Consider the following 57671-nt stretch of genomic DNA (forward strand, 5'->3'; position numbering starts at 1 on the left):
AAAGGGCGAAACATTTAATGCGTGTTATACAGAGTCTCGTTCAATGCAATGGTTAAACTTTTTGAGCCAAGGATCTATAGAGGTCGCGTTATGAAAATGTGCTTGAGGTTATTGTAAATCCACATTTATCTGTCGCTATCCCATACAGATGTTTTTACGGATTTAGTATATTCCCGAAATTCAACTCAATAGCTACACCAGAAAATTGTATCAGCTATTTTCGTTGATAGCCGTACTTTTCCTTGTAAAAGATTTCTGCTCGGATAATGACAATGTTAAAAGTAAGAGGGATGTTTCGAGTACCAGACAACACAACTCGATTCTGTGTCTTGTTTTACTAAGTAGGCTTTGACTACAGGGTAAATGAAGTTTATTTCTATAGATTTTTAGTTTAAAAAACATTTTGTAGCTTCCTCCTTCCATAAAAAAAGCAATAAAAATAACTTTATTTGGTCTCTAAAGCAATAAATTATAGAAGTCCACCCTTTTTCAATACTCCCATTTAGGTTAGAAGTTTCATTTTCCCAGTTTATAATGGCACTACTGTTCAGTAAAAACTTCTCTATTTCAACCACTTTTACATATGCAATTCTTAAAACGCATATTATTATATTGAATTGTTTTATTTTTTATATTGGAGGCTGACTTGTTAATGACAAATACTGAAGGCATCAATCAAAATAATCAAGATTCCAATACAATTCGTGCAGATGAGCTTGCTGCCCTTGGTGAAGTAATATTTACAGTCGGTTACGCGATATCAACTCTTGCCACAGTGCTTGCATTAGAAGAAGACCGACAAGTGGAACGACAAGAAAAAATCGACAAGGAAAATATGCGGAAACAGATTAAAGATTTAACCAATGAAGTGAAAAAGCTAATAAAACAAATTAACAATGAGAATTCAAGGCGTTCTTAGAATTTCGGATCTAGGCTCCATATATCATTATTCTCTCTCCAAAAGTTCAATAAAAGCTCCCGGACAAGATTCATTTTTTATTTCATGCTCATACCTTGAATTTGGGGGTGGAATAATTGAATGAACACGATAATGATTCAAATCAAATTAACGACAATTTGGGATGTAGAATCATGGCTCTAGGTTCTATGGTCACTAGAATCGGTGATGCTGTTTCATCTATCGCCTCTACTATTAACTTTGATGAAACCACCGACATAAATAATCAGCAATATTTTGAAGAGCTAGAGCAGAAGCTTCAAATTCTGTTCAATGAAATTTACGAAATTACGGATGAAATATTAGAACAAATATCCTAGGCATTTCATTTCGTACTAAGTATCCTCTATCCTTCATAAACTATAGAAAAAATAGAGGTGTCTCTAAATGGAACACGTACAGAATCTTTGCCATCAATATGCTCACATTGTTAACGGAAAGCCTAAAATAGAACAAGGCATTTGCACCGTGGAAATAGGTCGCAATCTTCACGTGACAATCCAAGGCCGCGAAAGTAAAAGTGCGCTTCCAGCCGGAATGACATTTGAATCACTGGATTCTCAAGGAAATGCACTAAATCTTGCAGAAGTAGTAGTTCTGCAAGAAGAATTACCCAATTTTGTTTATGCTCTCGCAATAAACGGTTTAATCGTAAGCGCAATTCATAATCATTGGATCTTCACTAACCCAACAATTCTATATGTTCATATCCAATCTGTTGAGCCTCCACTTTCTTTCGCTAGAAAATTTGCAGAAGCTTTTAGTGTATTGAGGCATTAACATAAAAAGTACTACATGACTTTACTCTTTCCCAATTTCTAATTATTCTAAAATCGTCGATAATCACGAAATGACTGTGATTGAGCCTGCTGATTGAATAAAATTGGCGGGCTTTTTGCGATTTATATTTCGAGCTGTGAAGTTTCACTCCCTTGATATTATAATTTCAATCTTCACTCAATTATCATTAGTATCAGTTGAAGCACCCAAAACGATTCTAACGTCTCCCCGCTGAATTCTCTCCTTTTCCTCTTTCCGTTTTTCAAAATAGCTTTTGTTCGGCTGTTCTTCGATTCGTTGGTTCCCACGCTTTTTTTTGTACGATATTTCTGCCCGGATGAAGACGATGTTTAAATAAACAGCAATTATCACGAGCAGCACCAAAGTTATTTTCATCATCGTTAACCGAGAGAGGAATTTTTCCATATCCCACGCTGAATGTACAAGACTTGATAATAACATGGACGCGAATAGGGTAATTGAGAACGACATTAACCTATCCAGTCTCTTATTTTTCCGTTGTTGAAGACGTTTGACGATGAAATAGATGGCAATAGTCGTCAGCCCCAAAAACAGGACGATCTTTGCAGATGGGATATAGACAGCATTGTACATGGCTGTAGCGCCCAATGCTGCTGTTAGAAAACTAATCGCCACGATTAAAACTTGCAATTGAATCAACCCTTTCTGCTTCGGGCACTTGACACTTCCATATTCAACACGAAAACGAGTTCATCGGCTAAGAACTTCCGCATGGTCCGATACATCCTGCGCTGCTGTTTTTCACCAAGATGTGCGGCAATTTCTTTATTAAGCCCAATTTCATGGGCGGTCAATTTTGTCATTTCCAAAATCTCCTGAATGATTTGATTATTGGTTTGTATGGTATTTTCCCCTTTCATGATTTAGTTGCTATAAATACAAAACGTGTTTCAAAGGACAGGTTATAAATAGAAGGAAAATTAAATTGCCGACAGGTAATCGATAAGATCCCCGGAATCAATTTCAAGGTAATCGATGTGACGAATCTCTCCTAATAACTGTTCATGTGTGTGCCGGGTCATTGGAGTGGTGATTACAAGCACTTTTCGACCATCCAATTCATACATTTCTTTGCGATATTGCCGGATATTATATATTTTGACCAAATCGGTGTCGAGCAGATTAATGAGATACTTTTCTTCCCCTTCGTGCCGGACGATTCGCTCCAAGCCATCGTATTTTTTCTTTCTGGTATCTTTAAAATCCGTTTTGAAGGACAGATCGTAGATTTCGTAGTCTTCGAGAAACTTCATGACGTTACTTTCATCCTCGAAATGTCGCAAATAGTACTTGGCGAATGTGTAAGGGAATACTTTTAGACTTTGACATTGGACGATCACAGATACATTGGTTGATAGATGCTCAACGATTTTCATGTAACTTGCTGCGCTCTTGGCGAAGAGAATGTAGTTTGGATTGCTAACGTCCATCAGTTCCTTGGATACTTTCATGAGATTCTTCATCCCCACGCCATGTAGGAACGTGTAGAAGAGGTATTCTGTGCCCCGTGGACTTTTCAGCATTCCCTGTACGTTTGCACCACGGTTCAGTTCAAATTTCTCCTTTACGCTCCTGCTATCCTTCATTTCCCATCCGTATGTTTCCAAATCAATCATGACGTCATTTGTCGATAAGAGGAACGGCAAGTGACGAATGTTTACTCGTAACTGATCCGCTCGCCGTTCAACAGGCACCCCCTGCTCTCGCAAGCAGGAAATGCCGATTTCACTGATTCGGTGATAGGAGCCTTGTCTTTTCTGATTCACTAGGTAACCGCTGATTGGATGCGTGCTTATCAATCTGGAATTACGCAAGATTCGTAGTTTTTTGTACGTGTACCACCGTGACAGTTCGTAGCGTCGCATGATCTGCTCCGTACTCAATGCACGGTATTCGTAGAGTCCTTTTAGTATCGCAACATCAAGAGGTTGCAGAACCTTCACAACCTGTTTTTTATTGGCCCGCGACATGCATTCATCTCCCTTCGTTTATTCGTGGAGGCTGTTTATTTTCGGTCACTTCTACACGGTGTTACGAATTGCCTCAACTAAACCTCCTCAATTTGTACAATTCGGCTATTTTTCAATAAAGCCATTCTATCCCTGTGATTCACTCCGAAATGACGGGTACAATATTACTTCCCTATTGGGTACAATATTAAGATTTAAAAAGAATTCTTATATTGCACCCGAAAATCGCGTTATTTTGCTGGGTCCAACACATGAAGTCAGCAAATACAGTCAGTCCCAAAATTCCTTAGAAGAATCCTCCGATAATTGGTCATTTCTATCTTCATACTTCCTATCATTTTCAACATCTCTTTGCTCGATTTCAGCTTTGTATTTATTCAATATCTTTTCCTTGATAGTGACTTCGGGTATACATGCCAAGTGAAAATGTTGCCTCTGTAGAACCGTGATAAACTCTGCAAAATGCTCCTGTGACACGACATATACCTGCACGTGATTTCCCCGTGGATCGAGAAAGCCTATATCAACGTTCCATACGCGCCACCAGCTATCATCCCCAATCAGTCCAGTATGCCGTATTGCATCTTGGATAAGCTTCCTATTCCGATTATCCAAATCACGAATGATTTTATTCTCATAATGCTGAGCGATGATAATTACAGACCGGTCGAACTGGATATCCACATTAGAGAAATCATACGCATCAAGGGTTGCTCGAAAATAATAGTGTCTGATCATTCCGAGATAATCTCTGTCTGCTTCCTTATATAGAGGCAATGCTCCTTCATAAGAGAATTGAAAAACTGGGTACCCATCAACAATCATTGGCTTTACCTTTGCCATAGGGAATACCGATGTTCGTTTAATCGCCTCCTCGTTTTCTCCAATGCCGTTGATACGTGACATCAAGTAAACTTTCATCTCCTCGATATTCTTCAGTTGCTTAAAAAGTAAAGTCTTTTCTGAATCCATAAACTTCATTCCTTTCTCATTTCAGGGACGTTGTTTCCCCATACAAACCACTCCTACAACAACAATCTAAATACCTAACGTCGGACGTTAATATGATTTCAGAATTGCAATGAGCCCAATGTCAGACGTTAGGAAACACAAACCTATTAATATCAACGAATGAAGCTATATATTACGTCCGACACCCATTTTGCATCACGTCTGACGCTCCTGACTAGAAACACTGTTGTATCAATACTTTCACAGGACATTTTCGTCGGACAAGTCATTTTTCATGTTTTACTAATCAACTACCGGCTGATACTCAGTGATATACGGCATGGGATCTTCTCTAACACCCGCACGAATTATCTCGAAATGCAAATGGTTCCCGGTCGAAGTTCCAGTCGAACCACATGTACCGATTACGTCCCCTTGCGATACCGTATTATTGATACTTACCTTTACGGAATTCATATGAGCGTAAAGCGTAGTCACCTCACCATGATTGATCATTACATGCAGTCCGTAACCATTTGACCAACCGTTACCTGAAGCAAAAATGACATTTCCACTTTGAGCTGCAAGTATAGGGTCTCCATTTGTACACGCAAGATCCACTCCGGTATGCAATCTTAAATCCCCGTAAACAGGGTGAATTCGATAGCCGAATGGACTGGTAATTCGAATTCCTGACATTAAAGGTATCATCCAATCTCCAACAACGTGTGCTTCACAGTTCATCGTCAAACCACCGAATTGAGCAACAAATTTTGTTACAGCAGGCACCCAATGTTTATTCAATCCAGTTGGATCATTATCAGCTCCAATGGGTGCGTATGCGCTACCTAAATCGGAAATCGTAATCAAACCATCTTTTATAATTCGATTATGCAACGTCTTCCCCATTGCCTCTATTCCCTCTTCGATGGTTGCAAAAGAAAATAAAAATCGGCTACCGGTTGCAGGGTCCATTAAACCACCCGGATTATTTTTTAACATGACAGCAGCTGAAGTCCCCGAACCCGTTTCATGAAATGCGACAGCAGCCATCAATACTGGATCAATACCATATTTGTCAGCAACCTCAATAAAAACAGATCCTTTGCCTGTAAATTTCCCTGCATTAATGAATTGTGAAGAGAACAATTCCTCACTGATTTCACCAGCAGGTCGACAAACAGCACCTCCTGCAAAATTCCATCTCCCATCATCCTCTTCAGTAAAGATTATGAATACAGCAAAGAAGAGGAAAAGGGCGAGTATGGAAAACAGAAGAAGCAGACCAGGGCTGGCTAAAACCGGTACAATCCATAGCAACTTTTTCATAGGCTCCCAACGAACTCCTTCCCCTAAAGAGGTTTTGTTCGTCCCCTCCCCTCTATCTTTTTTGGTCATAATTTAAATAGTAATCCGTGACTTGAAATTGGCCATTGCTATCCTTTTCGAACATCATGCTGTAAACATCCGTATCCGTTCTGGTCTGACCATTGTTATCCACCACGTCACTTACAACAACACCATCCCATGAAATAGCAATCAAAGTCGGCGCAGCAGGCTCTTTGATTTCCACTGAAAGAACTTTTCGGGAAACGATATCTTCAACGTCTTTCATTCCTTCAATCTTTTCGGCTTTGCTTTTCCTAAGGTAATCAATATGACTTTGCACCAATACTCCTTCGACCGTATCCAAATAATCAGTAGGATTCTCTCTGTCGAACTCATGGAACTTAGTGACGAAGTCTTTAGCGAGTGCGTTGGTCTCTTTCAAATACTTTTGCGAAAACATGTCAATTTGCCTTGGGTTCTTTGGAGCGTCATCCGGTACCTTCAAATAGTTCTTGGTAGGATCTTCAGTGGTATCAGCATCGCTTTTTAATTGATTAGAGACCGTTTCATCTTCTAGATCATCCCGTCCCTCTTTTTCATCCTTTGGGGTATATTGCCAAACGGCATCTTTTTCATTGGTCGATGATTGTTCAACTGCTAGTTCTTCCGTTTTTTTCTCCTTTGCTTTGTCAACGATCCCTACAATGAAACCCAATATTAAAAGCGTGACAGAGAGACCTATCACGCTCATCATCAATATCCGTTTTGTTTGTTCACTCACTAAAAATATCAACTCCTTCTTAAATTTACAGACTGACAGAGATAAGTTCTATTTTGGAATTTCATCAAAGGATTTAAGATTATTTCCTTTCAATAGGGCTTTGCGTTCCTTCTCCAATTCGATGGCATTTCTCTCATTTTCGATATTACTAACGAATGTGTTTGCAAATCCGGTTTTCCATTCACCCTGCTCTGCTTTTTCGACGACTATATCGAAATGGCGCTTCATTTCACTTTGACTAAGGTTATCAATACCATGAGATTTCAACGTATCCAATGTTTGATTTATCATTTCTGGAGGTAAACCTTTATTCGCAAGTTCGTTCGTGATCATCGTTTTATTCATGTGAAGTTCATATTCCACTTCACCGTAAACATCCCGTTTTTCCTTCTGCAATTGGATGGACTTTCTTTCATCGAATATGCCTTTCGCAAATGATTCTGCATATCCTTCTGACAGATTGCCTTGCCCTTTTAATTTATGATGCTGTGTATGCAATTCCTTACTGCTTACATCTTGCAGTCCATGTCTATCCAAGGCGTTCATTGTTGCATCCACCATTTCAGGTGACATTCCCGTATCAGACAAAACAGCTTTTGTTTGTTTCCGCTGTTGCGCTCTACCAGGAAACAATAAATCTTTCTCCAATTCGACCGCTTTGTTCTTTCTGTTATTCGAAACACCTTTCGCAAATGATTCAGCAAAATTGCCTTCCAGGTCACCTTGACCACTAATCTGCTCGAATTGTTCGGTTAGTTCATCATCCGACAAATGATTGATGCCAGCCTTCTCGAATGCTTCCATCGTTTCTTTCTTCATCTCGGGTGTAAGATTTTTATCATCCAAGAATTTATCAAGTTTACTTTTATCCAGACCGGATAAATTAGTTGCTTTATCAGATTGTGACATTTTACTTAAATGGGCAAGATGCTGAGCCTTCACTGCTGAACCAGCAATATCACTGATACCACCCTCACCAGTTGCTACCCTACCAATTGAACCTCCTATTGCTGCACCTGTCATTGCACCAGCTGGACCGCCAGCAAGACCACCGGCAACTGCACCACCAACTGTAGCAACATTTTGCATTCCCTTTTTAAATGGAGCATTAAATGTTCCTGAACTTTCCCTAAGTTCTCTAATGGCATTTGATCCTGAAGAAAAGATATCCTTGATTCTCTTCCTTAGGATAAAGATTGTTCCAAACAATAGCAGGTTGAAGGTTGCAGCACCTACAAAACTATAGAAGGGATTAGACCCTCCAGTAATTGATTTGAAATCTCCGGCATAAATGATGTCCGAAATTACAAATACGATTAAAGCTATGAAGGATACGAATATTTTCAAGGCCAAAGGGATACCCAATTCAATGAAATATCGTTTCATAACATTAAACTGACCCGGAATAGCTGCGATTAGCAAAGCAAATGGAGCAAGCGCAGCTATGACCATGAACCAAAACTGAAATAGTATCAAACAGAGTGACAATAGATAAATAGGGAAGGATACAATCCCATTAATCATCATGTAGAAATAGGAGAATGCTAAACGGCTATTTACTGCTGAATATTTCATCATGTTATTGTCGTAAGTTATTTGGGAAGCTTCTTCTTCAATTACCTTTGTTAATCTACTCTCACCTATCGGCTCCTTTAATATATTTTTGACACGCCTAACTCCCCTTTCCCTATCTCCATCTCCAAGAACCTCAACATCGTGAGTTCCATATTGCATATATAAATATGGTCTATCAACAAACATTCCCCATATACTATCCTTCATTTTCATTCTTGGATCTTCTATATGCGATTCCGAACCACTTGAGTGACTCGGTAAACTCACAACAAAACCACTAAGGTCAGTCGTAATCTTGTTCGCACCTGTTAAAAGCGCAGTGTAGTTCGCAAACATAAGAATTGCAATTGTGAACGCAATTATTGTTTGGAACACAGAAGAAAACGATTCGAAGAACGCTCGTTTAACAATGAATATATATAACGCATATACCCCTGCTAAAACCGCAATCAGTTTTACCAGATTCCCGAAAAGTCCGTTTCCGATACTAAATGTCCCTCCAGATATACCAGTGATATTTGACATAAGTGATTCTAATTCAATAATGATTTTCTCGGTGAAATCTGCAGTATACGCCAAGTCATACATGACCAACATGGTATAGGTTAAAAACATGTTAATATCAAGAACGATGTTATTGACTAGATTGACCATTTCACTTAATTTGTTTCCTACATTTTCCTTAACATCAGCCCAACCAAAAAGCTTGTCATAGGTATCAGCCCAAAACTTTTTCCCTTCATCATAGGATTCAACGTCTTTATCCGAGACTGCATCTAAATGATAATAAGACTTTCCACCCTCTTTGAACTCTCCATACTGATCTGTGATAATATCCATTATGTCAGTCTTCTTACTAGGTTTTTCATTACTTTCCGCATTACCTGAACTGATAAATCCTGTTCCTGTAAAAAGAAGTAACATCATGATTAGAAAAAATAACTTTTGATATTTAACCCCCATAATCCTACAACCCATAAAAAAATAACCCGATGCAAATGCATGGGTTACTAACTGGGTTACTTACCTCCTTCCATATTTAGTTTTATAAAGACTCATTCTTTATCAGGCAATTCATGTAACACCATTCCTTTTTCGGAATTACTGTCATCTAAAGCTTCCGGCCTTATATCAAAATAAGACCTTACTTTCCATACTCCCTCTTCGTTTTGTTGTAGCACTATCCAGTCATTAACTAGAACATTCCTGTCATTATATCTTGAATATCTGTACACGATTTCTTCCTTATTTTCTGCATAAAGATTATCGTATCTTCTTAACTCATATACATCATTAAGTTCAGCAAATCCATCTGGAAGCCTATGGATATCTAATAAATCGCCAACTTTATCCGTTAACTCTTCTGTTCCTTTCGAAGACATATATTTCAAAACCTCGGGATAGTTTTGTTCAATCTTCACAACCATGAAATCATGTGCAATTGCATCAGTCTCTTCAAATACATCCACATAACTCTTCAATTTTTCATCAGCTTTTTCATTTGCATCTGCTTCATTTTCAGAAGTACATGCTGCCATTAAAACAGTCATGGCTAGTAGAAGTAAGAATCCCCATATACTTTTTTTAGACAAATCACCACTCCCTTTCAATGTTTTTTATGTTATCACACTACTCTTACTTTTTCACGTTCTCGTTCTGCTTCAGACGATGTTGAAGAATCGAAAGCATCCAATAACTCAACGAATACAGGATTGATTTTTACGACAGCAGAACGGCCATAAATATCTTGGAACAGTGCTTCTCCACGATCCAATGTTTTTAGGATTTTAATGTTTGCATTTGTCTTAGGTAGGTTAAGATAGTCCAGCATCTCTTCCGCTTCACTCGTTTTACGTAATCCGAAACTGAATTTCATCCCCATGTTTGCAACATCGTTTCCATGGTCAGAGGCGTTCTGGGAACCCTTCATCAGCGTTGTATTATAGAAACGGCCCATACGAACAATGAAATCCATCAGTTCAACACCTATAGGGCTTCGCTCGATGGCACTTGCTTCATCTTGTAAGATAAATTTATGTGTCCCCCTATCGCCTTTGAACATGTATTGCTTTGTCCAAGCTGTGATAGAAATCATGATTGCTTCGGAAATCTTATGGATCGTTCTATCCTTCTTCTTCTCCTTTGATGAAGGCAGATTTAGGTTCTGAATCATAAGTACCTGAATTGGTTTATCATGCTCTAGCACTTTGAAATTTTGGCCAACCTCACCAAACAGCAACATGGACAACTGGTTTCGTTTCAAAGTCTCTAAAGTACCTCTCAACCTTTCCAGTGTTTCATAGCGTTTATCGGACATACCCTCAGGACGATTCTCGTACAAGTCGTGGAGATAGATTAAAACACGCCCGATGCAAGGGTCTTCCTTATTAGATACTTCCTCCACTGCTTCGCTCAAAATATTGTAGGCATCTTCATTCAGGGTGATATTTGCTAGATACGAAAGAATATCCATTGTTATATCTTTGGCTTCCTCAATGCTCGTACTCGTTCTAAATGGGTCGAGTGATCCCGCATCGTCAGGATCAGAGCCAAGTGTCCATACTTCAATAAACTCTTTCGGTATGAACGGAAGCCCCTTATCCCATCCTGTTCGGTCTCCTTTAGGATCAATAATCAAGCCCTTTGAACCGGTTAGCGTCGAAAGATAAATGAACAAGTTCATGAAGAAAGACTTTCCTCGTCCAGTCATTCCAGCTACAAGGACTGATATTGAATCCACAACGTTTCCTAATCCATCAAATGCCTTAGCGGCTAAGTCGGGCTGGATAAAAACCGGTTTTGAAAACTGTGAAGTATGACCGATATAAAATCCTCGATTATCACCGATATTCGTTGTAGCCCCAAACATCATACCTGCCAATACACCGGGTGCCACTTCCATCTTATAATCATCATGATATTTTTTCGAGCCTGGAATTGATTCCAATAAAAAGTGAAGCTGTTCACCGTAAGGAGCAACTATTTTCAAACCGAACTTGGATAATTCGTTCCGTAATAAGCCTACTCTAGTTTTCAATTGCTCTTCCGATTCAGCGGTCACTTTAAAGATAAATGAACAGGCAAAACCGGGAAACCCTGTTTGTTTGAAATAGTTTTCCATCTGTATGGTCCCGTTTTGGGAGACATCCACGCTCATGTCAACGTCTTGCCCCCCTTTTTCAGCCTCCTTTCGTTGGTCCCTGAATTCTAGTTTAGCATTCGTCAATTTCTTCTTAATGATTTCGTTTGGTTGGTTCTCTGCACGTATTGAAACGGTCAATGGGAACGGCATTCTTAATTGGATTCGATAGAGCCATTCGCTTCCGGGATGATGTTGTACATCGTCTATATACTCAATGGACAGGTATTGGCAGTAAAGATTTTCGATGTCATTAGTATCTGTGATTCGACTTAATAGCAATGTCTTGGGACCGATTTCTTTAATATTCGTATTCTGCAAATCAAAGAAATCCTTTTTATTATTGCGTATCGCTTTATGCTTATTCCCCTGCTTATCGACACCTTCAACTGCGGTTCCGATTCCATATGATGTACGAAGCTGAACATCCGTGTTGTTATTTCGCGTGCTGAACGTTTTCTCAATAATGAATACCAATTCTTCCGTCGTGACTTTTTGGATACGTGAGCCAAAAGAATTGGCAACTGTGGACTCAATGGAAACCGCTTGGCTTTGGAATGCGTTGACCTGACTTTGTAAGATATCATCGGGATACAATCCGACTGCTTGATAAAGTGGTGAACTGAAACCTTCAAAGAATTTCTTAACGGACGTTAAAGCATTAATTCCGGCATTACCGGAAACGTATCTATTTTTCTCGGGGTCCAATTGGATTCCGATATAATGATGATATTCACTGGATTCATTCAATTCCCTTTCATTTTCAAGTGCTTTTTTGGCTTGCTCTATAAATTGAATCCCATTCTCTTTCAGGGGATATCTTTTCAACTTCATTTCTTCGATTGTAGAGTTCAAAATCCCTTTTATATTAGTTGGGTTAGGGACAACAAGATAATGCAGGTCAAGTCCAACATTTGTTAAGAACGACATTTGCTGTTGAAAAGGTAAAATCTTTTCATCATCATCCAAAAAGTCATAGTTGAACCCATCAATTTTGTAATACGCCCAAACAGTTCCGTCATGCGAGAAGATAATGTTATTTTCGATATGCTTAACAGGAAACTCGATTTTCACGTTTACCACTTCCTCTACTATTTGATATAGATAAAAAGAAGCTGTGAAAATTTAACAGCTTCTTTCTTCTATTACATTATTGATTTCCATCCTCTAAAGGGTTAGGGGCATCTAAACCAGAATTTTCTTCGGGTTCAGCAGGTTCTACCGAGTCAACTACTTCTGCTGGTAATTCAGGTTCAAAAGGTGTCCCAGCTTCAACAGGTTCCTTAGGGACAATTGGTTCAGTTGGAACTTCTGGTTCAATCGTTTCTTGTGAAATTTCAGGATTCATTCCTCTCTCTGATTCCGTCGGACTTTCAGGTTCTACAAGCTCCGATGGAATTTCCGATTCCGATTGATCAGTTGGAGTCGTTGGTTCTTCAGGTGTAACTACATCATCCGAGTTGGATGGCTCTATCGGATTCTCTCCCATTGGATATTCTGGTATTGATGGTTCAGTGGGATTTTCCGGTTCAACGGATTCTTCATCCGGTGCTACTGTATTCTCCGGATTCGAAGGATTTCCATCCTTTTCATCTTCAATGGGTTCGACCGATTCGGTTGGTATATCGGGTGTAACGGGATCGCTTGATTCTATTGATGTCTCGGGATAATTCAGTTCAACTGGTACCGGGATACTGGATTCATCCGAGATAACCGGGACTAGATTCGCTGGCGTTTCTTGGTTTATAGATTCTACGTGCTCGGTTGGCCCCGGGGTTCCTTGATCAATAGATTCAGATAGTTGGTCATGTTGACTAGGTTTGCCCGGCACAATCGGTAAAATCGGTTCGCTAGGCTTTGCAATTGCTACTATATCTTCGAAGAATACTGGCTTTTTCGGTTCATCAACCTGTATAGGTGCCTCTGCCAATTTGTCAATTTCAGCTAGTTCAAGTGGAACCGGTTCTATAGCTGCTACATCATTCTCCTTTACCACTTTTTTCTTTTCAGTAGCTACCGTAACAAACGATTCATTTAATTCTTTGAATTCGTCTTCTTCTTCAAAAAATGCGTGGTTTTTCACCTGGTATTTTTCGGCGTTTGCAATAGCATTTTCTAAATCTGAATAGTCGTCTTTTTCATCAAAAAGATTCTGAATTGGTACCTTGATTTCGATGGCAGTTGTAATTAGGTAATCAAGTTCATCTTCAAATTTTAGCGGAATTACTTTTGTTTGCAGGGTTTCAGTTTCTTCAATATTATTGGATTTCACTTCTTCACCGGTCTGCTCATTAGCTTTATCTTTAAGTAGATTGTAACTTGTGTACCCAATGCCCCCCGCTAAAACAGCTGACAGGGCAATTGCCCCGACCACTGTTGCTTTTTTCTTCATGTCTTTATTTTCATTAGTCAAGTAAATTCCTCCTTCAATTTTTTACGCTTTTCCACTAGATTCATCATCTACTTTTTCATCCTTTGTCGTAGGGTGCTTTTCTTCAGCTTTTGTTTTGATATAAGAACGGAGCGCATTATCATTCATCCCGTCTGCGAAATCAAGGGCTTCTTCTATTTGATCCAATGCTAAATAGGCATCCGCAATGAGGCGCGCTCTTCTTTCATCTATCTCCATTCTTTCAGCAGATTGATATTCGATAATTTTTTTATATTCCTTATCTAAAACAGCAACTTCAAAGGCAATCAATTCAGAATCTGTTTCTAATATCTTCAATTGTTCGTTCTCGTTCTTGGCAAGTAAGAACTTAACGATGGAGTTATCGAATTCTGGTGCATGATCTAATGCTTTTTGAGCATTGTCGGACATTAGATAAGTGAACAGCACAGCATGACGATCAGATTTTTCAAGCGTGTCGAAATCCAGATTATCGAAATGTTCAACAGCAACGGAATACTTCTGAATAGACGCGGCTCGCAATCCTGCAACTAGATTTTTCTCAAGGGTAATCACATGATTTTTGTCGTCTTCCATTTGTCCATTTATGACTGTCATGGCATCGTTAGCAATGGCATTTGCCTTTCCAAATTCAAAGTTATTCATCACATGGAGAATCGCAAAAACCAGAAAAATGCTCAAGGCGCTTGTTAAAAGAATAATCAAACCTATAGTTGCAACCGGCTTTTGATTCAGTTGATTTTTGAACGGATTCGATTGTTTTTGCAATGGTTTCTCCTGTTTGGTTTCTTCCGACTTCGGAATTGTTTCATCATTCACTTCCATCCCCACCCCTCTTTCATCGTTCTCTGGCCCTTTCCTGGTAGCAATACGGGCAAGGTACTCCATAACTTTTTCATGCTCTTTTTCAATTTCCGAATACGCATCAGCAGAATAATTATTTTTCACCAGCGGTCTATTATAGGTGTAATAGTTATGAAATTGATATTCCCTTTCTCTTTCCACTTCTCGCCCCCTAAAAAGGGAGCTATCTTTCAACCTCCTCGCTTGATACAAAATAAAAGAACGAAAGAAGTGTACAGGCGATCTTCCTTCCGTTCCAACATCCGCAAGCAGCCAAGCAAGTCCAATCGGAATAATAATCAAAACCCCAACTGGTATCCAATTGATAAGTTGACCAATGCCTGGTGTAAAATATAGTGTGGCCTCCACTATGGCAATTGCAAAGAAATACATAACCGCTTTCAATCGCAAAGGCCTACCCAATTCCAATCCAAAGACTTGGTAGAGTTGCCTCTCAAAACGAATGAAGTTGTTGAGCACATACAAAGGTATCCTGTTTATGATTTTCACCCCCAAGCCTAAACTTCCAAAGGAATCGCAAGGAGATGAATATATCCCCCCTTGCAGTAAGAGAAAATGTGTATTGTTAGTTGCCCAGATTTAATTTTTCAGCAAAGAACTCAGAAATGTTAATCAGTATATCAGGATTCACAATGAAGATTCCGATAAATGCAAGACCGATGATCACCCCTATCATCGCAATCCACGCTCTTTTGAATGCCGTCACAATCAATGCGATAAAAAGAACAATGAACAATGCCCATTTGATTTCCTCTGATAACCATGTAAACAAACCTTCCAAACTCATTCGATTCACCTCCCTTCGCAATAAAAAAAACACTGACATGAATGTCTGCATCCCGAAATCAACCTTATTTAACTGAATCATTTTGCTCTATTTCTTTATTCAAGGGTTTCTGGTCGTCACTAACGTCTTGTTGAGCGCTCCCTTCCTTCTGTTTATTTTTCAACTCATCAATGTACTTTTTATTATTGATGTGCAAAACTGTGTATCGTTTATCCTGCTCCAGCAACACCAGAACGTAACTTGATGCAAATTCGATTCCTGTTTCAGGGTCAGCCAAGACGACTTCAGTTTGAACGACATTTTCGTTTATGCTTTTCCCTTCGAAGATTTCAGTGTTCTTCAACCGAACAAAGTCCATCGTCTTACTGAGACCACTCTGGTGTATCGGATCGGTAACAATATAAGTTAACTTGTCTTTTGGATCGTTAGCATAGGCCTCAAAAAAAGTCTCAAGGAACGCATTTATATTTTGGTTGCTAACACTAGTTGCAGTTTTCAAACCATTTGTTTCCGAATCAATGCTTTTTCTTGCTTCTTGTTCATCCACATATGAAAAACTAGGCAAATCATATACAATGAATCGATTTTCAACTTCATCGTAGTAGACAGGTACTGAAATATACTTTGCCGTCTTCACCTTTTTAGGTTTGGGTGCAACTTCGCTCTCCGCCTTTTTTTCAAGAACGGTATTTTCAAATATCACCCTTGCCCTAAATGTGATCCGAGACTTTTCATCTTCTAAATCTTCGACATCCATAAGAACAATGTTTTCACGTGTGGTCATTGAGTTCCACTTTTTGCTATCAATCAAGATTTTCTCACTTAATTTTTCCGGAAGATAAGTTCCAAGTCTCCCTATTCGCTCACTACGTTTTTCATTCTCGATATCCCAGTTGAAATAAGTGACAACAAAACTCTTTGCAAATTCAATGCCTTCGGGAGATGTGGCTTTGTTCTTTCCTGCCATTGAATCGTCCGTAACGCTCGAAATCCCATCAGAAGAAAATACGTTAACAAAAACAATTAACAGCATAAATAAAAAAAGCATCCAGAAAGTCATTGCGCCAAATCTCTTCGCCCGATACCCTTTCGGTCTGCTTTTCTTTTCACGAATCTTTATTTCTTTTTTTCTTTTTTCATTTTCGGATGACTTTTTGAAAATCTCAATTGCCCTTTTCATTAGACCATCCTTTTGAATACCAGAACTTTTTAATCTCTTCCCCAAGACTAGTTACCTCCTTTTCATGTATTTCTCACCATGTCACGTCAAAATTTCTTCGAGCTTCCCACCATGATAAAAATCGCGACAATCAATACTAATGTGGTTATCGTTCCATATTTAACGAGAGACGATTCATAGAGATTAACGACATGCATTTTCAGTTCTTCCCATAAAGGAATCAACGTAGGAAACTGTTCTAGCAATAAACTGCCGATAACGACGATGAGGAAGACCATCAGGATTGTCCCGATAATGAGTTTAAACATTCTTTCACCTCCTCTCGCAGGTCGACTGTCACCATACCTTACGATGAATAGGTCGATTCATGCTTTTGATCACCATAGATGCAAACACAACCACACCTATAAAGTGAACAAGGCGTCTAAACTTTGATGTAAGTTTTTTTAATGTAGCCAAGCGCTTTTTCGGGCTGACAAATGCGGGCTTGCATCTGAAAGGACCTTCTTTTTCAAAAATATCTACTGCATCCTCGTCTGTTTTCGCTCTCCCTTCTTTCTTATAGGATATCAACTGTTCCAAAACATCTTTTGAACGATACATTGGAATCATCGACGAATTATTCTTCAATGCACGCTCAATCGTTTCAATATTTTCGTAAAGAGCCATTTTATTTTGCTCATAGAAAGCTGCTTCTCCCAGAATGCCTTTTCTTGATTTACGAAAGCATTTGACGACTGTGTTGTACATCCTAATGAATGAAACAATGACCCCCGTGTAGATGACAGTGTAAAGCAGGAACACGGGTAAATAGATAAAAATAAAGGGGTCAATACCATTGCGAACATAATTCACGAGAATCATGAAAATAGGCATCCAGATGAATGATCTTTTCACCAACTTGCAGATGGCTGGTTTGCTTACTGCCCTATCACAATTCAACTTTTCTTGGAAATTCTCAAGTTCTCTTAACTCGGCTTCGAACATTTCTTTTATCACGACCGTCTTATATGTCTGTTCCAGATCCATACGCATTCTTTTTCACCTCCTTCATATTAGTCACATTAAGGTAAAGTTCTGAATCGGGCCTTAAGCCCATCCAGCTTAATATAAGGCATATCTACGCAGTAGTAGTCTCCCCCTCGATGTTCAATTCTAGAAGATACATAATAACCACCGTCCTTCATGTCCGGGTCTTCACGCCATACATCAACTGAGGAACCACTTGTTAATTCCTGTCCACATAGTTCATAGCGATCCCTTTCATTCTTTTGCAAGTACCCCTCCATCAATACCTTTCTGCTTAGATCAACTATGGAAGAATAAGCATCTTCCAGCCCTTTCATGGCTTGAAATAGTGTATGATATTTTTGGATTTCATCAGCAGTTAAAATATAGACATTGATATTTTCCATCAGTTTTTGTGCGTCTGATAAAAGACGTTTTATTTTATATTCAGCATCAAGATAAGAGTTAATTGTGTCTTCTAATATTTTCATCTGTACACTCTCCTGTCCTTATTTGGGATAGTATTGAAATAAACTCTCTGAATTCGATTACTGATTTCATCCCCAGCGCCTCCCTTATCCTCTTCTTCGGGACCCCTTCTTTAAGCAACGTCATAATTTCATGTGTGGTGATATCCTGTCTTTTCTCAAGGATCGCTTCAATATTCGTATCTATTTTCCATAGCTCGTCGCCTACGATACGCATTTCTTTGTAATTGGGACAACCACCGCATAGCGATTCAACCATCTCCCTATCATTTGAGCGATCACCCATCATCACCAATTCTTTAAACATGCAGGAATCACATACCCTCAGCGTTGCACATACTTTCAAGAATTTCTGCTTCTTACGGTTACGTAGCTCTTCCTTTGTACTAAGCATTTCTTCACCTCCAGAGTTGATTAAAATTCAACACCAAAAGACGACAGCATCGCACTGGCGCTATCGTCTATCGCTTGTTCAGTTATTGTCGATTCGCCATCTGACTTGCTTATTTGTTGACCCCCTCTCATAGCAAGACTGCTATCAATTCTTTCTAGCAGCTCCCGATGCTGCTTCTCTAGATTGTCTTTCAACAATTTCAATTCGGTCAGCAAACGTTGATTATCCTGATTCACTTTTTGACCATCCGATATTGTTCGAGCAGCAAATCGGAGCATTTGACGAATCGTTTCACTTCGCCTGCTATCCGGTACTTTTGCAAGTAGGCTATAGATTTCCTCATCTTCCTCTTTCAAACGAAAACTATAACGCTTTTCCCAATTTACCTTCATATTACATCACTGATTTCCGACGTTTTAATTGGTCGAATACTGATTTCCCCAATCTCAAATACCCGATTGCATTTGCAAATTGGCTTTCTGTAATCTTCAATAGACGATTATCAAAGTGGGGCTGGATATAAGGCTCGAAGAGTTCACCACCTCCACCAGCCAAAAAAATTGAATCAAACAAATCGGATTCTTCAGCCCAGACGTTTTTCAAACGATCAACAATATTTGTTGCAATTGACCTCTTACTTGATTGGATAATGTGGCTGAAATCAATCTGGTTGCCTTTGTACGTTAACTTTCCATCTTTTAAAATCCTCGATATATAATGCTCACTCAGATCTGCTCCACCGGTTTGTGTTTTATAGGCTTGTCTGATATCCCTATACAGATTGTTCACACCGTCATCCACTGTACCCGATAACTTCGCCTTCGGAATGAATGAACCGTTCTCCTGAATTTCAACGACGACAAAGTCGGTGGTTCTGAATCCGATGTCAATTAATCCAATTAGTGATCCCTGGCTCATGAATTGTGGATACGTATATTTCCCGTCGTGATTGATCAAGGCTGAAAAGATCGCTGAAGCACCTTGCGGAAATACTAAAGCACGTTCGATATTCACCTGTCTAGCACCATCCACTACCGGACCAGACTTCCATTCTATTTGGGACTGGACACCTGTAATGGAGGATTGAAAATTCTTTGCTTGAGCCTGATAGAAGTCCAGGGGCAGACCGGTGGACAGATTCACCGAACCACCTCTGCCCTCAGTTACAAGCTGAATGGCCGTATTCAGTAAGATATGTGTATAAACATGATTGAACCTCTCGCGTTCAAAAATACGGGATAATGAGCGTGATTCATTTGCGAGCTCACCAATGAAATATTCTTCGTTCAAAATGGATATATGCATATTAGACAAATCATTCGGTGTATCCCCGAGGATGTTTGTAATCCCCCTGTCATACCCCTTCCCGACCAGTGATGGGAAGATGATCCTCTTTCCCGATGAAGAAATTGCTTTGACGAATCCATAGCCTAAATCCACTGCTACGTTTAACAAAATCATTACCTCCCTTGCTTTACTGCGCTCTTGAATTGTTATACCTTTCTGAGTTATTTAAGAGCTACTAAAAGATAAAAGTTAATTACTGTTTCCTTGTTTATCGAACCCATACTCCAACACCTTTTGGGTAAATCATTGTGATTTCGCCTTCACGATAAAGCCGATTAGCTTCTTCAAGCATAAGACTAACATCCTCTCTTTTCTTCCTTACCTTCCACACCTTTCCGTTGTTCAGCTGAATTACATCGCCATTTTTTATTTCTCCCGGTTCACGATTCATCAAGAGCCAGTTCAATCGTTTCTTTTCCATTCTTATCATTTCTGCTGTAGCATCTTTTTCGATATGTTCAAATCCGTAAAGATTGTTAAATGAGCAAGGTTTACCATCCGGAGTTAACTCAATCGATTCTATTTGAATGACCTTTCTTTCGTTATCTTTATTCAGAATGACCCAATCTCCAACTGTATTTGTATGTTCAAAATCCACTTTGAAACCCACAGTTAATGCTTGATAAAGTGTTTCAAATGACATTGACTTTAAATCACCATTCAAAATCTGGCGATTCTTATGCGAGTGAGCAAAATCGTAGAGCAACTTCGATTTATTGTTATAATATTTACTTTCATTAGTATTAATTGCCTGTTTAATCGCCTGCGCCTGTTTCGGTTTAATAAATACTTCTCGAGTCATTTTAGACCTCTCCTTTTTATTAGCTCCATTTCTAAACTGAAAAGTCAACAGATGTTTTGTGATAATAGTCTGACCAACAAACAGCATTAGTAAGATCCTAGCCATCCTATCTGTTAAAACGTATGAATTTTCCAGCTCTCCCTTAAAACAATCTTCACCCTTAATTGATACATTTATATTTACTAAGTCATTCGGTGTTTCTCCAAAGATATTCATGATTCCCTTGTCAAATCCTTCCTAAATCAATGATGAAAAGATGACTCGCTTCCCCGATGAAGTCTACTGTAAAATCAGTGGCCTCCTTTGTTTCGCTTAATGTGTCAACTGCCAAATACCTCCATGTTTATCGAATGTCTAGCTTGTTCATACTTCTTCTACACCAAATGGTGACTGTGCGTAAGGCTACTGTTTGTTATTCAGTAGCCTTATTGCTTTTAAATTACGTATTAACATTTCACTTGGTGGTCAAACTGCAACACAAAGTTACCAAAGTGTATCCATTTCCGATTCGTGGAACCATTCAAAACCTTGATTTAATAAGTCATGAATTAAATTCTTTGTCAATACAATTTCTTCAGTCCAATCAGCTGCCCGAGACCTAGCTGGCAGTCTCACGGACGATTGATTCCCTTTGGGGAATTCATGTAAAGTTATCACCTGTAACAAATGATTCGCGTTGTCAATTTTACGTAAAAAGAATGGACAACCTAGGAACTTTCCAATACGGTTCCGTTCCCATGTAATTTTATGTTCAGGAACTTTCAAACTTAAATAGAACTTTCTAAGGTCTCCATTTTTTAATTTTGTCCCGCACACAATACAAAAAACAGCCTCGTCTTCATGTTTAAATCGTTGACAGTTCGGACAACTTTTACTGTATTCTTTCATTTTAGCACCTCATTTACTTCACATTTTTTGTCTAATATGCTTCAACCTCGAACTAAAAAATCAACAAATATTTTATTAGAATAGCCCAACTGATATACAGAATAAGTACACTCCTGGTAATACAATCAATCAACATGAACATCCCTGAAGGAATTGAAATTCCTACAGATCGATTCGACGGATAGAACAACTTTACTTTACCTGTCAACATATCTCCCGCAATATGGGCAAGTATTCCTGCACACACTGACAAAGCCGCCCACCATCCTGTAAACGGATATATTAAAATCCCTGCCAATAATGAAAACAGCATGGAATGCGTAAATGTACGATGACCGAATACAAAATGTATTGGAATGGATATGAAGAAAAACAACCTCCCGAACTTTGATTTTGGTTCATCAAGATCTGGTATAACCCCAGCAATTCCACCAATGACCGCACCTCTCCAATCACCACCTGTCACTGTATAGCCCATTACCATTCCCGATAAAGCATGAGTGGACCATTCCATCAGCCGACCATTAATTCTGAGTTATTGTTTATTTTCGCCTTAACAATACGTATCATTTAAAATTTCCTCCTTTCATTTAACACGGTAATAACATGGGCTGGATAATTGAACTGCTGAAATGAATCAGCTGGTCAGCCATCTATTTTTTCAGCCCAGGTTTTTTCCTGCGATTAAAAATCTAAATGGAGTTAATCTGAACTTCCATTATTCACCTTCCAATCTGATCACTATTACAGGATCATCTGGCCCCTAATAAACGAAAAACTGATTGAGCGATGAATGCGCGACACTTGTATATTAGAGAGTGAGATAGGGCACCATTGCGAAAATCCCCTTTAACCCTATAACAACAACGTTTGTGGTCATTTTGGGGTGTGGGGATTTTTCAACACTAGTGTCGATATTCTTCTACACCCCCATTTCACACTTATCCCTTTAATATCAAAATTGGGCTGTAGAAATTTTTCGACACCCCTTGAAAGAAATTCAACAACTCTTATAAATCAACAATAAAGGGTGTTAAATTTTCTCCACACCCGGCTACTCCTTCATCTTTTTTAATTCAATGTAACTTTTTCTAGTGAACAGCCTCCCAAATTCTTCCCCATTCCTAATCCAAAGCTTCCACATAAGGAGGACTTTTTTTCGTTCTAATTTATCGAATTCTATGACCAATTTAGATAAGGTAGCATTGATTCTGTTTCGGTCACCGGCATAGATAATTTCTGGATTCATGAATATGGGTCTGCGTGTAACGCTACGCTTATGTTCCTTTATCTCTTGCGAATCAACTATTTCAAGTAGTATTCCTTTTTCCAGGAGACTTTGTATAGTCGAACTGATACCCGTGCGATCACGTTTAAGATATTTTGCAATATCTGATACAGTCATGAACTGACCTGTTTCTGTATCAGTAATGCCATTTGAATGTAACTGGACCAATGGCATTAAAGAAAAAAGAAACCCCAGTTCTGCATTCGTCAGGTATTCTTTCCTGATAAGCACATCGAGGTTCTGTTGGATTGCTTGAACAAATAATGCCTTATTTTTGTCTTTCAGCTTGTAAAGGGCATACCCCTGTTCATTTGCTTTCTGTTCTTCTTTTGCAACGCTTGCTAGATCCACTACATTTTCATTATCACGGATTCTGGCACGCTTCTCAGCAGCTTCCAATGCATTTTCCATGTCCATTACTATATCACCCCCTTCCACTGCCTACACTTCCACTTTTGAACCTATTGCTATAGGCTGTATAAGTAGTGATACGCTTCGCCAATCTACTGTTTCTCGTGGTCAATTTATTATTTGAAATAGCAATCTCCATCGCCTTTTGCGTTCCAATCAATACGATTTTCTCTTTTGCCCTTGTCATACCTGTATACATCAGATTGCGAGCGAGCATTACATAATGGCTTGTAGTAGCAGGAATAATTACGATGGGAGCTTCGCTACCCTGCGACTTGTGAATGGTGATTGCATAACCGAGCTCCAATTCCTTGGTGTCTGTTTTCTCATACGTCACAGACAAACCAGAAAAATCACATGACATAATATCGACAGATTCGTTAGCCTGATTTATTTCTTTAGAAATCCTGGTAATAACCCCGATATCACCATTGAAAACACCTTTTGATTGATTGTTCTTGATCTGAATGACCTTATCCCCCTGACGGAAAAGTCTCTTCCCAATATTCCATTCACTTTTTGTAAGATTAGCCGGATTCAGGGCTTCTCGTAACTGCTCATTCAAAGCAAGCGTACCGGCAGGTCCCTTTTTCATCGGGCTCAAAATCAAAATATCGGATAGGGAATAGCCCAAATCTTGAAAGCGTAAAGTACTTCTGACAATTAGATTTGCAATGCGCTTCGGGTCATCTTGATGAATAAAATAAAAATCACTTTTATCTTTATCGATAAGAAGTGATTTCCCTTGATTGACTCTATGGGCATTACTAATTATCTGGCTTTCTTCAGCTTGTCTAAAAACTTCGGTCAGGCTAACTGTCGGAAGACCTGCTTTGATCATATCGCTAAGTACATTTCCTGGACTGACAGAAGGCAATTGATCAATATCACCAACGAATAGAATCTTTGTTTCCCGCTCAAGAGCATCCATCAGTAAACTAGCCAATTGAACATCCACCATCGACATTTCATCAACCACCAAGAAATCACAAGGAAGTTTCTCTTGCCAATTATAAGTAGGAACATCCCCGTGTTGATAACCAATCAACCGATGAATTGTGGATGCTTCATAACCAGCCACTACCGATAATTGACGACTTGCCTTTCCTGTCGGTGCAGCTAATCGAACAATTTTTTCGGGATATACTTCTTTATACATATCGAGCATTGCACGAATAACGGTCGTCTTTCCTGTTCCCGGACCGCCAGTGAGTATCAGCATCTGCTCCTCGAACAAGCGCTTAACCGCTTCACGTGGCTTCTCAGCCAAGATGATTCCCTGTTTCTTCTGATACTTCACAACCTGTTTATCGAGTGAAGGCAATGCTTCGCCATCCCGAGAACCCCTCATTTCTGAAAGTTTCCGAGCTACTCTGTCTTCATATGTGAATAAAAACCTTGGGTAAACACAATTGTCTTCGATAACGATTTGTTTCTCTTCTAATCGATAAATACTTTGTGCCAATTCATCCATTGAGACTTTATCTGCATCGATAGTGTTATGGTTCAATGCACGTTCTGCATCTGCCAGTAACTCGTCCTCCATAACATAGCAATGACCGGAGCTGAAACAGTTCTCTTTCAAGACATAGTTCACACAAGCGTCGATGCGAAATCCAGACAAAGGGGATATGCCCATCTTGCGAGCAATTTCATCAGCTTTCAAAAAGCCAATCAGATTCAATTCAGTAAGCTTGTATGGATTTTCGAAGACAATGGCTACGGTATTGGACTCATATTCTTTATAAAGTCGCATAGCCGTACTTGCAGTTCTCCCAAAGACAAGCAATTTCCCAATAATCTTCTGTACCTCAAATATAGACCGGACACTTTCAACAATTGCATTGGCCCGTTTCTTCCCTATCCCCTTGATCCCCTCTAAACTTTGCACACCCTGTTGAGATATTATGGCCAAAGCCTCCTCACCCAACTGTTCAGCGATGAGGCCAGCTTGCTTCGCCCCGCAACCTTTTACAAGGGGCGAAGCAAGGAATGCAATAATTTGTTCCTTCGTTTGCGGTATCGGCCTTTCCCATGACAGCACCGCAAACTGTTTCCCGAACTCCGGGTGATTTTCCCATTCTCCCCGAACCCTTACTTCTTCTCCTTTATCGACTCCATATATGCTGCCTTTTATTGTAAGTTCTTCTCTATCCGTCTGCAATTTTGCGATTAGATAGTCCTCGTTTCTGTAAAGAACCCTTGAGACTTTCCCGACAAAGGTATTCATTCCAGACTCACCACCTTGTCACGTGGACACAATATAGCGTTTAACCGCTTCAGAAAATCACGAGTACTCGGAGTAGGCAATGGGTATTGTAATTCAATTTCGGGAAAAAGGTTCAAGAAAAGAGCATTTGGCACAACAACTGTTTGACGTTTTTTCATGACAAACGCCTTACATCTTTCAACCATTCTCTTGAGAGGATTAGATGAATTCACACTGTTTTTTATCTCTTCTATAGAATTAACAATTGGTGTATCAAGGGTATCAAGCTGTTCGAGCAATTCTTTTTCTTCAGGTGTTCCTACTACATCATTTGCTGCATGAAGGAGTTCATTCTTTGCTACTGTAACTTCTTCATTCATTAGAAGTTCCTCAAATTGCATTTCTACTTCTGGTGTGACATCTACCTGCTGGAAAAACACTTCGACTTCTTCTTGCGGAATGTTATATTTGCTAGGAATACCAGTTACCTTTGGCACTGACTTCACTAAGTGCCAAAGGTTATCCGGGAAATAATGAAAATTCATATTTAGTTCGATTAAAATATATCCACTCAACACACTACTAATTTTTTTCGTTTCCTTTCTCGCTCCTCTTAATTCTTTCGCAAGATTTAGAATACTCTCCTTATAGCTGTCTAGCAATGCAAGAGAATTGACGTCTTTGTATACTTTCAGATTGTCATAAGCAGTGCGCAGGTTATTCAAACCAGCTTGAATTCTTTTTACATACAAGTGATCTGTAATGTCTCCCGTGTTCAAAGCAGACAAATCGATAGACGTATTATCCTCACGAATGATTTCTGTAAATGTTTCCATAGCATAAATTGCTTTAACCATTAAATCACCGGATCTAAGCAAAACATTTTTCAACATTTCTTTCGCTTCAATTTCTGCGCCTGTTCGAACCTGAATTACAAAGAAAGCCATCTCTTCCCATCCCTTCAAAAAAGATTTAATTTCAAGTTATATATTTTCCAACTCTGTCTTACCATTGCAGTTTCACTAAAATGAAAACTACGACCCAAAGACTCGATGAAAGTTCTTGTCTAGAAAAACAGCCATTTTTGAGGCTTGAAACGACCAAGTCTGTCCTTTTCCTTTTGGGTAATACACAAACCCACCATTTTGGCTGTCTAGCTCATTTTTGAACTTCTGTTGGAAAAGAATATTCTCTTTAAGCCATTCACTTTTCTTGCCAGTCCTGCTTTCCAAATCTTTCATACTCCAATAGAGACCTACCAATTCACGGCTTCTCAATTCCTCCAGCTCAACTTTTCTGATTAGCACGGAATCCTCAGGAATTGGGATGGTAAGATTAACAGATAATTGCTGTTCCAACTTTCTCCCCTCCTCCATTGTTCTAATAAAATGTGTACAGTTTACTAAAACACAATTCAAAAGTTACCCGTTTTGAGTAATTAATACTCAAAAAAAATAAAGATTGTCCATTCGAGTAAAATAGACCATGAAATTCAAATAAATCATAAATCAGAACCAATATCTTACTCGATATGAGTATATTTAAGGACTACTATACTTACCCGTTTAGAGTAAGTCAAACTTTTTGATACTCGATTTGAAAACATTTTGAGGTAATGTCATTATTTTCGTGTTGGTGAGTTACGAAATCGGGGTATGATATGATAGAATTAAGAAAATGATCAAGAGAAGGTGCAATAATTATGGCAGATAACCTTCACGAGAAATTAAAAGCTCTGAGGAATGAAAGGAACTGGTCAAAAACTGAAGTAGCAAAGAGACTGGGTGTAAAGGCATTATCTACCTATGCCAATTGGGAATATGGCGATAGGACACCTAATCCTAAAATGATAAAAGAGATTGCTACCCTGTATGACGTTTCCATCAATTACCTTTACGGTCTACCGGAAGATACTAATTCTGGAAACGACGAAAGGGATTTTCTAAATGCAATCAGTGATCCAGAACTCAAAAGATGGTATTTGGAACTACCTAAATCTAAAGAAGAAGACCTACTAAAGTTGCGGAAAATGTGGGAAATTATTCAAAATGAGGACAAATGAAACGTATTTTAAAAATATGCTTTAATATCCCTATCTTTTATTTTTAGATAGGGTATTATTTTAAATATAAAAGGAACATATGTTTCATCTAGTGAGTAAAGGTGTTGAAGACGAATTGAAAATCTCGAATTTAACTTTCTTGGAGGAAAAGATTTTATCAATTTATCATTCACTAAACATCACAGAGCCAGGTTTTTACAATAGCAAAGAATTGATCAATTCATTTTCCGAAAAGTTTGGAATTAAGACCTATTATTTTGATGAATCAAGCGAAGCAAATAATTTAGGTGGTGAATATCGTATTTTTCTAAATGTAAATCAAAATCCCCAAAAGATATGGCAAGATTTCGCTCATGAGCTAGGCCACATCATTAGACACGATGGTTGTCAGTGTTCAATGGGGATTCCATTTCGGGAATTCCAGGAATGGCAGGCGGAAAGTTTCGCATTCCACTTTTGTGTACCGACATTCATGTTAGACCTCTTAGAACTACCACAACTTCGATGCGAGGCAGTTGAGTTAATTGCAAGGCTATTTAATGTTGAAACCACCTTTGCAGATGTACGATTGGAAAAATGGTTGCAAAGTCGAGAAATCTACTTATAAACAGAACATACATATTTTTTTATGGGGGGGATAAAAACAAATGGCATCATTTCAAAAAAGGGGAAAGACATGGCAATATACGATTAGCCATAAACCGAAACCAATTCGAAAAGGAGGATTCAAAACCAAAAAAGAAGCCCAGGTAGCTGCATCTATAATCGAAGAGGAGTTGCGAAAAGGGATTGTTCCACACTTACGTGAAATACCATTCGATGAATATTTCTTACAGTGGTTACACGATTATAAAACTGATATCGTGGATATTACCTTTGAACGCTATGAGAATACGCACCAGGCAATTGTAGATAGATTCAAAGGAAAAACCATTCAAAGCATCAGTAAACGTGATTATCAGCGATTTCTGAATGAATATGCGCTTACGCATGCTAAAGAGACGACACGAAAGTTAAACATTCATATTCGGGCATGTGTAAGAGAGGCGATTGATGAAGGTATTATTCGGGTAGACTTTACTCGGGATGCCATCGTAACGGGGAATGTAGCGGCAAAGAAACCAGAAGAAAAGCACTTGGGATACGAAGAGACTGAAACCCTTCTCAACGAATTGCACAATCGATTGCACCGGTCACTCGGTTATTATCTGCTGCTACTGGGATTAACGACTGGAATGCGCTTTGGTGAATTAGTCGGTTTGACAAGGTCAGATTTTGATTTTACAAATAATGAAATTACTATCAATAAAACATGGGATTATAAAAAAGGCGAAGGATTTCAACCGACCAAAGATAATTCAGATCGAGTTATTGAAGTGGACAAGGAAACTTTAGGAGTATTTGAAGAATTGTTCGATGCCCCATCTACCGCTCTTCATGATCTTGTTTTTTTTAGTGAGCAATCAAAGTACAGAGTATTGTCAAATGAGGCCATGAATAAACTGTTGCGAAACACGTTGAAATATTTAGGTTTTGATAAAATTAATGAAAATGGAGAAAAACAAACAATTACTGTACACGGCTTAAGGCATACGCATGCCAGCATATTGCTGTATAAAAAAGTATCCATATATTATGTCAGCGAACGTTTAGGCCATGCCACGGTTGATACAACGATGCGGCATTATGCCCATGTAATTAAAGAGTTGAGGGAACAGGATACTAAAATAAGCGTGGATACATTTAAAAACATGAGAACCAAGGTTAAGGAGGGAATAGATGTGTAAAATATGTGTAAAAACTTTTCGTTTTCTATCGTATTCAAACGAATACTCGATAATAAAGAAAACGTCCTAAACATTGATTTAACAACATTTACGGGCGTTTCCCTTCTTTCTTAAATCATTCAAAATCACCTTAAGTATGCCCTCGGCGGGAGTCGAACCCACATTTCAAGCTTCGGAGGCTTGCGTGCTATCCATTGCACCACGAGGACTCTATAGAACCTGCTTTAGCAGACAAGATTCATTATACTAGCGTATTGCCATCTTTGCAACCCTAAAATAAAAGTCGTTATATTTGACCTTTGTTGACCATACTATGTATGATAAAGTTACAGTTAGAACGTGTAAGCGTTTTGACAGGCTGACTAAACTATCCACCTTGAAGGAGGAAATGAAATGAATCTAATCCCTACAGTAATCGAACAAACGAGTCGTGGAGAGCGTGCTTATGACATCTATTCCCGTCTATTAAAAGACCGGATCATCATGCTCGGCAGCGGTATCGACGACAATGTGGCGAACTCCATTGTAGCACAACTTCTGTTCTTAGAAGCGGAAGACCCTGAGAAAGATATCTCCATCTACGTCAACAGCCCAGGCGGAAGCATCACAGCCGGAATGGCGATTTACGACACTATGCAATTCATCAAGCCAGACATCCAAACGATCTGTATCGGAATGGCGGCTTCAATGGGCTCATTCCTTCTTGCAGCAGGAACAAAAGGAAAGCGTTACGCGCTCCCGAACGCAGAAGTGATGATTCACCAACCGCTTGGTGGTGCACAAGGTCAAGCAACAGAAATCGAAATCGCAGCCAAACGCATTCTCTTCTTGCGTGAGAAACTAAACGGTATCCTTTCTGAGCGCACTGGCCAACCAATTGAAGTCATCGCTAAAGACACAGACCGCGACAACTTCATGACCGCTGAACGTGCAAAAGAATACGGCCTCATTGACCATATCATCACACGCAGTGACATGAAAGAAAATACAAAATAATAGTGCCAAAAGCCGACCCCATGGGTCGGCTTTTTTACACGTAAGGGGTTGTTCTAAAGTGAATTTTGGTGGTGGCTTTGGGCTTAAGTGGGGCGATTTTGAGCGTGTGTCGGTGGCTTTGAGCAGAAGCGATGGACTTTGAGCGCGGCGTAGAATTCTTTGAGCGTATACAAAGCACTTGGAGCGCGCAGGCAACTTCTTTGAGCGTGGTGGCAGCTCTTTGAGCGCAGCACTTTCTTCATTCACAAAAAAACCATTCTTTTCCCAACAAAAAAACCATCTCTCATGTCGCTGGACAATTGGAGACGGTTTATCTGATTAGTGTTCATTTTCGACCAGTGTTGCGAGCGAGTCAAGCGCTTGTTCTTCGTCCACGCCTTCTGCGATCAATGTCACGGTTGTGCCACGGGCGATGGCAAGGCTCATGACGCCCATGATGCTTTTTGCATTCACTTGCCGTTGCTCTTTTTCCAAAAAGATATCGGATGTAAAGCGATTAGCTTCTTGCACGAATAATGCGGCTTGTCTTGCCTGCAAACCGGTCTTCATCTTTACTTCAACTGTTTTTTCCGCCATATAGTTACCCTCTCCTGTCTTCTTATCGGATTCCGATGCCTCCACTACGGAGGTTTTCTGCGATTTCTTCAATTTTTCTAAGGCGATGATTGACACCTGATTTACTTACGGTACCACCCGATACCAATTCCCCTAGTTCTTTTAACGTAATGTCTTGGTTTTCCACCCGGAGTTGAGCGATTTCTTGTAGTCTGTCCGGTAATTGGTCCAGTCCAATCGTTTTTTCAATGAATTTAATATTTTCCACTTGACGCTGTGCTGCCCCGATCGTTTTATTCAAATTGGCTGTTTCACAATTGACGAGACGGTTTACACTATTACGCATATCGCGCACAATCCGAACATCTTCAAATTTCATCAATGACACATGCGCACCGACGATACTGAGGAAATCCGAAATTTTTTCGGCTTCTTTCAAGTAAGTGATGTAGCCTTTCTTGCGCTCGATCGATTTAGCATTCAAGTGGTATTTATTCATCAGTTCCACAAGTGCTTCACTATGTTCCTTGTAAATCGAAAATATTTCCAGGTGGTATGAGGACGTTTCCGGATTATTGACAGAACCGCCGGCTAAAAATGCTCCGCGCAAATAGGCACGTTGACAACATTTTTTTCGGACCAACTCTTTGGAAATCTCATTTTTAAATTGAAAGGTACCCGTCAAAATGAGTAAGTCTTCCAGAAGTGGTTTTGCCCCATCCCGTATCCGGCAAATATAGACGTTGTTTTTCTTCAATCTCATCTTTTTCCGGACGAGCAGTTCCACCTTGTAATTATATAATATTTTTAGATTGGAGTATAACCTTCTTGCAATTGCAGCGTTTTCCGTTTGCACATCCAGGCTCAATTGCTTATTTGAAAAAGACAGGACTCCATTCATTCTGATAAATGCAGCTACCTCTGCCTTTATGCAGCATTTTTCCACTTCCATTTGCGTCAACTCTTTTTTGACTTCAGAAGCAAAAGACATGATTCTTCCCCTTTCTCGGCGACGATCACGTCCGTTCCGTCGTTATCGCATTTTCCATATACTCCATCAACCACTTTGCCACTTTTTCGGAATCATGCAACATATTTTTCCCAATCCTTACCCCAATATCTTTGACGACGATATGAGGAACAAGTTGCTGTAATGTCTCAATATCATTTTCAACTTGCCAAGGAGGGCCTTCACTTTCTCCATTGCCCGATGTGATCGACAAATCGGTTCCATTTAACAAAATGGCGTCGATAAACGGCTCGCCCGCGTGGTCATACAGTGCTTGCACATGTTCTGACGCCGTGTAGCGATGCGTTTCGCCTGCTTGCGTCGCCAAGTTGTTAATATACACCTTTTTCGCCTCACATGCCAGTACTGCTTGACGTATGGCAGGGACAAGGATCGTCGGCAATATACTTGTATACAGACTCCCGGGCCCAAAAATGATCAGATCTGCGGCTTTGATTGTCTTGACCGTTTCCGGCAACGGGTCGACTTCCTGAGGAGAGATGAATACCCGACGTATTTTATGTCCGTAAACAGGGATTTTCGATTCGCCTGTTATGATTGAACCATCTTCCAGTTCGGCATGCAATGTAATCCGTTGATTCGCTGCTGGAAGAACTTTCCCTTTGATATTCAGCACACGACTCATCTGCTCGACTGCTCGGGCAAAATCACCAGTAATATCCGTCATCGCTGCCAGAATCAAGTTCCCAAGCGAATGACCTTTCAAATCTTCAGCCGTTTGAAAACGGTATTGGAACATTTGTTCAATCAGCGGTTCGACATCTGAAAGCGCTGCCATCACCTTACGGACATCTCCTGGTGGTGGAATATCGTATTCACCAAGAAGCCTGCCCGAACTCCCTCCGTCATCCGCTACGGTCACGACTGCGGTCAAATCAATCGGGTATTGTTTCAACCCGCGCAGTATAGTAGACAATCCGGTCCCGCCACCGAAAACGACGATTTTTTTCAACTTCCCGGATCGTGACATAGCGTCAATCCTTTCTCTTCTCAATATCCCGATGGGTGATGAATGTCCGGTATTCCTCTTTGAACCGTCCTCCGAAAAACTCGGCAAGTGTGACAGAACGATGCTGGCCTCCCGTACACCCGAATGCAATGACCACTTGGGATTTACCTTCGTTTTTATATTGCGGAATTAGAAATTTAAATAAGTCCGTCAATTTGTCAATGAGCATTTGTGTATCGTTCCACTTTAGTACATAATCATAGACTTCTTTCTCTAAGCCTGTCTTCGGTTTCAATTCTTGAATGTAGAAAGGATTCGGCAGGAAACGCACATCGAAGACGACATCCGCGTCAATCGGCATCCCATGCTTAAACCCGAACGACAAGAAATTCAGCGTAAAGCTGATATCCTCTTGCGAAGAGAATTCCGAAATGATCTTTTCCCGTAAAGCTCTTGGCTTCAAATTAGAGGTATTGATGATTGTGCGAGCACGGCCCCTCATCTCAGATAACAGCAAGCGCTCCTTCTGGATCCCTTCAAGTGGCAAACCACCTTCAGCCAGCGGATGGGAACGCCTCGTTTCTTTATAGCGTCTGACAAGCGTTTCATCTTCCGCATCGAGAAATAAAATCCGGGATGATACTCCTTCCATCCGCAACAGATTATCGAGTGCACCGATCAAGGAGTCGAATAAGTTCCCTCCTCGCGTATCCATAACGGCGGCAATCCGCCTCATACGATTTTCCGATTTCATCATCAGATCAAGAAATGTCACGAGTAATTCCGGTGGCAGGTTATCGATACAATAGAAGCCTAAGTCTTCAAAACTTTGCATCGCAACCGTCTTGCCAGCCCCGGACATCCCTGTAATAATGACGATTTCCACGTCACTATTAGGTGCCTCAACTTCCGTCATTCCCATCACCTTCCATTGAGTTCTGAATCGTTTCCTTCAACAGCTTGAACTCCCCAGTATAATGGAATGTCCCATATTGTACGCCCTGTTGGGAAACCGCAAAAAGAAGATTCCTTCGGTCTCCTTCCGCCATCGGCAATGTGTGCAAACTTGCGACAGGATGCCATTCAAGTATCCCTTCGACTGTCGTTTCAAATGGTTCACCAGAAAGGTCATGCGCGACAAACGTATAGAGCATCCATTCATTGATCGTATGCTCGCCCGTTCCATCGGTAATCACCATCGTATAGACGCCCTTCAAATGCGGATCAATTGGAACAGCACCGGTCTCTTCGGTGAATTCCCGAACTGCCGTTTCATAAATTGACTCGCCAGGATCCATTTTTCCGCCTGGGGCCACATACCAACCGCGTCGGGGCTTTTTCAACAATAAAACCTGATCGTCTTTGACGACGAGTAAATTTACGATTCTTTGCATTTGTATACCCTCACCTTTGCCAATTACGCTTCAGCGTAATTTTGTCCAAATTTTGAATTGCGGTTACGCGCATTGAGCTTATGGCCCCAGACGCCCGGGTCACGAGTCAACACCACCGTACGATCAAGAACGCCGCTACGCAGGCTCGTCTTTTGCCTGTTCCATCTAAACACGCGCCCTTTTTTGGCGCTGATTGACTACAAAATTTGTGACATCCGCTAGAGGCTTAGCTTGAATCAGCAAATGTCTTTGTACTGAAAGTGAAGCGTTCACTATCAATTACGCCGGAGGCTTTATCTTCGTTTAGCGTGCGTTTGAACATCCGCTGAACAGGAAACAAAACCACAAACACTCACCACCTATAGAAGTGGGAGTCTGCTGCTGAATGAAAATAAGGAGTTCTGTCTCCTTCTTGATCTCTATTTTACCACTCATCCCGCCACTATTGTGAAGCGAGATGGCTTTTGCTGATTCAAATTGTACGCATAGTACTAGTATACATCCTAGCCACGTAAAACGACATAAAAAAAGCCTTAAAGTTCTGTCAAGATCTGTATTCTTTGAATTCTTTTACCTACTGACGATAAAAAGGACTGTCTCCCCGGGATTCCCGGGGAGGCAGCCTCAAAAATTGTTTTATCAAAAGGGGGGTCAATTGATAATATTAGTATACCTTTACGATGTTGCAAACGCATTACATTCACATTAAAGATATATTAAATCATTCAAGCCTCCGTCACTAATGACTCCATCAATTCCTCGACATATTTCTGTACGGCTTGCGCAGCAATACTGCCGTCGCCAGTAGCGGTTACGACTTGGCGCAATAGTTTTTCACGAACATCTCCTGCCGCAAAAATCCCCGGCACGGAAGTTTCCATAATTTCATTCGTTTCGATATAGCCATTTTCATTGAGGATACCTAATTTTTTAAACGGTGCTGTCAATGGGTTCATACCGATATAGACGAACATGCCATCCGCTTCAAATTCTCTTTCAGAACCGTCCACTGTCGATACAAGCGTAACTGAACCAACTTTGCCATTATGCTCATTCACTTTTTTCACAGTCGAATTCCAGATGAAGTCGATCTTGTCATTGGCAAATGCACGGTCTTGCAAAATCTTTTGGGCGCGCAATTCATCACGTCTGTGTACAATCGTCACTTTATCCGCGAAGCGTGTTAAATAAGCTCCTTCTTCAACTGCAGAGTCGCCTCCGCCCACTACGACGAGCTCTTTCTTGCGGAAGAATGCACCGTCACAAACTGCACAATAACTTACACCGCGACCGGTTAACTCATCTTCACCCGGAATGCCCATCTTTTTATATTCTGCACCTGTTGCGATAATAATCGCACGTGTTTTATATTCTTTCGGGCCGACAACAATCGTTTTGTAACTCTTTCCATCAATTACATCCGTTACATCGCCGTAAGCATATTCTGCACCGAATTTTTTTGCATGGTCAAACATTTTTGTTGAAAGTTCAGGCCCTAAAATCGTCTCAAACCCAGGATAGTTCTCGATCTCTTCTGTATTTGCCATCTGACCACCCGGTACACCGCGTTCCAACATCAATGTCGACAAATTTGCACGGGATGTATAAACTGCAGCCGTCATGCCCGCAGGACCCGCTCCAATAATAATGACATCATAGATTTTCTCGGTTGTCATATAAATTTTCCTCCTTGACTAACAATCCTTTTCGTCCCGACGCCATTCCAAATTTGTGACATCCGCCGGAAACCGGATTGAATCAGCTCTACTAAAAGGGTATAAGAATGATGAAAACCGTTCAACTTATTTGCTTATGCATCCAATGTATCACTTTTCAAAATGCGGAAGAAACTCGAACAGCTCACCAACATATTTTGTAAGTGTTGGTACCGAAATTCCGAATTCCTGGGCAATCCCCGTTTTCGTCACATTTGAATACCGTGAAGACTGGAACATATAAACAGCAGCGGCAGCAATTGCGACAGGGTTCCGGAATGGATAAGAACGGCTGAGTGCATTTTCGCAAAGCGTGAACCACATTTGAAAAAGATGGGTCGCCTGTTTATCCAACGGGCTATGCTTGGCATATAACAACTCGGTCGTTTCAAGCGCGCGCATAAAAGATTGGTCGAAAGTGGTTTGCGGCATGAAATCATAGTCCAGGCTATTCGCCAAAAACAACTGTTCCAATGGACTTAGCTTTTCCACTTCGATATAGGAAGGATGTGAAATAATCTCCTGCTTATGCCCCGATTTCCCAAGGAGATAAAAACCGAACATCCTTTCACTCCGATAGGCGTTCCGAATTTTCTCCAAGATGAATTCCCTGTTTTGTTCCAATGAATCGGCATCGATATCATTTTGCACACCGAGCCACGGTTCATACCCCGCTTTGGTCGGATCCAATGCAACTAGATGCGCATACGCTTCCCGGGCCACTTCTTCATGCCCAGAAAAATAAGCCGAATGGGAAAGCCAGAAATAATAACCGATGTCTCCGTTAAAACCGCGTTTCTGAAGACTTCTCAGCCAGTTATACGCTTCTTTATGCTTACCGACAAGAGCGAATGTAGCGCCCAGCTTAAAACGATGCTCAAACTGATAGGGCTTGATCTTCAACAGTAAATCTAAAAGATCGACCAGCTCTTCTTCCCTTTTTTCGTAATAATAAAAAACCGCTAAATTGCAGAGGGCATGGATATTCCCTTTGTCACGCTCCAGCACTTCATAAAGCAACTCGCTGGCGCGTTCAGTCTTGCCAATATAGAAATACGCCAATGCCAAATTATTATACGCCGCCCATAGATCGGGTTGTTCGGCAATAATCGACTCGAAAATCTCCACCGCGCTATCAAAATCCCCTGACTCCATAAGACGTCTCGCTTTCTCCTGCAAATAGAAGACCTCTCCTTCAGACATTTCGTCTGAGTCATTAGCCAATTCTTCCTGCTCCACAAAGTCAATGATTTCCATCGCCTCATCCGCTAAAGAACCATGTGGATCAAGGTGTATGTACTGTTCCGCATACTTCTTGGCCTCATGTAACATGCTGAGATGAGCATGCACTTCCGCCAAATAATAAATAGTATCCGCTTCGCTCGGATCGAGTGCACGGGACTTGCTTAACAGTTCTAGCGCCTCGTCGAACTCCCCTTCCTCCATGAGCAGTACACCATATTGCATGAGGATCTTCGGGTTTTCAGGGCTCAGCTCTGCTGCTCTTTTCAAGTATTTATCGGCATCTTCAAAACGATCACGCTGCATCGCTTGCATAGCTTTATCATAATAAAATTCACCATCTGGTATAAACGAAATGATTTTTCTGTCACGTAATTTATGTTTTTTGTCCAATCATATTCCCCCGAAAAAAGAAGAAGGAACGTACGATACGCCCCTTCTCGTATTGTTGCCTATTATAGCATAAGTTCCACGATTGCTATCCGTTTTCTCGCATTCCCGTTTGTCGATCTTTCATCTGTTGCGCTGTAAAAATGATTTTCACAGGGTTTCCGCCTGCGAAAACCCCCGGTGGAATATCACGGTTCACGAGCGAAGCCGCGGAAATAATCGCACCGTCACCGATCTTCACACCCGGTAGAATGGTCGTATTGGCACCGATCAATACATTTTTTCCGATTTCCACATCGCCAATCCGGTATTCATCAATCAAGTACTCATGGGCCAATATTGTCGTGTTGAATCCGATAATGGAGTTGTCACCGACCTTTATCCGTTCCGGAAACATCGTATCTGGCATCACCATCAATGCAAATGACGTCTTCTCACCGACGTTCATTTTCAAAAAGGTACGATATAAGAAATTCTTCATCGGTAAAAAGGGTGTGTATCTTGCTAATTGAATGACTGCAAAGTTTTTCACCACTTTGAAGAACGGCACGGTCCGATACATATGCCAAAGCGAGTTCGCTCCACCCTTCGCCGGATAGCGCTCCGTACGTCTCATTTTTCTTCTCCCCGGATCAATTCCAGCAGGTCGGAAATATGGTGCAACATATAATCGGGTCCGAATGTTTGCAAATGATGCTCCCCTTTTGCAGACCAAGCAACGCCGGCCGTTCGGACACCCGCATTTTTGCCTCCTTCGATATCATGGAAGTTGTCCCCGACCATCAAAGCTTCCTCTTTTTCCGCTCCTAACTTTTCAAGCGCAAGCAAGATCGGTTCTGGATCAGGTTTCGTATGCGTGACATCATCAAATCCGATGACGACATCGAAGACACCTTCTACATCCAGAAGCGCCAACCCTTTTTCAATCATGTCGTTCCGCTTCGTGGACACGATTGCCATTTTCATCCCTGCCGCCTTCAACAATCGCATCGTTTCAGACACTCCATCGAATTCCTTTGCCAGCTCATCGTGCATGGAAGTATTCCATGCGCGATATTCAGCGATCAGTTCCTCCGTCTTTTCAGGGTCAATGGATCCGAATGTTTCATGCAAAGTAGGTCCAAGAAACGGTAACAGATCCTTCCGCTCATATTTTCCCGGATAATGATTACCAAGAACTGTTTGGAAAGTTTGGATGATCAATTCGTTTGTATCGAGCAATGTGCCATCAAAATCAAAAAGCAATGTTGTAATCGGTTTAGGCATTCGTGACTGAAACCTCCTTCCCTTTCTGTTGCTCACTCCGGTTCCAAATGTAGGCAACGACGATAGTCAAGACAAATGCTGTGATGATGCGAATGAGTAACAAAGGCAAGACCGGAATGCCGAGCGGAATGAAAATAAGCGTATCTTCAATGACCGCATGGCAGGCCACAAGAAAGATGAAGATGAGTGTCGCATCCTTTTTACTCACACCATCTTCTTGAACGGCTTGGATCATAATGCCCGCTCCATATGCCAGCCCGATCGTTAAACCGGCAACCAATGTCAATGAAGCATTCGGCTGTACACCGATCACTTTTGTTAAAGGTGCAAGCTTCTCCGAAAACTTCTGCAAATAATTACGATCTTTTAAAAATTGAACGACAATCATCAAGGGTATAACGATAAGTGCGAGTTGCAACACCCCGAACGATGCCTTTTGCACCCCTAACAAGCCGATTTCCAGCCAGCCGTCCGGAATGATTTCGGTTTTAGGCGCCATTCCATACTGCGCAATTTCCCCACCGCCAGACCAGACGAGATTAATGATGATGCCTGATAGCGCCGCTAGTCCGAGCCGTACGACGAGCACAACCCATAGCTTGACCCCCACTTTCAGAGCAACACCTGTTTCAATGAACAAGTTATGTGAAAATGACAGCATCACCGCGATGATAAATACTTCTTTCACTGTTAAATCGAGTGATAATATGCCCGCAATCCCAGCAAATAAATTGAGTCCATTCCCAAGAACCAATGGAATGGCCGCTTCGCCACTCAATCCGAAAATCCCCATGAAAGGAGCGATCAGTTCAATGATCCAAGGTAAGACAGGCGTATGCTGTAAAACGACGACAAGAATCGTAATCGGGAAAATGACTTTCCCTAGTGTCCATGTTGTTTTCAATCCTGCCTTTAATCCATTTTGTAACGTTCCCAATCTTTTACTACTCCTTTTTATTTATCTTGATAAGTGACATCTATCTTCTGGACATAGCGTCTCACGATAAAAATGACTAGCGCCGCGATAATCGCGACGACGGAGACAAGTTGCGCCGCCCTTAATTCTCCGATGACATATAAGCTATCTGTGCGCATCCCTTCGATGAAGAAACGGCCGGCTGAATACCAGACGAGATAAAACAAAAACATTTCACCGCGTTTCAACGGCACTTTTCGCAGTAAAAGAATGATGATCAAGCCTACGATATTCCAAGTTGACTCATACAGGAAAGTCGGATGGTACGTCACACCTTCAATCGTCATTTGCTGCATAATCCAATCCGGAATAATGGTCGTTTCCAAAAACTTTTCTGAAACAGGTCCACCGTGTGCTTCCTGATTCATAAAGTTGCCCCAACGTCCGATAATTTGCCCGATCAGCAAACCCGCCGCGGCAATATCGACCGTTTTCCAAAAGGAGATGCCTTTCCGTTTCGTATATACATAAGTGGTGATAAATGCTCCGATCAGCGCCCCGTGAATGGCGATTCCGCCTTCCCAAATCCGAATAATCTGTTCAGGATGGTCTTTATAAAAATCCCATGAAAAGATGACATAATAGATCCGCGCACTAATAATGGAAATCGGCACGGCCCAGATGAGCAAATCCGTTAAAAAGTCCTGATGCATCCCGCGTTTCACCATCTCTTTTTGCACGACGATGAACGCCAGTACGATGCCAAGAGCAATCAGAATGCCATACCACCGAACTGAGAATGGACCGAGCTCAAATGCGATCGGATTGATAGCTAGCAATGCAAACATAAATTAACCGTTCCTTTCCATATTAGGGACTTGTGCATTTTGGCCAATCGCTGCATCTAATTTTTTTGTAAATTCTTCCGCAGCATTGACACCTAGTCGTTTCATTCGATAATCCATAGCAGCCACTTCAATAATGACAGACAAGTTACGTCCTGGTCGAACCGGTACAGTAAGCTTCGTCAATTCGGAATCCATGATTTTAATTTTTTCATCATCGATGCCGAGTCGATCATACACTTTGTTTTCATCCCATACTTCCAAATCGACAACGATTAAAATCCGTTTATCACTTTTCACTGCGCTGGCCCCAAACAACGTCATCATATCCACAATGCCGACTCCTCGGATTTCCAGCATATGTTCAAGCAATTTCGGGGCATTACCGATTAGTACATTTTTGGCCACTTGACGAATTTCCACGAGATCATCCGCCACAAGACGATGACCTCTCTTCACCAATTCAAGCGCAATCTCGCTTTTGCCCACGCCACTTTTGCCTGTTATCAAGATGCCGATGCCGTACACGTCGACGAGTACCCCGTGCATGGCAGTCATCGGTGCCAACCTGCCGCTCAAATAATTGGTCAACATTCCTGAAAAACGTGTCGTCGGGACATCCGTTTTCAAGACAGGAATGCCTGTCTTATCGGCCGCTGCTTTCAATTCCGCCGGCACATCCATCTCGTGTGCCACGATAATGGCTGGCGTGCTCGGTGAACAAAGCCGCTCCATCCGATCTTGACGCTCCTGTTCAGTTAATCCTGCGAAAAACGATAATTCCGTTTTCCCTAGAAGCTGCACACGATCCTTTAAATAAAAATTGAAATACCCAGCCATCTCCAGACCGGGTCTCGAAATGTCACTCGTATGTATTTGTCGTTCAATCCCCTTTTGACCAGCTACAAGCTCAAGGAAAAGTTTCTCTTGGACATCTCTCACCGTTACAAAAGACATTTGACCGCCCCCTTTTTCAATCATTCATACACCTATGCCCCATTTTACCACGTCATTTTTCAAATGAAATGATTTAGTATTTGAAATGTCCATTTCCCTTCATCTTTCTCCTATATAAAAGGCAGGAGGGGAAATAAATGATAAAAATAATGATCGATGCAGGACATGGACCACAAACAGCTGGAAAACGTTCACCGGACGGGACTTTACGGGAATTCAACTTTAACCGTGCCGTCGCGGAACTCGTCAAAAAAGAGTTAGTGGCAGAAGGCATTGCAGTCAGTTTCTCACATGATGACCGGAAAGACGTTCCATTATCCGAACGGACGCAAAAAGCGAACAAATTGAACGTCGATGCCTTCATCTCCATTCATGCGAATGCTTATGGGAGTGGGTGGAATAGCGCAAATGGCATCGAAACGTACATCTATCCAACAGCAAGCAAAGGGGCACAACTGTTAGCGGACCTCGTCCAACGTTCCCTCATTACTGCATGCAACCGTGCGGACCGCGGCGTAAAAAAAGGAAACTTCGCAGTGCTGCGCGACACAAAGATGCCCGCCATCTTGATCGAATCCGGCTTCATGACCCATCGGGAAGAAGCGGCTTTATTATTGCAACAGTCTTACCAGAAACAATGCGCCAAAGCCATTACCTTCGCCATTTTGGCTTGGGTGTATCGGGGGCAGAAGTAATGGGAGGAAGAAGGTAGTTTGAGTGGATGAAGAGTGGATTTTGAGCGTGAGGAGGTTTGCTTTGAGCGCGCGGGGGGGCAGTTTTGAGCGCTAGCGGCTTGCTTTGATCACGCGAAGAGAAGTTGGAGCGCCTGCGACTTGCTTTGATCACGCGAAGAGAATCTTGAGCGCTAGCGACTCTTTTTGAGAACGGTGGGCGATCGTTGATTGGGATGGTAAACGTAAATAAAAGACTGCTCCGTTTCCAGGGTTTCCTGTGAAGAATAGTTTTTTCATGCTCGTTGAAACGTTTTCCACTCCCCGTTTGTCTAACAAGTAGAGGAAGGAGGGACAGGAGCTTGCTAGATATCCAAAAGATTCAACGTGCCAAAAAAGGGAATAAGAAAGCCTTTCAAGAGTTACTGGAGGAGGAAAAAGTCAAACTTTATAAAATCGCTTTTGTTTATATGAAAAACGAAGAGGATGCGCTGGAGGTTTTCCAAGAAACAACTTATAAAGCCTTGCGATCGATTAAAAACCTGAAAGATGAAAGGTACTTTTCGACATGGCTATCACGCATTCTGATCAATACTGCAATCGACCTGTTAAACAAAAAGAAAAAAATCATTCCGATGGAGAAAGAGATTTTAGAAGAAAAGCTACCCCCATACGAATCCAATGTAGAAGATTTCGATTTACTGCAAGCCGTTATGGAATTGGATGAAAAATATAAAACCGTCTTAATGCTTCGGTTTTACAAAGATTACACCGTGAAGCAAATTGCAGAAGCATTGGATTGTCCCGAGGGTACAGTGAAAACGAACATCCACCGTGGCATTCATCAGCTGAAAGAAAAATTGAAGGAGGATTGTGTGAATGAGTACTAATCAATGGCCTGATTTAAAAAAGGAAATGGAAAAGATCCCTGTCCCAACGGAAAAACTTGATGCCATTATTGCGAATACCATCCAGCAGGAACGACCGAGACGTTCGAAAAAGAAAGTTCTTTTCTATGCAACGAGTGCAGCGGTTTTAGGCTTGGGTTTATTCATAGGTTCAGCGAGTGTATCTCCCGCAATGGCGAAAATCGCTTCGAATATCCCGCTGATCGGCACGTTTTTCAATGATTCTTTGGATGAAGGGTTAAGAATTGCTGGACAAGAAGGCTTAACGCAAGTCGTCAACCAATCCGCAAAAGATAATGGGATTACGTTAACGATGAATGAATTCTTTTATGATGGGACCCGCCTGACATTCGGTTATACACAAGAATCTCTTTTCGCCATTGGAGAGCTAGAACGCCCAACAATCAAAGTGAACGGGCAAGAAATTAATTTCAGCTCCGGCTATTCAGGAGACTTTGTGACACCACAAAAATATAAAGGAACTATTGATATCACACCCACTGAGGAACTCCCAGAGGCATTTGACATGACTATGACAATTGATGCCGTCGGTTTGATCCCCGGAAAGTGGGAATTCAATTTCCCTGTGAAGCAGTCCAATGAAGTTACCGTCATTGAACCACAAGAAACGAAATTGATAGAAGGAGCACAAGTTGAAATTAGTACGTTGAAGCTTGGACCAGCAGGAACCGATCTTCAAGTAAAAGTGTTAAAAGATGTTGGGGATACTAACCTTGATCCTTATTTTTTACAATTTGACGTACTAGATGATCATGGGAATATGTTAGACACCTTAACCGGAAACGGCCATGGAGAAACTGTCAATGGAAAAGAAATCATCCAGCTAAATTTCCTGTACACCCCTTTAAAAGAAGAAAGTAAAGAACTTCGAATCATCCCATACACCATTCCTGTTTCCACTGAAGGATGGAAAGAGGTGACCGTACCTGTAGATGAGCAACGAGTACCTTTCATCGTGGATCAAGGAGAGTTTGGCAATATTCTCGTAACCGATATTGACTACCAATCGGATAAAATCATTGTCTATTTCGACCTGCAAAGCGATGTGATTGTTGATGATAAGCTTTCAAGATATTCATTTCGTCTAGAGGATGCTAATGGCAAAGACCTGTTTCTAGCGGATCAACCATTTGCAGAACGGATTGAAGGAAATACATTTAAGCAGGTATTTGCGGCTGGCTCGAAAAAAGGCTTGCAAATTAAAACGTATCAGTTCCCGAAACCAATTACGTACGAAGAATTTATCATCGATATTTCGCAGTGAATCATGTTTATGTTAACTAAAAATGCCGCCTTGCGATCGTATCTATTTCCGATTGCAAGGCGGTTTTTTCATGTCAATATCGAACCCCGTTTCCACTTCCCTGAAAAAGTCATTTGATTTTATGGATTTTTCATTCATAATGAGTTTGAACTTCGAGGAGGGTTGAAATGTCAAAATCAAAAATCAATCAAACTAAATATATTTTGGTATTGGTCGTCATTTTTGGGATTTTGACAAGTCTTCGTTTGCTGTGGGCTGTTTACCATGCCCCGGCTGAACAGCCATTGGCCCAAAACGGCCTGATGGATCTTCGGGGTTATGATTTGACAGAAGATCAAACGATTGTGCTTGATGGGGAGTGGTCGTTTTATCCCGATAAACTTGTGGATCCCGGGGAAATAGATAAAACAATTGGAAATCCATCCCAGAACGCTAAAGATGCTTCGCATCAATTCGGAACCTATCATTTAACCATTCTTGTCGATGAACATTCAGTGGCAGACGAAGTGTATTCGATCCGTATCCCCTCTACAAGTACAGCATCCGCATTGTTTATCAACGGACATTTAAAAGGAGAATCGGGTGTAGTCGCAACGGATATCGATCGTCATCAAGGGAAAGGCAACCCTTATGTCGTTTCATTCTTTGCTAAAAAAAATAAAATCGATATTGTTCTGCATGTTTCAAATTTCGATACTTCTCAAGGCATCGCGATCAATAAATCGATCAAATTCGGTACACATGATGCAATCGCCAAAGAGCAACACTTCACCGATATCCTAATGGCGGGGATTGTCATCACCCTATTGCTTTATAGCATTTATAGTTTGCTAATTTATCTTTTCATTCATCGCGCAAACATCCTCCTGTTTTTTGCATTTGGTTTCCTCTTGCCGGGCATTGACGAGTTAATCACTTATAATAGTGCCTCAATGGGATGGCTTCCACTTAACTATGAATGGTCCTTTAAATTTAAAGAATTGGTCTATCTTGGTGCCGCTTTATTCCTCATACAAATTATGGAGGTTTTATTGCCGAATTTCCAGCAATACAAACGTTTTTGGTGGTTTAATCTTTTTTATGGACTATGTGCAATCGCCATCATCGTGTTTCCGTTGAATACTTTAATCCAAGTCAATGTAGCCTTTTTTATTCTCTACATCATCTCTTTCCTGTCCGTCGTATCTTTAGCTTTAAAAGAATACTTCCAGTACAAAGATGAATCGTTTTTCATTGCGATTGTCGTTACGAGTACGACTTCGGGTATTGTATGGGGGCTGATTAAAGTCGTTTCAGGAATGGAAATACCTTTCTATCCATTCGATTACCTATTCGCTTTTCTCGGGTTTGCATTTTTTTGGTTCAGGCGTTTTTATCGGCAAAATAGGCGGGTTGTCGAACTGGTCGATGAACTGAAGCGAGCCGATTTATTAAAAGACGAATTTTTAACGAGCAGTGCGAAAAAGCTTTGGAATCCATTAAATAAGATGACAACAATCGCTCAAACTTTACAAAATCAAGATTCTCTCACTCCAAAAGAAAAAAACAATTTAGAACACCTGATAAATATCGGGCGGAGCATGTCTTTCACCCTCAATGATTTGCTTGATTTTACACGTTTAAATGAAAATATGATACAAGTTCACCCGAAAAGCATCAACATCCATGCGGTGATCTTTGGAGTATTCGATTTGTTGCATTATTTAGCTGATGGAAAACAAATTAAACTAACTTCCACCGTTCCAACTGATTTCCCTCATGTAGTTGCGGATGAAAGTAGACTGATTCAGATTTTCTTCAATCTTTTAGAAAATGCCATTAAATATACGGAATGCGGAAATGTTCGTGTACATGCGAAGGTTTTGAATGACCTCGCGATTATTTGTATTGAAGATACGGGCATTGGAATGGATGAAAAAACGCAGGAGAATGTCATGTCCGCTTATGGAAGAGGGATTGAAGATGATGAAGGTCTCGGATTAGGGCTGAATGTTTCTAAAAAGCTTATTGAGTTGCATGGAGGCAGCTTACAGATCCAGTCGGAATTGAGGAAAGGTACGAAGTTTATCTTTACACTTCCTTTAGCGCCCGGACAAAATGGAATAGACGGTGAAATAAATAGACAGCACCACGACATCAGCACTGAGAAAAAGGATTCGGATGAAGAACAGCAATGCTCAACCAATAAGAATCATATTTTAGTCGTTGACGATGATCCAAGCAACCTGAAAGTGATCGCTGAGATTTTCCCGCCTGAACAGTATCAAGTTATCACCGAGACAAGAGGGACAGAGGCCTTAAAATTATTACATGTCGTTGAATGGGATTTAATCATTATCGATGTCATGATGCCCTATATGTCAGGATATGAATTAACGAAATTGATCAGAGCGCGTTATTCGCTCACTGAACTCCCAATCTTATTATTGACGTCCAGAAATGATACAGCAGATGTGAATATCGGATTGTCTTCAGGTGCGAATGATTACGTTGCGAAACCCATCAATTGGCTTGAATTGAAATCACGTAGTATTGCACTCATCGATTTAAAAAAGTCGATTAGTGAAAAGCAATATATGGAATCGGCATGGCTTCAAGCACAGATTCGCCCCCATTTTTTGTTTAACACGTTAAATACGATTGCCAGTTTGAGTACGTTGGACACCGATCGAATGGTGAATTTACTAAGCGAGTTTGGCAACTATTTACACAGCAGCTTTAAGGAAGACAATTTAAACCGGGTGATTCCACTTGAAGAAGAGCTGGAACTTGTAAAATCCTATCTGTACATTGAAAGTGAAAGATTCGGAGATCGATTACAAGTGAAATGGGAAATCGATGAAAATATTATTGTGGAAGTCCCACCACTTTCTATCCAAACGTTGGTAGAAAATGCAGTACTTCACGGTGTATTGAAAAAAGGCTCGACCGGCACTGTCTGTATCCAAATTACGCGACAGGAGGAGTTCACAAAAGTAGCTATCCTTGATGATGGCGTAGGGATGAATCGTGAACAAGTCAGTCGTATACTGGATGATGAAAATCGTGCAGGAACGGGTATCGGATTGCTCAATACAGATAAACGTTTGAAAAGGATATTTGGTAAAGGTTTGAAAATTCAAAGCTCACCAAGTTGGGGTACAACAGTAGAATTTAGGATTCCCCACGAGGGTACGTCTTCATAGGATCAGTATGAATAAAAGACTCCCGTAATACCAGGTATATCTTCGGTATCGCGGAAGTCTTTTTATTCGGGATCTTAGAGCGGTAAGCAATCAAAAATGCATTCCGCCCAAGAAATCAAACGTATCATTCATGCTTAGCGTTATAGCAAACGAGGACAGATCCTGTTTTTGCTTCGCCGAAAATATGAAGCGGAGAGGCGTTTCCTTCGATATCCTTTTTAAAACGGATGGATCTTTGGAGAAATTGCTCTTGTTCGGCTGTACGATTGACATCGTCAAGCTGTAAGTCGAGCCGCCCCATATTGGACGAAATTTCACCAGAGAGTGCCACCACTTCGGATGGGATATAGATTTCCACTGACCCACTCATCGTCTTCGCATCAATTTTTTCCGCTTCCGGATCTTTCGTTGTTACGACGACATGGCCGTTCAGCGATTGGGCTTCGACATCTTTTACAACCCCATCGATGTACACACGGCCATTCAGCGTTTCCGCCTCAAGCGTAGTGCCCGTTATGCCGTTTAAAGCGATGGCTCCATTCGCCGTTTCAAATTCCCCATTTTTGAATGAAAGTCCCGTCACCTCGATTTTTCCGTTGGCAGTCTTTACACGAACCGTTTCTGCGGTAGCATCTTTCATTTTGAATGCGCCGTTCAATAAGCGAGCGGAAATTTTCGCATAATCCTTTTTCGGTAAATACAAATCCACATTCACTTGAACCATTTTCATATCGCTGGCAATCAGCAATTTTCCTTCATCTTTCACAAATAACAACTTATCCAAAAAGTCTTTTTTCGCCTTTTCTTCCGATTCGCTATTGAATGTTTTCACTGCGAATTCTGCACGAACCTCTTCCGCTTCTTCTTGATGTAAGGTCACTTTCCCATTGTCGATATCGATGATGACTTCTTCGATTCCACTGGCGGGTTTGGTCATCGTCTGATGGAATGTCACCGCATTTCCAAAAGGCGAATCAAAGTCGAATGATTTCACTTTTTGCACAGCCGTTTGCATAAATTGCATAAAGCGATCGCCTACAGTCGTAAAGTCTTTGCGTAAATCTTCCAGGAATTCATCAATAGAAGGGTTCTTTTGTCCGTCGCCGGCATTCTTCTCATCTGTTTGTTCTCCGGAGCGCTGTTCGCTGGCCGGCTCTTCCTGTTTTACAATAGCCGCTGGGCTCGTTTGCTCTGTTTCAACCGTTTTTTCCGAACCTTTTGTTTGACTCAATGCCTCTAGAAGTGTCAGTGCCTCGTCTGTTGTGATCGTCCCGTTTTCCAGCATTGCTAAAATCCGTTTCCGTTCATTTTGCATTGTTGTGCCTCCTAGTATTGTCGTCATCCGGATTGCTCCGATTTGATATTTATATATACGACTCATTATCCAAAAGGTTTCACTTGGCTACATTTTCGGCTTCTCTAATTTTTTGTTCCATCCGTTCCCGATCGCGCGCCAGAATTGGATGTAAATATGCGCCTGTGTAGGAGGCGTTTTCCGTAGCCACTTGTTCAGGTGTCCCTGTGGCAATGATTTGCCCGCCTTTGTCTCCGCCTTCAGGTCCTAAATCGATAATATGGTCGACGGTTTTAATGACATCCAGATTATGCTCGATGACGAGAACAGTATTCCCCGTATCGACAAGCCGCTGTAAGACGTGAAGAAGTTTGGCAATATCATGGACATGCAATCCGGTCGTCGGTTCGTCGAGAATATAGAACGACTTTCCATTCGATCGCTTATGCAGTTCGGAAGCCAATTTCACCCGCTGTGCTTCCCCGCCAGATAATGTCGTTGCGGGCTGTCCCAGTTTAATATAGCCTAGCCCCACGTCCATGATTGTTTGTAATTTACGGCTGATTTTCGGGATATTTTCGAAAAACACCAACGCATCCTCGACCGTCATATCCAAGACATCGGCGATATTCTTCCCTTTGTAACGGACTTCTAATGTTTCCCGATTGTAACGTTTGCCATGGCAGACTTCACAAGGCACATAGACATCCGGTAAAAAATGCATTTCAATCTTAATGATCCCGTCTCCTCGACATGCTTCACAGCGTCCACCTTTCACATTGAAGCTGAACCGGCCTTTCTTATATCCCCGGACTTTCGCTTCGTTTGTGGATGCATACACATCCCGCACATCGTCAAACATGCCGGTATAAGTGGCCGGATTCGATCTAGGTGTACGGCCGATCGGCGACTGGTCGATCTCGATAACTTTCTCCAGTTCTTCAAGTCCTGTCACCGATTTAAATTGACCCGGTTTCTGTTTCGAACGGTTCAATTTCTGGGCAAGCACCTTATAGAGCACTTCATTGACCAATGTACTTTTCCCCGAGCCTGAAACGCCTGTCACCGCTATAAATTGCCCGAGCGGAATTTGAACGTTAACGTTTTTTAAATTGTTCTCTGAAGCGCCTTTGATCGTGATTTTCCGTCCATCCGATTTCCGTCTTTCCAGCGGCAACGGAATGAATTTTTTCCCGCTCAAATATTGTCCCGTTAACGAATTCGGATCGTTCATTACTTCTTCCGGCGTGCCGGCAGAGACGATTTCTCCTCCTGCAACGCCTGCTCCCGGTCCAATATCAATCAAATGGTCAGCCGCCATCATCGTATCCTCATCATGTTCTACGACGATGAGCGTATTGCCGATATCGCGCATGCTTTGTAAAGTCCCGATCAGGCGGTCGTTGTCCCGTTGGTGAAGACCGATCGATGGCTCATCCAAAATATAGAGCACGCCAGACAAGCGCGAACCGATTTGAGTGGCTAATCGGATACGCTGTGCTTCTCCGCCTGAAAGCGTTCCTGCCGCCCTCGATAACGTTAAATAATCCAGCCCGACGTTGACAAGAAAGCCTAGCCGTTCCGCAATTTCCCGTAAGATCAATTTGGCAATTTGTGCATCTTTTTCAGAGAGTTCCAAGTCTTTGAAAAAGTGGTCCGCTTCCATAATGGATAATTCCGTAACTTGACCGATATGCGCCCCGTTCACTTTTACAGCTAGCGTTTCCTCTTTCAACCGATAACCGTTACAGGTCGGACAAGGCCTTTGTGCCATGTATTTCTCCATCTGTTCCCGTATGTAGTCAGAAGATGTCTCTTTGAATCTTCGTTCTACATTCGACAAAATGCCTTCAAAGTAAATATTGTTATCCCGTGTACTTCCGAATTCGTTCGTATAGCGAAAGCGGATTTTCTCATTTTTATCTCCATGCAGAAGCTTTGCAAGCTCCTCTTTAGACAGTTCGCTAACGGGTACATCCATCGATATACCGAAATGATTCGCCACCGTTTTCAATAATTCTGGATAATATTGAGAACTTGTCGGTTCCCACGGAGCGATGGCATGGTCTTTCAAGGAAAGCGATGAATCTGGAATGACCAGCTCGGGATCCACTTCCAACTTGTTGCCTAACCCATCACAATCAGGGCAGGCGCCGAACGGGCTATTGAAAGAGAACATACGCGGTTCCAATTCACCGATTGAAAATCCGCAAAGCGGACAAGCGTGATGTTCACTGAATAGCATTTCCTCTCCATCGATGACATCGACCAAAACAGTGCCATTTGCGAGGCGAAGTGCCGATTCCAACGAGTCACTTAGCCGGGCGGCAACGTCTTCTTTAATAATAATCCGGTCGATCACGACTTCAATATTATGTTTTTTGTTTTTATTGAGTTCGATATTATCGTCCAGGTCCATCGTTTCCCCGTTGACACGAATACGGACATACCCTTGTTTCTTAATGTCTTCAATCAGCTTTACATGCGTTCCTTTACGGCCGGAAACGATCGGGGCGAGCACTTGGATACGTGAACGTTCCGGCAATTGCAAGAGACGGTCCACCATTTGTTCGACCGTTTGGGATGAAATTTCCGTTCCATGGATCGGACAAACCGGTTTTCCGACCCGCGCATAAAGTAAGCGCAAATAATCATAGATTTCCGTCACTGTTCCGACAGTGGAGCGTGGATTTCGACTTGTCGTCTTCTGGTCGATGGAAATGGCCGGAGATAGTCCTTCGATGACATCCACATCCGGCTTATCCATCTGCCCGAGAAATTGACGGGCATACGCGGACAGCGATTCTACATAACGTCGCTGCCCTTCCGCGTACACCGTATCAAAAGCGAGGGAAGACTTTCCCGATCCCGACAAACCAGTCATGACGACCAGTTTGTCCCGTGGAATGCTGACATCAATATTTTTTAAGTTATGTGTACGTGCTCCTTGTATGACGATTTCTTTATTTTTCATAGAAACTCACCTTTCCGCTTTCAGTTCCAAAATCGTATCTCTCAGTTCTGCAGCCCGTTCGAAATCAAGCGCCTTCGCTGCTTCTTTCATCTCTTTCTCGAGTTTTTCAAGCAGCGTCACTTTTTCATCTTTTGTCAGTTTCTTGCCTTTAGTCAATTTCTCTACATACGTTTCCGTTTCTTCTGCGACTTGCGTTGCACGGATGACATCGCGAATTTCTTTATTGATCGTCGTCGGCGTAATGCCATGTTTTTCGTTGTATGCCATTTGAATTTCCCGACGTCGCTTCGTCTCGTCAATCGCTTTCGTCATGGAATCTGTCATCCGATCCGCATACATGACAACATGCCCATTGGAATTCCGTGCAGCACGGCCAATCGTTTGAATAAGCGATCGCTCCGAACGGAGGAAGCCTTCCTTGTCCGCATCGAGAATGGCTACCAATGAGACTTCCGGAATATCGAGTCCTTCTCTTAGAAGATTGATGCCGACAAGGACATCGTATGTGCCGAGCCGCAGCTCCCGTATAATTTCAATACGTTCTAACGTTTTGATTTCCGAATGCAAGTATTGCACTTTTATGCCGATATCTTTTAAGTAATCCGTCAAATCCTCCGACATTTTCTTTGTCAATGTCGTAATGAGGACACGTTCGTTCTGTTGAATCCGGGTGTGGATTTCATCGATCAAATCATCGATCTGTCCTTCGATTGGCCGGACATCGATCGTAGGATCCAATAATCCAGTCGGGCGGATGATCTGTTCAATCATTTCAGGTGTATGTTCGATTTCGTAAGGGCCTGGCGTGGCTGATACGTAAATCGCTTCTTTCACATGACCTTCGAACTCCTCAAACGTAAGCGGTCTGTTATCGAGTGCGGATGGCAACCGGAATCCGTGTTCGACGAGGACATTTTTCCTCGCTTGGTCTCCATTGAACATGCCCCGAATTTGCGGGATTGAGACATGGCTTTCATCGATAACGATCAGGAAATCATCCGGGAAATAGTCCAGTAATGTATAAGGTGTGGCTCCTGCAGGTCTGAGCGTCAAATGCCGTGAATAGTTTTCAATACCCGAACAGAAGCCCATTTCACGCATCATTTCCAAATCATAGCGTGTCCGTTGTTCAAGGCGTTGCGCTTCAAGGAGCTTATCTTGACTGCGCAGAACCTTCAACTGTTCCTCCAGTTCGGCTTCGATATTCTCAATCGCCTTGACCATCTTCTCTTCACGCGTTACGAAGTGGGAGGCCGGAAAAATGGCGATATGCTCACGTTCACCCAGTATTTCTCCCGTCAGCGCATCCACTTCCCGTATCCGATCGATTTCATCCCCGAAAAACTCGACCCGCATACAGCGCTCGTCGCGCGATGCCGGGAATATTTCAACGACATCGCCCCTGACCCGGAACGTTCCGCGGACGAAGTTGATATCATTCCGTTCATATTGGATATCGACCAACTTCCGGAGCAATTCGTTGCGTCCGATCTCCATGCCGGTGCGAAGCGAGACAACGAGTTCCCGATATTCCTCCGGATTCCCGAGACCGTAAATACAGGACACCGACGCCACGATGAGCACATCATTCCGTTCAAATAACGAGGAAGTAGCGGAGTGGCGCAATTTGTCAATTTCATCATTGATACTGGCGTCTTTTTCAATATAGGTGTCTGTATGTGGGACATACGCTTCCGGCTGGTAATAATCATAATAACTGACGAAATACTCGACGGCATTATCCGGGAAAAACTCTTTGAACTCACTATATAATTGGCCGGCTAATGTTTTATTGTGCGCAATGACGAGCGTAGGCTTATTCACTTCGGTTACGACATTCGAAATGGTAAATGTTTTGCCCGTCCCTGTCGCCCCAAGCAACGTCTGATGCTTTTGCCCTTTTTCCAACCCTTCCACCAGTTTGACGATGGCTGACGGTTGGTCCCCTTTTGGCGTATAGGGTGCTTGTAAGTTGAATTTTTGGACCATTGAAGTCCCTCCCTATTAATAGATCAATCACGCCTCGGCGTGATTGCGTCCAGATTTTGAATTGTGCTTGCGCAATTAACTCCCTTCAAAATCTGTGACATTCGCCGGAGGCTCAACTTGAATCAGCAGGGAATGTGGACCCCCCTGATTTCAATGTATATCGACATTCATCCCGCTACTTATAGAAATGGGGAAATTCTGCTGAATCAAGTTGAAGCAAGTTGTATCTATCTTATCACTTTACCCATCTTTTGACGAGTAAAAAACGAACGTATATTCTAATGGTCGAAACACGCAAAAAAAGACGTTGCATGTAAGGTGACACACGCAACGTCTTTTCAATTTTTAATCACTAATTTCTAGTTTCAATAATCTTTCCGTGTAAGTCTGGAAGGCCTCTTCATCCCGACAATCCAGTGCATTATCAATTAAATCCATCAATCTGGCTTTCGTTTGTTCCCGGTGAATGTGATTCAAAAATAGGTCCATATAAATTTCATTCAGCAATTTTTCTGCTTGAAGCGATGAACCGTTTTTCCCGACGGCTTTCAAAAATTCAGCATATGAATAGTTTTTTTCCATCTCGCTCACCCCTGATGGCTTTTATTTATTATACCGAAGAATAGGGGCCAATTGCAAGATATTTTTTAGAATATTCTATTTTCAAACCCACCGTCAGAGAAGCAAAATTACTGTTAATGTTCTTTATTTCTCGCATCTGTGAAACGGATGGTCACTTCCGAAATCAGCAAGATGACGCCGCCCAATAGCAAGGGCGTGGAAGAAATGCCGTAAAGGAACAAAGCGCTAATGAAAACGAGAACTGCTTGGATCCATTGAACCAATCTGACGTTTTTCCGAATGGCACCAGGTCGTGTTTCCATCCGCTCAGGAAAGAGCATATCCATCCTGAATTCGTCCGAAGCACGCAATGCATAGATTAGCTGCACTGATGTTGCAAATGCGAGTGCGCCCGCAAAAATGATCACAACAATCGGGAATGGTATAAAAATGGCCCCAAGTATAGATAAGGCAGTCAGTCTTACCCACAGCCAGAAGTTGTCATCCGTTCGAAGAAATGTCCGTCTGATTAAATAATCTTGTGGAACTGTCTTTCCAAACTTCGCCGTGCCAAATAGCGAGCCTAGCCATCCTCTTCGACTGATGGATCCTTTCAGATGCGGAACGTCTGTGAAATAATTGGCAAAACGGTAAAAGCGCATCATTCGATTTTGCTCCAAAGCGATAAAATGATCATAAGGAAATGGCTTTTCCGATTTCTTTTTCCGCCAATACACACCGTAAAGGCCGATGATGACGAAAAAAGCTACCGTCAAATACGGATAAGGGCTGAGCCAAACGAAAATGAGAAAGGCCGCCAACAGAAAACGGATGAGCCGATCCCGCCAAACGCCGGCACCTCCTGTAGCGTGCCGAACAGCATATTCCGTTTCAACGAACAGCCATTTCAACACAATAATGAAAATAGCAAGCCAAACATAGAGCAACTTCGAACCCGTCTCCGTTGCAGACAAGAGCGGTAACGCAACGATATACAACAATAGCGGCAAGGGCAATTGAGAAAAGGTTGTCCAACTTAAAGCTCGGCCCAAATAGCGATCCAGCCGATGTTCAAGAGGTAGGAAATAAACTGTATCGGCCGGCTTTAACAGTGTCGTAGGTGACGAAATCGCCAGCGCCACCGCAATGATCAAAGCCGTGAGCAAGGTAGCCGGGAAATCCGTCGGCACTTCCTTCAACCACTCGCTATAGGCGTAGCCTCCCGCACCGATTGTAAAAACGAGCACGATGGCCAAATGGCCGGTAAAGACGTACTTCATATATTTTTGGAGTTCGGTTATATAATGGACGAACCGGTTCCCCCAGATGTCACGCAAATTGTTCATAATCCGCTTCCTCTGTCATCGCGATATATAAGTCATCCAAGGATGCCTTCGGACGGTCGAAAGCTTTCCTCAAATCTTCCATTGTCCCTTCCGCTCGCACCCGTCCTTCGTGCAGCAAAATGATCCGGTCACAATATTTTTCTGCCGTCGATAAGACGTGGGTGGACATGAGAACGGATGCCCCGTTTTCTTTCCGCTCCGTCATCTGCTCCAAAAGCGATCGAATCCCGAGTGGATCCAAGCCGACGAAAGGTTCATCGATAATGTACAACGAAGGGTTGACGAGGAACGCACACATGATCATCACTTTTTGCCGCATTCCTTTCGAAAAATGGGCAGGAAACCATTTCAACCGTTTTTCCATGCGGAACTCCTTTAACAACTCTGCTGAACGCGCTTCAAATAACTCCTTCTCCAGCCCGTAAGCCATCGCCGTCAATTCCAAATGCTCCCGCAGCGTCAATTCCTCATACAAAATCGGCGTTTCCGGAATGTATGTGAATGCCTTTCTGTACATTTCAGGATTCTCACTGAACGTTACTCCATTGACGCGAATTTCTCCGCTATGGGGATTCATCAGGCCGATAATATGTTTAATCGTCGTACTTTTCCCCGCCCCGTTCAGGCCGATCAAACCGACGAGTTCTCCTTCACCGATGTTGAATGATAGGTCATGTAGAACCGGTTTACGTGTATAGCCACCTGTTACGTCTTTCATTTCGAGAATTGCCATATCCATCCTCCATTCTTCTTTTCAGTTTATCAAAAAATGATTGAAAAAGCTTTCGTCACCTCGATGAATCCAGCACCCCTTTAGTTAAAAATATGCTAAACTTGTCCTATTCATGAAAGGGTGTGCTGAAATGACGAATTGTATTTTTTGTAAAATTATTGAAGGTTCCATTCCAAGCGCCAAAATTTATGAAGACGAGCATGCGCTTGCCTTCATGGACATCGGTCCGGTAACGAAAGGACATGCCCTGCTGATCCCTAAACAACATCGGGAAAACGTCTATGAGTTAACCGAAGAAGAGGCATCGAATCTATTTGCCGTTGTGCCGAAAATCGCCAATGCGCTAAAAGCGGAATTCGAACCGGCCGGGATGAATTTATTGCAAAACAATGGTGCACATGCAGGTCAAGCGGTCTTCCATTTCCATCTGCATTTCATCCCACGCTATGATGAGACGGATGGTTTCCAACCGACATTCCAACCGAAATCCCCAGAGTTTACACCCGAGCGCATCCAAGAAATCGCTGCGGGTTTACAAGCACGATTGACCAATTAACTCCTTTCAAAATCCGTGACATCCGCGGGCCTACAGGATGTTGGTCACTCAGGCATTGCCGCAGGACGCGGCGATCTTAGCCTGAGTTCCCCTAATCAGCGGGGAGTTTGGACTCCCCCAGATTTAAAGCATTTTGGCATTCCACCACCACATGTAGTAGTGGGTGACTTCTGCTGAATCAAATTAAGCTTGCGAGTTATTTGAAATTGGTGTAAAATCACTATAAGTTTTTCGCTGTCGATCACGAGGATACGGCAGGAAAACCATAGACGAGTCGAGGAGAGATGAGAATTGAAAACGAAAGAACTTGTATTAATGGCGCTGTTAGTCGCTGTCGGTGCTGCACTGTATTTGATTATACCCGGTTATGGTGAAGGTATGAAACCTGATTTCATGCTGACGATGATGTTCATCGGGATCATCTTGTTTCCGACAACGAGAAACGTATTTTTATTGGCTTTAAC

At 41.6% G+C, this 57671-nt stretch carries 57 protein-coding genes and 1 tRNA gene (1 of these 58 only partly in view); 13 read left to right on the forward strand and 45 right to left on the reverse strand.

The genetic code is table 11. The features are described 5' to 3' along the window. Positions 1-652 precede the first annotated feature (652 nt). From ACFPRA_RS22620 to ACFPRA_RS22630, 3 genes are all read left to right on the forward strand, one after another. Entirely contained in the window at positions 653-919 is a 267-nt protein-coding gene (locus ACFPRA_RS22620; protein WP_381439782.1) for a hypothetical protein, read from the forward strand. Positions 920-1035: 116 nt separating this feature from the next. Next, positions 1036-1278 (forward strand): hypothetical protein, encoded by a 243-nt coding sequence (locus ACFPRA_RS22625; protein ID WP_381439784.1) that lies wholly within the window; start codon positions 1036-1038, stop codon positions 1276-1278. Between the two features lie 67 nt (positions 1279-1345). Further along, positions 1346-1738 carry a DUF1259 domain-containing protein gene (locus tag ACFPRA_RS22630; RefSeq protein WP_381439787.1) on the forward strand — a complete coding sequence of 131 codons (393 nt, stop codon included), beginning with the start codon at positions 1346-1348 and terminating at the stop codon, positions 1736-1738. A 177-nt stretch (positions 1739-1915) separates the two neighbouring features. Here ACFPRA_RS22630 and ACFPRA_RS22635 read toward each other — a convergent pair whose 3' ends face one another. The 26 genes from ACFPRA_RS22635 to ACFPRA_RS22760 form a co-directional block, all read right to left on the reverse strand. After that, positions 1916-2410 (reverse strand): hypothetical protein, encoded by a 495-nt coding sequence (locus ACFPRA_RS22635; RefSeq protein WP_381439789.1) that lies wholly within the window; start codon positions 2408-2410, stop codon positions 1916-1918. A 5-nt stretch (positions 2411-2415) separates the two neighbouring features. Next, entirely contained in the window at positions 2416-2583 is a 168-nt protein-coding gene (locus ACFPRA_RS22640) for a hypothetical protein (RefSeq protein WP_381439791.1), read from the reverse strand. A 117-nt stretch (positions 2584-2700) separates the two neighbouring features. Beyond that, positions 2701-3750: a replication-relaxation family protein gene (locus ACFPRA_RS22645; protein ID WP_381439794.1), complete on the reverse strand. Its 1050-nt coding sequence runs from the start codon at positions 3748-3750 to the stop codon at positions 2701-2703. A gap of 270 nt (positions 3751-4020) precedes the next feature. Further along, positions 4021-4722 (reverse strand): hypothetical protein, encoded by a 702-nt coding sequence (locus ACFPRA_RS22650; protein WP_381439796.1) that lies wholly within the window; start codon positions 4720-4722, stop codon positions 4021-4023. Positions 4723-5004: 282 nt separating this feature from the next. Next, positions 5005-6030 carry a peptidoglycan DD-metalloendopeptidase family protein gene (locus tag ACFPRA_RS22655; protein ID WP_381439798.1) on the reverse strand — a complete coding sequence of 342 codons (1026 nt, stop codon included), beginning with the start codon at positions 6028-6030 and terminating at the stop codon, positions 5005-5007. Between the two features lie 52 nt (positions 6031-6082). After that, on the reverse strand, positions 6083-6811 hold the full coding sequence (locus tag ACFPRA_RS22660) for a hypothetical protein (protein WP_381439800.1): 729 nt from the start codon (positions 6809-6811) through the stop codon (positions 6083-6085). A gap of 48 nt (positions 6812-6859) precedes the next feature. After that, positions 6860-9349: a CD3337/EF1877 family mobilome membrane protein gene (locus tag ACFPRA_RS22665; RefSeq protein ID WP_381439803.1), complete on the reverse strand. Its 2490-nt coding sequence runs from the start codon at positions 9347-9349 to the stop codon at positions 6860-6862. A gap of 92 nt (positions 9350-9441) precedes the next feature. Then, positions 9442-9978: a hypothetical protein gene (locus ACFPRA_RS22670; protein ID WP_381439805.1), complete on the reverse strand. Its 537-nt coding sequence runs from the start codon at positions 9976-9978 to the stop codon at positions 9442-9444. Between the two features lie 32 nt (positions 9979-10010). Next, a complete protein-coding gene (locus ACFPRA_RS22675) occupies positions 10011-12599 on the reverse strand; it encodes an ATP-binding protein (RefSeq protein ID WP_381439807.1) in 2589 nt (862 codons plus the stop codon). Between the two features lie 76 nt (positions 12600-12675). After that, complete coding sequence (locus ACFPRA_RS22680; RefSeq protein WP_381439810.1) at positions 12676-13938, reverse strand: hypothetical protein; 1263 nt, start codon at positions 13936-13938, stop codon at positions 12676-12678. A 21-nt stretch (positions 13939-13959) separates the two neighbouring features. After that, complete coding sequence (locus tag ACFPRA_RS22685) at positions 13960-15288, reverse strand: TcpE family conjugal transfer membrane protein (RefSeq protein ID WP_381440015.1); 1329 nt, start codon at positions 15286-15288, stop codon at positions 13960-13962. Positions 15289-15364: 76 nt separating this feature from the next. Then, the gene (locus tag ACFPRA_RS22690; protein WP_381439813.1) at positions 15365-15586 is read right to left on the reverse strand and encodes a hypothetical protein; all 222 of its coding nucleotides are present in this window, start codon (positions 15584-15586) and stop codon (positions 15365-15367) included. Between the two features lie 64 nt (positions 15587-15650). After that, positions 15651-16811, reverse strand: a complete 1161-nt coding sequence (locus tag ACFPRA_RS22695) for a conjugal transfer protein (RefSeq protein WP_381439816.1) — start codon at positions 16809-16811, stop codon at positions 15651-15653. Between the two features lie 41 nt (positions 16812-16852). After that, on the reverse strand, positions 16853-17074 hold the full coding sequence (locus tag ACFPRA_RS22700; protein ID WP_381439818.1) for a hypothetical protein: 222 nt from the start codon (positions 17072-17074) through the stop codon (positions 16853-16855). Positions 17075-17102: 28 nt separating this feature from the next. Beyond that, positions 17103-17801, reverse strand: coding sequence for a hypothetical protein (locus ACFPRA_RS22705; RefSeq protein ID WP_381439820.1), 699 nt, complete (start codon positions 17799-17801; stop codon positions 17103-17105). A 29-nt stretch (positions 17802-17830) separates the two neighbouring features. Then, a complete protein-coding gene (locus tag ACFPRA_RS22710) occupies positions 17831-18265 on the reverse strand; it encodes a DUF5348 domain-containing protein (protein WP_381439823.1) in 435 nt (144 codons plus the stop codon). Further along, positions 18240-18656 carry a hypothetical protein gene (locus ACFPRA_RS22715; RefSeq protein WP_381439825.1) on the reverse strand — a complete coding sequence of 139 codons (417 nt, stop codon included), beginning with the start codon at positions 18654-18656 and terminating at the stop codon, positions 18240-18242. Before ACFPRA_RS22715 ends, ACFPRA_RS22710 begins: the two co-directional genes overlap by 26 nt. Before the next feature lie 20 nt (positions 18657-18676). Beyond that, the gene (locus ACFPRA_RS22720; protein WP_381439828.1) at positions 18677-19048 is read right to left on the reverse strand and encodes a hypothetical protein; all 372 of its coding nucleotides are present in this window, start codon (positions 19046-19048) and stop codon (positions 18677-18679) included. 1 nt (position 19049) lies between these two features. Further along, positions 19050-20111: a ParM/StbA family protein gene (locus ACFPRA_RS22725; protein WP_381439830.1), complete on the reverse strand. Its 1062-nt coding sequence runs from the start codon at positions 20109-20111 to the stop codon at positions 19050-19052. Positions 20112-20211: 100 nt separating this feature from the next. Further along, the gene (locus ACFPRA_RS22730) at positions 20212-21021 is read right to left on the reverse strand and encodes a hypothetical protein (protein WP_381439832.1); all 810 of its coding nucleotides are present in this window, start codon (positions 21019-21021) and stop codon (positions 20212-20214) included. Between the two features lie 267 nt (positions 21022-21288). Then, positions 21289-21693: a hypothetical protein gene (locus ACFPRA_RS22735; protein ID WP_381439835.1), complete on the reverse strand. Its 405-nt coding sequence runs from the start codon at positions 21691-21693 to the stop codon at positions 21289-21291. A gap of 52 nt (positions 21694-21745) precedes the next feature. Then, on the reverse strand, positions 21746-22207 hold the full coding sequence (locus ACFPRA_RS22740) for a metal-dependent hydrolase (protein ID WP_381439837.1): 462 nt from the start codon (positions 22205-22207) through the stop codon (positions 21746-21748). A gap of 540 nt (positions 22208-22747) precedes the next feature. Then, entirely contained in the window at positions 22748-23419 is a 672-nt protein-coding gene (locus ACFPRA_RS22745; RefSeq protein WP_381439839.1) for a MarR family transcriptional regulator, read from the reverse strand. Beyond that, the gene (gene recD2 / locus ACFPRA_RS22750) at positions 23406-25622 is read right to left on the reverse strand and encodes an SF1B family DNA helicase RecD2 (RefSeq protein WP_381439842.1); all 2217 of its coding nucleotides are present in this window, start codon (positions 25620-25622) and stop codon (positions 23406-23408) included. The genes ACFPRA_RS22745 and recD2 overlap by 14 nt, the downstream gene beginning before the upstream one ends. Beyond that, positions 25619-26548, reverse strand: coding sequence for a transcription termination/antitermination NusG family protein (locus ACFPRA_RS22755; RefSeq protein WP_381439844.1), 930 nt, complete (start codon positions 26546-26548; stop codon positions 25619-25621). Before ACFPRA_RS22755 ends, recD2 begins: the two co-directional genes overlap by 4 nt. A gap of 87 nt (positions 26549-26635) precedes the next feature. Further along, positions 26636-26959, reverse strand: a complete 324-nt coding sequence (locus ACFPRA_RS22760; protein ID WP_381439847.1) for a DUF771 domain-containing protein — start codon at positions 26957-26959, stop codon at positions 26636-26638. A 344-nt stretch (positions 26960-27303) separates the two neighbouring features. Between ACFPRA_RS22760 and ACFPRA_RS22765 the strand changes: the two genes are divergently transcribed. From ACFPRA_RS22765 to ACFPRA_RS22775, 3 genes are all read left to right on the forward strand, one after another. Beyond that, entirely contained in the window at positions 27304-27663 is a 360-nt protein-coding gene (locus ACFPRA_RS22765) for a helix-turn-helix transcriptional regulator (RefSeq protein WP_381439849.1), read from the forward strand. Positions 27664-27742: 79 nt separating this feature from the next. Continuing rightward, the gene (locus tag ACFPRA_RS22770) at positions 27743-28270 is read left to right on the forward strand and encodes an ImmA/IrrE family metallo-endopeptidase (protein ID WP_381439852.1); all 528 of its coding nucleotides are present in this window, start codon (positions 27743-27745) and stop codon (positions 28268-28270) included. Positions 28271-28310: 40 nt separating this feature from the next. After that, positions 28311-29450 (forward strand): tyrosine-type recombinase/integrase, encoded by a 1140-nt coding sequence (locus ACFPRA_RS22775; protein WP_381439854.1) that lies wholly within the window; start codon positions 28311-28313, stop codon positions 29448-29450. Positions 29451-29587: 137 nt separating this feature from the next. Here ACFPRA_RS22775 and ACFPRA_RS22780 read toward each other — a convergent pair. Next, positions 29588-29659, reverse strand: a tRNA-Arg gene (locus ACFPRA_RS22780). Positions 29660-29843: 184 nt separating this feature from the next. Between ACFPRA_RS22780 and clpP the strand changes: the two genes are divergently transcribed. Beyond that, positions 29844-30446, forward strand: a complete 603-nt coding sequence (gene clpP / locus ACFPRA_RS22785) for an ATP-dependent Clp endopeptidase proteolytic subunit ClpP (protein ID WP_381439856.1) — start codon at positions 29844-29846, stop codon at positions 30444-30446. 318 nt (positions 30447-30764) lie between these two features. Here the strand turns inward: clpP and ACFPRA_RS22790 are convergent, their stop codons facing one another. The 12 genes from ACFPRA_RS22790 to hprK all read right to left on the reverse strand — a co-directional run bounded on the left by ACFPRA_RS22790 (position 30765) and on the right by hprK (position 41705). Next, on the reverse strand, positions 30765-31022 hold the full coding sequence (locus ACFPRA_RS22790) for an HPr family phosphocarrier protein (protein WP_381439859.1): 258 nt from the start codon (positions 31020-31022) through the stop codon (positions 30765-30767). Positions 31023-31044: 22 nt separating this feature from the next. Continuing rightward, positions 31045-31992, reverse strand: coding sequence for a DNA-binding protein WhiA (gene whiA, locus ACFPRA_RS22795; protein ID WP_381439861.1), 948 nt, complete (start codon positions 31990-31992; stop codon positions 31045-31047). 25 nt (positions 31993-32017) lie between these two features. Beyond that, positions 32018-33001 (reverse strand): gluconeogenesis factor YvcK family protein, encoded by a 984-nt coding sequence (locus ACFPRA_RS22800; protein ID WP_381439863.1) that lies wholly within the window; start codon positions 32999-33001, stop codon positions 32018-32020. 4 nt (positions 33002-33005) lie between these two features. Next, positions 33006-33896 (reverse strand): RNase adapter RapZ, encoded by an 891-nt coding sequence (gene rapZ, locus ACFPRA_RS22805; protein WP_381439865.1) that lies wholly within the window; start codon positions 33894-33896, stop codon positions 33006-33008. Then, positions 33883-34374, reverse strand: a complete 492-nt coding sequence (locus ACFPRA_RS22810) for an NUDIX hydrolase (protein ID WP_381439868.1) — start codon at positions 34372-34374, stop codon at positions 33883-33885. Before ACFPRA_RS22810 ends, rapZ begins: the two co-directional genes overlap by 14 nt. A gap of 725 nt (positions 34375-35099) precedes the next feature. Then, the gene (gene trxB, locus ACFPRA_RS22815) at positions 35100-36050 is read right to left on the reverse strand and encodes a thioredoxin-disulfide reductase (protein ID WP_381439870.1); all 951 of its coding nucleotides are present in this window, start codon (positions 36048-36050) and stop codon (positions 35100-35102) included. 150 nt (positions 36051-36200) lie between these two features. Continuing rightward, on the reverse strand, positions 36201-37724 hold the full coding sequence (locus ACFPRA_RS22820) for a tetratricopeptide repeat protein (protein WP_381439874.1): 1524 nt from the start codon (positions 37722-37724) through the stop codon (positions 36201-36203). Positions 37725-37809: 85 nt separating this feature from the next. Beyond that, entirely contained in the window at positions 37810-38337 is a 528-nt protein-coding gene (locus tag ACFPRA_RS22825) for an acyltransferase (protein ID WP_381439877.1), read from the reverse strand. After that, the gene (gene ppaX / locus ACFPRA_RS22830; protein WP_381439879.1) at positions 38334-38987 is read right to left on the reverse strand and encodes a pyrophosphatase PpaX; all 654 of its coding nucleotides are present in this window, start codon (positions 38985-38987) and stop codon (positions 38334-38336) included. The genes ACFPRA_RS22825 and ppaX overlap by 4 nt, the downstream gene beginning before the upstream one ends. Further along, positions 38980-39924 (reverse strand): nucleoside recognition domain-containing protein, encoded by a 945-nt coding sequence (locus tag ACFPRA_RS22835; RefSeq protein ID WP_381439881.1) that lies wholly within the window; start codon positions 39922-39924, stop codon positions 38980-38982. The genes ppaX and ACFPRA_RS22835 overlap by 8 nt, the downstream gene beginning before the upstream one ends. Before the next feature lie 17 nt (positions 39925-39941). Further along, positions 39942-40751: a prolipoprotein diacylglyceryl transferase gene (gene lgt, locus ACFPRA_RS22840; protein WP_381439884.1), complete on the reverse strand. Its 810-nt coding sequence runs from the start codon at positions 40749-40751 to the stop codon at positions 39942-39944. A 3-nt stretch (positions 40752-40754) separates the two neighbouring features. Next, positions 40755-41705, reverse strand: a complete 951-nt coding sequence (gene hprK / locus ACFPRA_RS22845) for an HPr(Ser) kinase/phosphatase (RefSeq protein ID WP_381439886.1) — start codon at positions 41703-41705, stop codon at positions 40755-40757. A gap of 137 nt (positions 41706-41842) precedes the next feature. Between hprK and ACFPRA_RS22850 the strand changes: the two genes are divergently transcribed. From ACFPRA_RS22850 to ACFPRA_RS22865, 4 genes are all read left to right on the forward strand, one after another. Further along, a complete protein-coding gene (locus ACFPRA_RS22850) occupies positions 41843-42400 on the forward strand; it encodes an N-acetylmuramoyl-L-alanine amidase family protein (protein ID WP_381439889.1) in 558 nt (185 codons plus the stop codon). A gap of 338 nt (positions 42401-42738) precedes the next feature. Beyond that, positions 42739-43266, forward strand: a complete 528-nt coding sequence (locus ACFPRA_RS22855; RefSeq protein ID WP_381439891.1) for a sigma-70 family RNA polymerase sigma factor — start codon at positions 42739-42741, stop codon at positions 43264-43266. Beyond that, positions 43256-44569 carry a DUF4179 domain-containing protein gene (locus ACFPRA_RS22860; RefSeq protein WP_381439893.1) on the forward strand — a complete coding sequence of 438 codons (1314 nt, stop codon included), beginning with the start codon at positions 43256-43258 and terminating at the stop codon, positions 44567-44569. The genes ACFPRA_RS22855 and ACFPRA_RS22860 overlap by 11 nt, the downstream gene beginning before the upstream one ends. Before the next feature lie 167 nt (positions 44570-44736). Next, positions 44737-47754 carry an ATP-binding response regulator gene (locus ACFPRA_RS22865; protein WP_381439896.1) on the forward strand — a complete coding sequence of 1006 codons (3018 nt, stop codon included), beginning with the start codon at positions 44737-44739 and terminating at the stop codon, positions 47752-47754. Positions 47755-47878: 124 nt separating this feature from the next. Here the strand turns inward: ACFPRA_RS22865 and ACFPRA_RS22870 are convergent, their stop codons facing one another. From ACFPRA_RS22870 to ACFPRA_RS22895, 6 genes are all read right to left on the reverse strand, one after another. After that, positions 47879-49069: a DUF4097 family beta strand repeat-containing protein gene (locus ACFPRA_RS22870; protein ID WP_381439898.1), complete on the reverse strand. Its 1191-nt coding sequence runs from the start codon at positions 49067-49069 to the stop codon at positions 47879-47881. A 79-nt stretch (positions 49070-49148) separates the two neighbouring features. Then, a complete protein-coding gene (gene uvrA, locus ACFPRA_RS22875) occupies positions 49149-52022 on the reverse strand; it encodes an excinuclease ABC subunit UvrA (protein WP_381439900.1) in 2874 nt (957 codons plus the stop codon). A 6-nt stretch (positions 52023-52028) separates the two neighbouring features. Further along, complete coding sequence (gene uvrB, locus ACFPRA_RS22880) at positions 52029-54011, reverse strand: excinuclease ABC subunit UvrB (RefSeq protein WP_381439902.1); 1983 nt, start codon at positions 54009-54011, stop codon at positions 52029-52031. 345 nt (positions 54012-54356) lie between these two features. Beyond that, the gene (locus ACFPRA_RS22885) at positions 54357-54593 is read right to left on the reverse strand and encodes an IDEAL domain-containing protein (RefSeq protein ID WP_239392532.1); all 237 of its coding nucleotides are present in this window, start codon (positions 54591-54593) and stop codon (positions 54357-54359) included. A 113-nt stretch (positions 54594-54706) separates the two neighbouring features. After that, positions 54707-55918, reverse strand: coding sequence for an ABC transporter permease (locus ACFPRA_RS22890; RefSeq protein WP_381439906.1), 1212 nt, complete (start codon positions 55916-55918; stop codon positions 54707-54709). Then, positions 55902-56651, reverse strand: a complete 750-nt coding sequence (locus ACFPRA_RS22895; RefSeq protein WP_381439908.1) for an ABC transporter ATP-binding protein — start codon at positions 56649-56651, stop codon at positions 55902-55904. Before ACFPRA_RS22895 ends, ACFPRA_RS22890 begins: the two co-directional genes overlap by 17 nt. Positions 56652-56781: 130 nt before the next feature. Between ACFPRA_RS22895 and ACFPRA_RS22900 the strand changes: the two genes are divergently transcribed. Beyond that, positions 56782-57207 (forward strand): HIT family protein, encoded by a 426-nt coding sequence (locus tag ACFPRA_RS22900; RefSeq protein WP_381439910.1) that lies wholly within the window; start codon positions 56782-56784, stop codon positions 57205-57207. A gap of 291 nt (positions 57208-57498) precedes the next feature. Beyond that, positions 57499-57671, forward strand: partial view of a tryptophan transporter gene (locus ACFPRA_RS22905; RefSeq protein WP_381439912.1) — the 5' portion only. The gene runs 376 nt beyond the window's last position; the window shows 173 of its 549 coding nt (coding positions 1-173); the start codon lies at positions 57499-57501; its stop codon lies beyond the right edge, outside the window.

The organism is Sporosarcina soli, from assembly GCF_042655805.1.
Classification (GTDB): Bacteria; Bacillota; Bacilli; order Bacillales_A; family Planococcaceae; genus Sporosarcina; species Sporosarcina soli.

Bases quoted from the DNA above. Each gene is read 5' to 3' on its own strand.
- ACFPRA_RS22620 (WP_381439782.1), top strand. From the start codon at position 653: ATGACAAATACTGAAGGCATCAATCAAAATAATCAAGATTCCAATACA.
- ACFPRA_RS22630 (WP_381439787.1), top strand. From the start codon at position 1,346: ATGGAACACGTACAGAATCTTTGCCATCAATATGCTCACATTGTTAAC.
- ACFPRA_RS22640 (WP_381439791.1), bottom strand. From the start codon at position 2,583: ATGACAAAATTGACCGCCCATGAAATTGGGCTTAATAAAGAAATTGCC.
- ACFPRA_RS22645 (WP_381439794.1), bottom strand. From the start codon at position 3,750: ATGTCGCGGGCCAATAAAAAACAGGTTGTGAAGGTTCTGCAACCTCTT.
- ACFPRA_RS22650 (WP_381439796.1), bottom strand. From the start codon at position 4,722: ATGGATTCAGAAAAGACTTTACTTTTTAAGCAACTGAAGAATATCGAG.
- ACFPRA_RS22655 (WP_381439798.1), bottom strand. From the start codon at position 6,030: ATGAAAAAGTTGCTATGGATTGTACCGGTTTTAGCCAGCCCTGGTCTG.
- ACFPRA_RS22665 (WP_381439803.1), bottom strand. From the start codon at position 9,349: ATGGGGGTTAAATATCAAAAGTTATTTTTTCTAATCATGATGTTACTT.
- ACFPRA_RS22690 (WP_381439813.1), bottom strand. From the start codon at position 15,586: ATGAGTTTGGAAGGTTTGTTTACATGGTTATCAGAGGAAATCAAATGG.
- ACFPRA_RS22700 (WP_381439818.1), bottom strand. From the start codon at position 17,074: ATGTTTAAACTCATTATCGGGACAATCCTGATGGTCTTCCTCATCGTC.
- ACFPRA_RS22705 (WP_381439820.1), bottom strand. From the start codon at position 17,801: ATGCGTATGGATCTGGAACAGACATATAAGACGGTCGTGATAAAAGAA.
- ACFPRA_RS22710 (WP_381439823.1), bottom strand. From the start codon at position 18,265: ATGAAAATATTAGAAGACACAATTAACTCTTATCTTGATGCTGAATAT.
- ACFPRA_RS22715 (WP_381439825.1), bottom strand. From the start codon at position 18,656: ATGCTTAGTACAAAGGAAGAGCTACGTAACCGTAAGAAGCAGAAATTC.
- ACFPRA_RS22720 (WP_381439828.1), bottom strand. From the start codon at position 19,048: ATGAAGGTAAATTGGGAAAAGCGTTATAGTTTTCGTTTGAAAGAGGAA.
- ACFPRA_RS22730 (WP_381439832.1), bottom strand. From the start codon at position 21,021: ATGAATATCTTTGGAGAAACACCGAATGACTTAGTAAATATAAATGTA.
- ACFPRA_RS22735 (WP_381439835.1), bottom strand. From the start codon at position 21,693: ATGAAAGAATACAGTAAAAGTTGTCCGAACTGTCAACGATTTAAACAT.
- ACFPRA_RS22740 (WP_381439837.1), bottom strand. From the start codon at position 22,207: ATGGAATGGTCCACTCATGCTTTATCGGGAATGGTAATGGGCTATACA.
- recD2 (WP_381439842.1), bottom strand. From the start codon at position 25,622: ATGAATACCTTTGTCGGGAAAGTCTCAAGGGTTCTTTACAGAAACGAG.
- ACFPRA_RS22755 (WP_381439844.1), bottom strand. From the start codon at position 26,548: ATGGCTTTCTTTGTAATTCAGGTTCGAACAGGCGCAGAAATTGAAGCG.
- ACFPRA_RS22765 (WP_381439849.1), top strand. From the start codon at position 27,304: ATGGCAGATAACCTTCACGAGAAATTAAAAGCTCTGAGGAATGAAAGG.
- ACFPRA_RS22770 (WP_381439852.1), top strand. From the start codon at position 27,743: ATGTTTCATCTAGTGAGTAAAGGTGTTGAAGACGAATTGAAAATCTCG.
- ACFPRA_RS22775 (WP_381439854.1), top strand. From the start codon at position 28,311: ATGGCATCATTTCAAAAAAGGGGAAAGACATGGCAATATACGATTAGC.
- clpP (WP_381439856.1), top strand. From the start codon at position 29,844: ATGAATCTAATCCCTACAGTAATCGAACAAACGAGTCGTGGAGAGCGT.
- ACFPRA_RS22790 (WP_381439859.1), bottom strand. From the start codon at position 31,022: ATGGCGGAAAAAACAGTTGAAGTAAAGATGAAGACCGGTTTGCAGGCA.
- whiA (WP_381439861.1), bottom strand. From the start codon at position 31,992: ATGTCTTTTGCTTCTGAAGTCAAAAAAGAGTTGACGCAAATGGAAGTG.
- ACFPRA_RS22800 (WP_381439863.1), bottom strand. From the start codon at position 33,001: ATGTCACGATCCGGGAAGTTGAAAAAAATCGTCGTTTTCGGTGGCGGG.
- rapZ (WP_381439865.1), bottom strand. From the start codon at position 33,896: ATGACGGAAGTTGAGGCACCTAATAGTGACGTGGAAATCGTCATTATT.
- ACFPRA_RS22810 (WP_381439868.1), bottom strand. From the start codon at position 34,374: ATGCAAAGAATCGTAAATTTACTCGTCGTCAAAGACGATCAGGTTTTA.
- trxB (WP_381439870.1), bottom strand. From the start codon at position 36,050: ATGACAACCGAGAAAATCTATGATGTCATTATTATTGGAGCGGGTCCT.
- ACFPRA_RS22825 (WP_381439877.1), bottom strand. From the start codon at position 38,337: ATGAGACGTACGGAGCGCTATCCGGCGAAGGGTGGAGCGAACTCGCTT.
- ppaX (WP_381439879.1), bottom strand. From the start codon at position 38,987: ATGCCTAAACCGATTACAACATTGCTTTTTGATTTTGATGGCACATTG.
- lgt (WP_381439884.1), bottom strand. From the start codon at position 40,751: ATGTTTGCATTGCTAGCTATCAATCCGATCGCATTTGAGCTCGGTCCA.
- hprK (WP_381439886.1), bottom strand. From the start codon at position 41,705: ATGTCTTTTGTAACGGTGAGAGATGTCCAAGAGAAACTTTTCCTTGAG.
- ACFPRA_RS22850 (WP_381439889.1), top strand. From the start codon at position 41,843: ATGATAAAAATAATGATCGATGCAGGACATGGACCACAAACAGCTGGA.
- ACFPRA_RS22860 (WP_381439893.1), top strand. From the start codon at position 43,256: ATGAGTACTAATCAATGGCCTGATTTAAAAAAGGAAATGGAAAAGATC.
- ACFPRA_RS22865 (WP_381439896.1), top strand. From the start codon at position 44,737: ATGTCAAAATCAAAAATCAATCAAACTAAATATATTTTGGTATTGGTC.
- ACFPRA_RS22870 (WP_381439898.1), bottom strand. From the start codon at position 49,069: ATGCAAAATGAACGGAAACGGATTTTAGCAATGCTGGAAAACGGGACG.
- uvrA (WP_381439900.1), bottom strand. From the start codon at position 52,022: ATGAAAAATAAAGAAATCGTCATACAAGGAGCACGTACACATAACTTA.
- uvrB (WP_381439902.1), bottom strand. From the start codon at position 54,011: ATGGTCCAAAAATTCAACTTACAAGCACCCTATACGCCAAAAGGGGAC.
- ACFPRA_RS22885 (WP_239392532.1), bottom strand. From the start codon at position 54,593: ATGGAAAAAAACTATTCATATGCTGAATTTTTGAAAGCCGTCGGGAAA.
- ACFPRA_RS22890 (WP_381439906.1), bottom strand. From the start codon at position 55,918: ATGAACAATTTGCGTGACATCTGGGGGAACCGGTTCGTCCATTATATA.
- ACFPRA_RS22895 (WP_381439908.1), bottom strand. From the start codon at position 56,651: ATGGCAATTCTCGAAATGAAAGACGTAACAGGTGGCTATACACGTAAA.
- ACFPRA_RS22900 (WP_381439910.1), top strand. From the start codon at position 56,782: ATGACGAATTGTATTTTTTGTAAAATTATTGAAGGTTCCATTCCAAGC.